The organism is Streptomyces sp. NTD91 (assembly GCF_059510455.1).
The window spans coordinates 56,160-98,880 of sequence record NZ_JCAJZW010000031.1 but is presented as its reverse complement, the minus strand read 5'-3'; the positions used below and the strand labels follow the sequence as shown (position 1 = coordinate 98,880).

At 71.3% G+C, this 42,721-nt stretch carries 33 protein-coding genes and 2 pseudogenes; 20 read left to right on the top strand and 15 right to left on the bottom strand.

What is annotated here, in order from left to right:
* The first annotated feature begins 56 nt into the window (after positions 1-56).
* From AC5WRT_RS27360 to AC5WRT_RS27345, 4 genes are all read left to right on the top strand, one after another.
* Positions 57-653 carry a gamma carbonic anhydrase family protein gene (locus tag AC5WRT_RS27360; RefSeq protein WP_496100693.1) on the top strand — a complete coding sequence of 199 codons (597 nt, stop codon included), beginning with the start codon at positions 57-59 and terminating at the stop codon, positions 651-653.
* Between the two features lie 169 nt (positions 654-822).
* On the top strand, positions 823-1,134 hold the full coding sequence (locus tag AC5WRT_RS27355; RefSeq protein ID WP_496093627.1) for a hypothetical protein: 312 nt from the start codon (positions 823-825) through the stop codon (positions 1,132-1,134).
* Positions 1,135-1,578: 444 nt separating this feature from the next.
* Positions 1,579-1,731, top strand: a complete 153-nt coding sequence (locus tag AC5WRT_RS27350; RefSeq protein WP_496093628.1) for a hypothetical protein — start codon at positions 1,579-1,581, stop codon at positions 1,729-1,731.
* Positions 1,728-4,130, top strand: a complete 2,403-nt coding sequence (locus AC5WRT_RS27345; protein ID WP_496093629.1) for a glycoside hydrolase family 65 protein — start codon at positions 1,728-1,730, stop codon at positions 4,128-4,130. The genes AC5WRT_RS27350 and AC5WRT_RS27345 overlap by 4 nt, the downstream gene beginning before the upstream one ends.
* Before the next feature lie 562 nt (positions 4,131-4,692).
* Here the strand turns inward: AC5WRT_RS27345 and AC5WRT_RS27340 are convergent.
* From AC5WRT_RS27340 to AC5WRT_RS27330, 3 genes are all read right to left on the bottom strand, one after another.
* Positions 4,693-5,289, bottom strand: coding sequence for an RICIN domain-containing protein (locus AC5WRT_RS27340; protein WP_496100692.1), 597 nt, complete (start codon positions 5,287-5,289; stop codon positions 4,693-4,695).
* Positions 5,286-5,831, bottom strand: a complete 546-nt coding sequence (locus AC5WRT_RS27335; RefSeq protein ID WP_496093631.1) for a hypothetical protein — start codon at positions 5,829-5,831, stop codon at positions 5,286-5,288. The genes AC5WRT_RS27340 and AC5WRT_RS27335 overlap by 4 nt, the downstream gene beginning before the upstream one ends.
* 561 nt (positions 5,832-6,392) lie before the next feature.
* On the bottom strand, positions 6,393-6,581 hold the full coding sequence (locus AC5WRT_RS27330; RefSeq protein ID WP_496093793.1) for a hypothetical protein: 189 nt from the start codon (positions 6,579-6,581) through the stop codon (positions 6,393-6,395).
* 641 nt (positions 6,582-7,222) lie between these two features.
* Here AC5WRT_RS27330 and AC5WRT_RS27325 point away from each other — a divergent pair.
* The 3 genes from AC5WRT_RS27325 to AC5WRT_RS27315 all read left to right on the top strand — a co-directional run bounded on the left by AC5WRT_RS27325 (position 7,223) and on the right by AC5WRT_RS27315 (position 12,830).
* Positions 7,223-10,558 carry a lectin gene (locus AC5WRT_RS27325; protein WP_496093632.1) on the top strand — a complete coding sequence of 1,112 codons (3,336 nt, stop codon included), beginning with the start codon at positions 7,223-7,225 and terminating at the stop codon, positions 10,556-10,558.
* A 372-nt stretch (positions 10,559-10,930) separates the two neighbouring features.
* Positions 10,931-11,551 carry a DUF6230 family protein gene (locus tag AC5WRT_RS27320; RefSeq protein WP_496100691.1) on the top strand — a complete coding sequence of 207 codons (621 nt, stop codon included), beginning with the start codon at positions 10,931-10,933 and terminating at the stop codon, positions 11,549-11,551.
* Between the two features lie 241 nt (positions 11,552-11,792).
* Positions 11,793-12,830, top strand: coding sequence for a PP2C family protein-serine/threonine phosphatase (locus AC5WRT_RS27315; protein WP_496100690.1), 1,038 nt, complete (start codon positions 11,793-11,795; stop codon positions 12,828-12,830).
* A 210-nt stretch (positions 12,831-13,040) separates the two neighbouring features.
* Here the strand turns inward: AC5WRT_RS27315 and AC5WRT_RS27310 are convergent, their stop codons facing one another.
* Positions 13,041-13,376 carry a hypothetical protein gene (locus tag AC5WRT_RS27310; RefSeq protein ID WP_496093635.1) on the bottom strand — a complete coding sequence of 112 codons (336 nt, stop codon included), beginning with the start codon at positions 13,374-13,376 and terminating at the stop codon, positions 13,041-13,043.
* Positions 13,377-14,004: 628 nt separating this feature from the next.
* On the opposite strand from AC5WRT_RS27310, the gene AC5WRT_RS27305 reads away from it, so the two are divergent.
* A complete protein-coding gene (locus AC5WRT_RS27305) occupies positions 14,005-14,205 on the top strand; it encodes a cold-shock protein (RefSeq protein WP_496093636.1) in 201 nt (66 codons plus the stop codon).
* 128 nt (positions 14,206-14,333) lie between these two features.
* Here the strand turns inward: AC5WRT_RS27305 and AC5WRT_RS27300 are convergent, their stop codons facing one another.
* Positions 14,334-15,911, bottom strand: coding sequence for a Na+/H+ antiporter (locus AC5WRT_RS27300; RefSeq protein ID WP_496093637.1), 1,578 nt, complete (start codon positions 15,909-15,911; stop codon positions 14,334-14,336).
* 402 nt (positions 15,912-16,313) lie between these two features.
* On the opposite strand from AC5WRT_RS27300, the pseudogene AC5WRT_RS27295 reads away from it, so the two are divergent.
* The 6 genes and pseudogenes from AC5WRT_RS27295 to AC5WRT_RS27270 form a co-directional block, all read left to right on the top strand.
* A pseudogene (locus AC5WRT_RS27295) lies at positions 16,314-16,627 on the top strand (potassium-transporting ATPase subunit KdpA); the annotation flags it as partial.
* 670 nt (positions 16,628-17,297) lie between these two features.
* Positions 17,298-17,774, top strand: a pseudogene (locus tag AC5WRT_RS27290) (hypothetical protein); the annotation flags it as partial.
* 107 nt (positions 17,775-17,881) lie between these two features.
* Positions 17,882-18,547, top strand: a complete 666-nt coding sequence (locus AC5WRT_RS27285; RefSeq protein WP_496093638.1) for a vitamin K epoxide reductase family protein — start codon at positions 17,882-17,884, stop codon at positions 18,545-18,547.
* A gap of 195 nt (positions 18,548-18,742) precedes the next feature.
* Positions 18,743-20,479 carry a SulP family inorganic anion transporter gene (locus tag AC5WRT_RS27280; protein WP_496093639.1) on the top strand — a complete coding sequence of 579 codons (1,737 nt, stop codon included), beginning with the start codon at positions 18,743-18,745 and terminating at the stop codon, positions 20,477-20,479.
* Positions 20,480-20,627: 148 nt separating this feature from the next.
* On the top strand, positions 20,628-21,053 hold the full coding sequence (locus AC5WRT_RS27275) for an ATP-binding protein (RefSeq protein WP_496093640.1): 426 nt from the start codon (positions 20,628-20,630) through the stop codon (positions 21,051-21,053).
* 252 nt (positions 21,054-21,305) lie between these two features.
* Entirely contained in the window at positions 21,306-21,656 is a 351-nt protein-coding gene (locus AC5WRT_RS27270) for an ArsR/SmtB family transcription factor (protein ID WP_496093641.1), read from the top strand.
* Positions 21,657-21,938: 282 nt separating this feature from the next.
* Here the strand turns inward: AC5WRT_RS27270 and AC5WRT_RS27265 are convergent, their stop codons facing one another.
* Together AC5WRT_RS27265 and AC5WRT_RS27260 are read right to left on the bottom strand one after the other, a co-directional pair.
* A complete protein-coding gene (locus AC5WRT_RS27265) occupies positions 21,939-22,445 on the bottom strand; it encodes a DinB family protein (protein WP_496093642.1) in 507 nt (168 codons plus the stop codon).
* Complete coding sequence (locus tag AC5WRT_RS27260; protein WP_496093643.1) at positions 22,442-22,762, bottom strand: hypothetical protein; 321 nt, start codon at positions 22,760-22,762, stop codon at positions 22,442-22,444. Before AC5WRT_RS27260 ends, AC5WRT_RS27265 begins: the two co-directional genes overlap by 4 nt.
* Positions 22,763-23,472: 710 nt before the next feature.
* On the opposite strand from AC5WRT_RS27260, the gene AC5WRT_RS27255 reads away from it, so the two are divergent.
* Positions 23,473-24,657: a beta-ketoacyl-[acyl-carrier-protein] synthase family protein gene (locus AC5WRT_RS27255; RefSeq protein WP_496093644.1), complete on the top strand. Its 1,185-nt coding sequence runs from the start codon at positions 23,473-23,475 to the stop codon at positions 24,655-24,657.
* A gap of 33 nt (positions 24,658-24,690) precedes the next feature.
* Here the strand turns inward: AC5WRT_RS27255 and AC5WRT_RS27250 are convergent, their stop codons facing one another.
* The 5 genes from AC5WRT_RS27250 to AC5WRT_RS27230 all read right to left on the bottom strand — a co-directional run bounded on the left by AC5WRT_RS27250 (position 24,691) and on the right by AC5WRT_RS27230 (position 32,386).
* Positions 24,691-26,868 (bottom strand): ATP-binding SpoIIE family protein phosphatase, encoded by a 2,178-nt coding sequence (locus AC5WRT_RS27250; RefSeq protein ID WP_496093645.1) that lies wholly within the window; start codon positions 26,866-26,868, stop codon positions 24,691-24,693.
* A 669-nt stretch (positions 26,869-27,537) separates the two neighbouring features.
* Positions 27,538-28,083, bottom strand: coding sequence for a hypothetical protein (locus AC5WRT_RS27245; protein ID WP_496093646.1), 546 nt, complete (start codon positions 28,081-28,083; stop codon positions 27,538-27,540).
* 288 nt (positions 28,084-28,371) lie between these two features.
* A complete protein-coding gene (locus tag AC5WRT_RS27240) occupies positions 28,372-29,853 on the bottom strand; it encodes a helicase associated domain-containing protein (RefSeq protein WP_496100689.1) in 1,482 nt (493 codons plus the stop codon).
* A complete protein-coding gene (locus tag AC5WRT_RS27235) occupies positions 29,813-30,907 on the bottom strand; it encodes a DEAD/DEAH box helicase family protein (RefSeq protein ID WP_496100688.1) in 1,095 nt (364 codons plus the stop codon). Before AC5WRT_RS27235 ends, AC5WRT_RS27240 begins: the two co-directional genes overlap by 41 nt.
* A gap of 1,245 nt (positions 30,908-32,152) precedes the next feature.
* On the bottom strand, positions 32,153-32,386 hold the full coding sequence (locus tag AC5WRT_RS27230) for a hypothetical protein (RefSeq protein ID WP_496093649.1): 234 nt from the start codon (positions 32,384-32,386) through the stop codon (positions 32,153-32,155).
* Between the two features lie 383 nt (positions 32,387-32,769).
* Between AC5WRT_RS27230 and AC5WRT_RS27225 the strand changes: the two genes are divergently transcribed.
* The 3 genes from AC5WRT_RS27225 (at position 32,770) to AC5WRT_RS27215 (ending at position 34,799) form a co-directional block, all read left to right on the top strand.
* Positions 32,770-33,642, top strand: a complete 873-nt coding sequence (locus AC5WRT_RS27225; protein WP_496093650.1) for a Sco1979 family transcriptional regulator — start codon at positions 32,770-32,772, stop codon at positions 33,640-33,642.
* A complete protein-coding gene (locus AC5WRT_RS27220) occupies positions 33,639-33,890 on the top strand; it encodes a DUF397 domain-containing protein (protein WP_496093651.1) in 252 nt (83 codons plus the stop codon). The genes AC5WRT_RS27225 and AC5WRT_RS27220 overlap by 4 nt, the downstream gene beginning before the upstream one ends.
* A gap of 81 nt (positions 33,891-33,971) precedes the next feature.
* On the top strand, positions 33,972-34,799 hold the full coding sequence (locus tag AC5WRT_RS27215) for an SAM-dependent methyltransferase (protein WP_496093652.1): 828 nt from the start codon (positions 33,972-33,974) through the stop codon (positions 34,797-34,799).
* 516 nt (positions 34,800-35,315) lie between these two features.
* On the opposite strand, the gene AC5WRT_RS27210 is transcribed toward AC5WRT_RS27215, so the two are convergent.
* On the bottom strand, positions 35,316-36,158 hold the full coding sequence (locus tag AC5WRT_RS27210) for a hypothetical protein (protein ID WP_496100687.1): 843 nt from the start codon (positions 36,156-36,158) through the stop codon (positions 35,316-35,318).
* Between the two features lie 696 nt (positions 36,159-36,854).
* Between AC5WRT_RS27210 and AC5WRT_RS27205 the strand changes: the two genes are divergently transcribed.
* Complete coding sequence (locus tag AC5WRT_RS27205; protein WP_496093654.1) at positions 36,855-37,829, top strand: L-threonylcarbamoyladenylate synthase; 975 nt, start codon at positions 36,855-36,857, stop codon at positions 37,827-37,829.
* Positions 37,830-38,138: 309 nt separating this feature from the next.
* Entirely contained in the window at positions 38,139-38,504 is a 366-nt protein-coding gene (locus AC5WRT_RS27200) for a hypothetical protein (RefSeq protein WP_496093655.1), read from the top strand.
* Positions 38,505-38,515: 11 nt separating this feature from the next.
* On the opposite strand, the gene AC5WRT_RS27195 is transcribed toward AC5WRT_RS27200, so the two are convergent.
* Together AC5WRT_RS27195 and AC5WRT_RS27190 are read right to left on the bottom strand one after the other, a co-directional pair.
* Positions 38,516-39,697 carry an extracellular solute-binding protein gene (locus tag AC5WRT_RS27195; RefSeq protein ID WP_496093656.1) on the bottom strand — a complete coding sequence of 394 codons (1,182 nt, stop codon included), beginning with the start codon at positions 39,695-39,697 and terminating at the stop codon, positions 38,516-38,518.
* 133 nt (positions 39,698-39,830) lie between these two features.
* Positions 39,831-42,656 carry a SpoIIE family protein phosphatase gene (locus tag AC5WRT_RS27190; RefSeq protein ID WP_496093657.1) on the bottom strand — a complete coding sequence of 942 codons (2,826 nt, stop codon included), beginning with the start codon at positions 42,654-42,656 and terminating at the stop codon, positions 39,831-39,833.
* Positions 42,657-42,721 lie beyond the last annotated feature (65 nt).

The following is a 42,721-nucleotide window of genomic DNA, read 5'->3' as shown; positions in this document are numbered from 1 at the left end:
GCCTGCGGCCGGACAGCCCCTTACCAAGATCTTCATGAGACTTCTAGGCTTGGGCCATGCTGATCGAACACCGTGGGCAGCGACCGGTCGTTCCCGCGTCCGCCTATGTGGCTCCGTCGGCCGTGCTGTGCGGTGCGGTGGTTCTGGGTGAACGGGCGCGGGTGCTGCATGGTGCCGTCCTGACCGCCGAGGACGGCGAGGTGCGCATCGGCCGGGATGTCCTGATCATGGAAAACGCGCTGGTCCGGGGGAGGGCCGAGCATCCGGCGGTGCTGGGTGACGCGGTGTTGATCGGACCGCACGCCCATGTCAACGGGGCGAGCGTCGAGGACGAGGTCTTCGTGGCGACCGGGGCGTCGATGTTCCCGGGTGCCGTGGCCGGGACACGCTCGGAGCTGCGGATCAACAGCGTGCTTCACGTGAACTCCAAGCTGCCGCCGGACGGTGTGGTGCCCATCGGCTGGATCGCGGCCGGCGACCCGGCGCGGCTGTTCTCACCGGACCAGCACGCCGAACTCTGGGAGGAGCAGCGGGGCCTGGACTTCCCCGGCACCGTCTACGGCGTGTCGCGGGGCACGTCCATGCGCACCCTCATGGGCCACCAGATCGACTTCTACGGGGCTCACCGGGACGACCGGCCCCTGCCCGAGTGAGCTGCCCTCGCCGGACCTACGGGGGCCGAGCCCGACCGTGTGACGGCTGGCAGCAATTCCAAGGGGATTGGCACTTGTGCCACTCGTGTCGGCTCCGGTGCCGGGAGAGGGTGGAGCGGCCCGGGACGACCCCGTGGCCGCACCGACGTCTCGTTCAGGAGTGGATCCCATGCGTTTCCTCGACGCTGCCGCCCACACCGCCGACCGCCCCTGGGGCGCCCTCGACCTGGTGGAACTGGACATGGCGACGGTCCGTCTGCACTGGAGCGACCAGCCCTACGTCTGGCACGTCAACGACGGGCCCGAAGTCTTCGTGGTCCTGGACGGTGCCGTCGACATGCACTACCGCGTCGACGGTGTCGAGCACGTCGAGAGGCTGGTGCCCGGCCGCGTGTGCTGCGTCGAGCCCGGCGACGCCCACGTGGCCCGTCCCAGACCGCAGGCCCGCGTTCTGGTCGTGGAACGCAAGGGCAGTGTGTGAGCAGTGCGGGTCGCCGAGGACCGGACGCTGGTGCCCGGTGACGTCCTGGCCGCGGCGCGCGGGGTGCCGGGCGGGGATCGCGTACGGTGCCCGGCAGCGGGCGAGTTCCTGCGGCGGGACGGCTCGAAGTCGCTGACGGACGCCTGCTGCAGGGCGCCCGCCCCGACCAGTTCCCGGCCGCGCAGACGTGGACGGCATCGCGGCCCCGGAGTACGTCATCCGCTTTCGTACGGCCTTGCACCGGAACCGGCAGACCGACACGCAACACCGCGGCAGGCCACCCCCGCCGACCACCCGCCCGTGCCGGGGACCGCGAGGGACACCGGTCCCCGGCACGGCAGCGGCGCGGGGGTCACCCCGGCGGACTCGACCGGGCGGGTGCCTTCCGGCGTGCCGCGCCGCGGCCTGACCCGGGTGCTCGCCCGCGGCTTCTAGCCTGGCGGCATGCTGGGGCTTCCTGCACACGTCCGTGCTTTCCCGTCCGACCTGGACGAGGTACTCACCCGGACCGCGAAAGTCCAGGCGGCCGCCTGGAAAGAGATGTCCGACGTCTGCCCCCGCGACCGTGACCCGGCCGGGCCTCCGGAGGACCGGTGATCACCCAGAGCTGCTTCGCGGTCGAGCCGTGGTGCCTGCGCGAGACCGAGCTGCGTCTGGACGTGCTCGCCCAGAGCGAATCGGTGTTCGCCCTGTCCAACGGCCACGTCGGGTGGCGCGGCAACCTCGACGAGGGGGAGCCGCACGGCCTGCCCGGCTCGTACCTCAACGGTGTCTACGAACGGCATCCGCTGCCCTACGCGGAAGCCGGTTATGGATATCCCGAGTCCGGCCAGACGATGATCAATGTCACCGACGGCAAGATCATCCGCCTGCTGGTCGACGACCACCCGTTCGACCTGCGCTACGGCAGACTGGTCGCGCACGAGCGGACCCTGGACTTCCGCTCGGGCATTCTCAGCCGCACCGCACGATGGACATCGCCCGGCGGCCGCACCGTACGGATCGCCTCGCGGCGGCTGGTGTCCTTCACCCAGCGAGCGGTGGCCGCGGTGGTGTACGAGATCGAGCCGGTCGACGGACCGGCCACCGTGGCACTGCAGTCCGAGCTGGTCGCCAACGAGCAGCTGCCCCGTTTCGAGGGCGATCCGCGGGTCGCCGCGGCGACCGAGTCCCCGCTGGTTCCCGAGGAACACTTCGCGCAGGACACCCGGCTACGGCTGGTGCACTGCACCGAGCGGAGCAGGTTGCGGGTGGGCGCGGCGGCGGACCATCTGATCGACGGGCCCGAGAGCGTCCGTTGGTCGGCGCAGAGCGAGCCGGACGTCAGCCGGCTGACGGTGACCGCGGACCTGGTGCCCGGGCAGCCACTGCGGCTGGTGAAGTTCGTGGCCTACGGCTGGTCGGGGGAGCGTTCGCTGCCCGCCGTGCACGATCAGGTGGACGGAGCCGTGGCGGCCGCGATGGGCACTGGCTGGAACGGTCTGGTGGCAGCCCAACGGTCGTACCTGGACCGCTTCTGGGCCGGTGCGGACGTCGAGGTGGAGGGGGACGCGCAGATCCAGCAGGCGGTGCGTTTCGCTCTCTTCCACGTGCTCCAGGCGGCTGCCCGCGGTGAGAACAGGGCGATCCCCGCCAAAGGCCTGACCGGAACCGGGTACGACGGTCACTCCTTCTGGGACACCGAGTCCTATGTGCTGCCCGTCCTGACGGTCACCGCCCCCGAGGCCGTCCCGTCGGCCCTGAGATGGCGGCATCGGACGCTGCCCGCAGCACGGGAGCGCGCGCGCCAGCTGGGCCTGTCCGGGGCGGTGTTCCCCTGGCGGACCATCGACGGCCCGGAGTGCTCCGCCTACTGGCCGGCCGGGACCGCCGCCTTCCACATCAACGCCGACATCGCCATGGCCGTAGTCCGGTACGTGGCCGCGACGGGCGACGATGAGTTCGAGCGCGGCGAGGGCCTCGACCTCCTCGTGGACACCGCCAGACTGTGGCGCACCCTCGGACACCACGACCCGGAGGGCGTCTTCCACATCGACGGGGTCACCGGACCCGACGAGTACAGCGCCGTCACCCGCGACAACCTGTACACCAACCTGATGGCCCAGCGGAACTTCCTCGCCGCCGCGGAAGCCACGATGCGCCATCCCGAACGGGCCGCGGAACTGGGAGTGGACGACGAGGAGGCAGCGGCGTGGCGGGACGCAGCTGCGCGCATGGCCGTGCCGTACAACGAATCTCTCGGCGTGCACGAACAGTCGGCCGGCTTCACCACCCTCCAACGGTGGGACTTCGAGGCGACCCCGCCGGAGCACTACCCGCTGCTGCTGAACTACCCCTACTTCGACCTGTACCGCAAGCAGGTCGTCAAGCAGGCCGACCTGATGCTGGCGATGATGGAGTGCTCTGACGCCTTCACCGACGAGGAGAAGGCCCGCAACTTCGCCTACTACGAAGCGCTGACCGTCCGGGATTCGTCCCTGTCGGCCTGCTGTCAGGCGGTCCTCGCGGCCGAGACGGGGCACCTGCGACTGGCTTACGCCTACCTCACCGAGGCCGCGCTGATGGACCTGGACGACCTGGAGCACAACACGCGTGACGGGCTGCACATCGCTTCCCTGGCCGGGACGTGGATCGCTCTGGTCGCGGGGTTCGGCGGTATGCGCCGATGTCCCGGCGGTGCCGGTGGACCGGAGCGGCTCGCGTTCGCGCCGCGCCTGCCGGAGGCGCTGTCCAGGGTGGCGTTCACCGCACTGGTCCGCAGCCGCAGGCTGCGCGTGGACATCGGCCCGTCCCGCGCGCGTTACCGGCTTCTCCACGGCGAGCCGCTGGTCGTCCTGCATCACGGGGAGCCGATGACCGTGACGGCCGAAGCGACGGTCGACCGCCCCATTCCCCCCTCGCCCGTGCTCCCCGAGCCGCAACAGCCGCAGGGCCGACGCCCGTTGGGCATGCCGACCGGGGACGCGGACGGGGACGGGGCGGCGACCCATGACTAGGGCGTGTTTCGAAAGTAGCGTCGTCCGCCCGGAGGGCGGGGTCCGCGGCGTCTGGTGCGGTGCATCGCAAGGCGGAGGGTCGTCCTCGTACCGGGCGTACGCGGACGATTGCGACAACGCGGCGAGGTGCCGTGCCAGGCGTCGCGGACCAGACGGGACTTTCGAAACACGCCCTAGTGCCGCACTGGCTTGACTCTGAAGCTTCTGTGGATCGTCAAGCTGTAGGAGACGGCCCGGGTGTGCCGCTGAATGCGGGGATCTTGAAGCGGTGGAGGTCGACTGCTCGGCGTTCGCCAGGACTTCGACCCCGGGATGCCGTGCTGGTCCAGGAAGGTTTGGAAGGCGGTCGGCGGTCTCGGTGAAGAGGATCCCTCGGTGGCTGGCTGCTGAGGCGTTCGATGTTCACGGCGATGGCCCCGCCGACGGGGACGTTCGGCGGGGCTGCTCACTCCTGCTCACTTCATCGTCACGGACCGACGGGTCCTTGATCGTTGTCACGGCATCAAGACCAACCCCGGACGGAACCGTGACGACCGGCCGGCCATCCGGCAGCGACGGCTGCCTAGTGGACCATGCTCCAGATCTGCCACTTGTTGGAGTGGTTGTCACAGGTCTTCTGGAACTGGCCGATGTCGAAGACCATGTTGTTCGCGTGGCCTGCCTGTCCCCGGTCCAGGCAGAAGTCGAACTCGGTGCGGCCCGACAGCGGGCCGGATGGCTGCCAGTTGAGGAACTGGAAGCTGTTGGAAGGGTTGCCCGGGGTGTTTCCGACCCAGGTCATGTTCCACTGGTCCCGGTAGTTGCTCGCGTCGCAGCTGTCGGTCTTGGCCTCGTAGCCGTTTCCGGCGAAGAACTGGACCCGCAGACAACGGCCGGTCCGGACGTTCTGGATCTGCACCCTGCTGTAGTAGTTGTTCACGTCCGGGGCGTAGGACGTGACGTTCCAGCGCTGGAAGCTGCCGCCGTTGCAGGGCAGGATGTACAGCGACCCGTTGTAGTTGCTGTCCAGGCAGTCGACGCCCTGGTCCTGGAGGTCCTGCAGCTGGACGTTGCGCTGGTAGGTCTCGGCGTGCGCCGTCCCCGACAGGGCGAGCGTGCCGGCCAGGGAGCCCACGGTCATGACACCCGCCACCACCGCGGTCCTGAGCTTCTGCTTCATATGCCGCACACCTGCCAGTTGTGGCTGGCCTCGTTGCCGCCGGTGGCGAAGCTGTGGCCGTTGCCGTAGTAGTCGGTCGGGCGGCAGGTCGGGATCCTGCCGCCGCTGAAGGTGAGCCCGATGTGCAGCCTCGGCTGGCTGTAGCCGTAGCCGAAGCTGTCGATGGGCACCAGGTTCGAGGACCCGTACTCGCCGTACTGGCCCAGGCTCCCGATGTCCGCCTTCCCCGCCTGGTGGCCGTGGGCGTCCTGCAGCCAGATGTAGTTGTCGCCGATCATGGACAGGTCGGCGTTCTGGTCCCAGTGGACCTCCGCGTACTCCATCCGGCAGCTCGGGATGTACCCGATGTACAGCTTGCCGAGGTGCTTGTTGGAGATGACGCCGAAGTTGTACCCGTAGAGGTCGGTCGGGTTGCTCGCCAGGACGCGGTCCGAACCGCAGGATGCGGCGTGCGCCGCCGGCGCGTTCACGGCCACCAGGCCGGACGTGGACATCAGGGCCAGCGCCCCCGCCAGGATGGACCTTCTGATCCTGAGTTTCACTGGTTGCCTCGCTTTCGGTGTACTCGAAGTAGCCCGCCCTGCGCCTCGCGCAGTCCCCGTCGGGCTTGATCCATCCTCACCGGGCGACCGGTGGCCCTCCCATGGCGTCAGGTCGGCGTCAGCTTGGCGTTTCGCGTTCGCGGCGTGTGCCCGCGCCCGCTCCGTCATGATGTGTTCCCCCTGCTTGTGGCGGCGGCCGGTCATGGCCGCCGGACGTTCGAGTTGGTTGCGCCGATCGGGCCGGCCTTGCGCGAAGCGGCCTGACCAGGCCGCTTCGGGTGGCCGGGTGGAGTCTCGTTTCCCGTACAAGTCCGTACACCCCGGACGGCCCCGGTCGGCCACCCGAATGTAGTACCGGCGGCGCATGGTGTGGGGTGTGCGGTTGCACGGTGAGGCGGGGGTTCTGGTGTCGAAGTGCACAGCGAGCCGGGAAAGGGACCTCTGGCGGCGTCAACATGATCACGGATGTGGCCATCACCTCGGCCGCCACCAACGACGGCCCGCGGGGCGGCTGGAGCGGTCGGCCGTGCCTGCCTCGCCGAGCCGGCGGTAGCGGTCGGCCTACCGCCGGGCGGTGGTCGGCGAGACCTGGAAGCGTTCCGCAGCGGGGCGCAGGCTCCAACTGTCGTCCACGACGCAGCGGGCCAGGCGCAGGCGTCCGGTCTCGGTCAGCCGTGCATTACGGTGGGGCGCGAGGGCCTTTCTGTTGGTGTAGACGTCGCGATCCACACCGAACCGGAAGGCTCTCACCTGTTCAAGATCCCTCAGCCGAGACCTGGCTCACCGTCCGCAACTCCGCGGACAGAACAACCAGCGCCGGTGCGACGGCACGGCAGATTCTCGTGCCGTACGAGGTTTCCAGACGCGAAGTCGCGGAAGGCGGGGCCGCGCTGCCGGTGCTCGGCCACCGCCCGCGCGGCCGGCCGTACGCGGCGGGGTCGCCAGGAGCCGGGGGCGGGACGGGGCACCGGGGCAGGGGTGACAACTCGACTCAGCTCACGGGCTTCTGAGGGCTGCTCACCGGTTTCGTCGCCGGGCGACCCGCGGGAGGCACTGCCTGCGTCCGCCCGGCCGTCCCGCACCAGAACCCGTGCCTCCGGTCGACCGCCGTGGCGCGGGACCAATGGCATCGGTCGCAACTTCGCGCTCAGAAAGCCCTGTTGACCTCGTTGACAGGCCCTGAGCCCAGGCGTTTCACTCGACACTCGTAAATGGCAACGTTGTCAGGCGCCTTTGGAGGCGCCCGATTCCGTTGCCTCTCACTGGCGTGCCCGCTTCTCCGGCACGTCGGCACCTGTGCGAAGCCCGAACCGCTGCGGAGGCAACCGATGGTCCGACCTCGACGTTCAGCCGCGCCACGCAACCGAAGAAGACTCCGCCAACGCCTCGCCGTGATCTGCGTCCTGGGCATCGCGGCACTCCCGTTCACCGCGACCGGCGGCGCCTACGCCGCGAGCGCCGCGGCACCGGCCCTGGTGAACGACCCCGCGTCCCTCGTCAACCCGCTCATCGGTACCTCCGGAGAGGTGGACACCTTCCCCGGCCCCGACATGCCGGCCGGCATGATGCAGTGGGGTCCCGACACGACGCCCGATCGTCCCTCCGGCGGCGGCTACGAGTACAACGACGACAAAATATCGGGCTTCAGCCTCACCCACGTCTCGGGACCCGGGTGCGGCGTCGCGGGCGACCTGCCGGTCCTGCCGGTGACCGGTGCGCTGTCGGGCAACCTCGGCAGCGCATCCGTCGGCTTCAGCCACGACGACGAGCGGACCGGCATCGGGTACTACAAGGTCACCGACGCGAACGGCGTCACGACCCAGCTGACCGACACCACCCGCGCCGGGCTGGGCACCTTCACCTTCCCCGCGGGCCGGCAGGCGAACCTGCTGTTCAAGCTGAGCGGCAGCGCCACACAGGTGGACGGCACCCGCGTCCAGGTGGTGAACGACAAGGAGATCAGCGGCTCCATCGACAGCGGCCACTTCTGTGGTGCGGACAACCGCTACACGCTGCACTTCGACGTCAAGTTCGACCGGCCGTTCACTGCCAGCGGCACCTGGGTCGGCAGCACCATCAATCCCGACGCGAAGTCGCTGAAAGCCGGCAAGGTCCGGCAGAGCCTGCGGACACAGCCGTCGAGACCGCTGAAGGAAAAGCACTTCACCGTGCCGGCGGCCCCGTCCCCGACGGTGCACGGGAGCACCGGCAAGACCTCGGGCACGCCATCACCCGCCTCCAGTGCCAGTGCGGCACCTCGGACGTCGGCCACCCAGCCCCCGACGACGGGCGCGAACGGCATGTACCTGACCTTCGACACCTCGTCCGATCCGACGGTCAAGGCGAAGGTCGGCATCTCCTACACGAATGACGCCAACGCGGCGGGCAACCTCGCCGGCGAGATCAAGAACTGGAACTTCGACGCCGTACGGCAGGCGAACCACGACGCCTGGAACGCCGTGCTGAACGAGGTCCGGATCGGCGGCGGCACCTCGGACCAGCAGGTGCAGTTCTACACCGCCCTCTACCACGCGCTGCTGCACCCGAACGTCTTCTCGGACGACAACGGCCAGTACATGGGCATGGACAACCAGATCCACAAGCTGGCCAAGGGCCAGCATGCCCAGTACGCCAACTACTCCGGCTGGGACACCTACCGCTCCCAGACCCAGCTGATGGCCATGGTCGAGCCCAAGGTCACCAGTGACGTCGTCACCTCGATGCTCAACGGCTACGACCAGACCGGCCTGCTGCCCAAGTGGGCCTCGAACAACGGCGAGAGCTACGTCATGGTCGGTGACCCGGCCGCCGGCATCATCGCCGACGCGTACGCCTTCGGAGCCCGCGGCTTCGACACGGGCAAGGCGCTCGCCGCGATGCAGCACGAGGCGACCGTCCCGAACAACGACCGCCCCGGCGAGTCGGTGCGGGACGCCAAGGGCTACCTCCCGCTGGACGAGAACGACTACGGCTGCTGCAACTTCTACGGCCCGGTCTCCACGCAGTTGGAGTACGACTCCGCCGACTACGCCCTCGCCGCCTTCGCGAAGTCGCTGGGCAGGACGGACGTCTACACGAAGTTCGCCACCCGCGCCCAGGACTGGATGAACGTCTTCGATCCGCAGACCGGCTACATGCAGGCGAAGAACAAGGACGGCCAGTTCGCGGGCGGTTTCACCCCCGGCACCTCCAACGGATTCGTGGAGGGCACGTCGGCCCAGTACACGCCGATGGTCCCGTTCGACCTGCGGCAGCTCATCCAGGCGCGCGGCGGTGACCAGGCGTACTCGTCCTTCCTGGACAGCCTGCTGGACAACATCACCGATCCCGGCAACACCAACGCCAACCTGAGCAACGAGCCCAGCGTGGAGATCCCCTGGGAGTACGACTACACGGGCCGGCCGTGGAAGACCCAGGCGGCCGTCCGCGAGGCCCAGCAGAAGCTGTACTTCAACGCTCCGGTCGGCTCGTTCGGCAACGACGACCTCGGCGCGATGAGTTCCTGGTACGTCTGGTCCGAACTGGGCATGTACCCCGAGACCCCGGGCACGGACACCCTGGCGCTCGGCAGCCCGGTGTTCCCGGTCGCCGAGGTGACCCTCGCAGGCGGCAGGACGGTGCAGATCAAGGCGCCGCAGGCGGCACCCGACGCCCCCTACGTGCAGGCCCTCGACGTCAGGGGCAAGGAGTGGAAGGCGTCCTGGCTGACCTACCAGCAGTTCAAGGGTGCCGGCACGCTGGACTTCACCCTGGGCACCCGGCCGGACACGTCCTGGGCGTCCGACCCGTCGGCGGTGCCGCCGTCGGACACCACGGGCGGCGACAGGGTGCTGGCCGCTACCGGCCCGTCCGACGGGTTGGTGCTCCAGCCGGGCGCGTCCGGTGACGCCACGCTCGACCTCACCGACCTCGGCGGCAAGGACGTCACCGTCGACTGGAAGGCGACGGTGCCCTCCGGTGTCACGCTGGACACCTCCTCCGGTTCGGTGGACGTGCCCGCCTCCGGCAGTGCGGAGGCGAAGGTCCACGTGACAGCGGGCGCGAACGAAGGAACGTTCCCGGTCACCTTCGCGCTGACCGACCACAGCACCGGGACGGCACTGAACGGGGCGGCCCTCCGCGTGGCCGTGGCGAAGGCCGGCGAGCTGTGGCCGTACGACACCAACGAGGGCATCTATCCCGACGGCACGAAGTTCTCGGGCGGTTTCGACGGCGGCGGCTGGGCGTTCTCGCAGAACGCGCTGTCGGCGGCCGGCGTCACCAGCGGCTCCACGGTCACGGTCGACGGCATCGCGTACACGTGGCCGACGGTGGCGTCCGGCCGGCTGGACAACCTGGAGATGGCCGGCCAGACCATCCCGATGCCGGCCGGCACGTCGGGTGCGTCCCTGGGCCTGCTGGGCACGGCGACCAACGCACCGACCGACGGCAGCGGGGTCTCGGGGACGGTGACCGTCACCTACACCGACGGCACCACCTCGAAGGCGACGGTCGCCTTCTCGGACTGGACGCTCAATGCCGGTTCCAGCAAGCCGCTCCCCGGTGAGACCACGGCCGTCACGACGGGCTACCGCAACACCGGCGGCGGAGGCCGGGACGGTGTGAAGACCTACGTCTTCGCCACCGAAGTCCCGCTCGACGCCTCCAGGCAGGTGGCGTCCGTCACCCTGCCCGTGACGGGCTCCACCGGCACCGACCACCTGTTCGCCTACGGCTTCGGTCAGTAGGAGCCGCCGGACACCGAGCGAGTGGGCCGGTTCCCGGGGCGCGAGCCGCGGGGACCGGCCCCTCGTGCGGGTCCGGGCGGGTGCTGCCGTCGCCGAGGGTGGGCGGCGGCTGCTCCTGCACTCGCCGGACGACCGATCGCGCGCATGTGCGCGGCAGCGCGCGGGCTGCGCGCGCCGGATCGAAGGCGCGTCGGATCGGGCGTCTTCGCCACCCGCGAGGTGCAGTCGTCCTCGTCGCCGTCACTCGAACGGCAGGCGTGGAGTGCGACCGGTTGCCGCACCCGGAACCCTAGGATCCGTATGCCGGGCAAATAGGATTCAATCATGCTTTTTCGGCATGGACGGGTTGGCCGCGCAACCGAAGGAGACGGGATGTCGCACTGCGCCGGGAGAACCCGTTGGAGGCGCTTCGCGGTGGTCCTGCTGCCCGGGGTCGCGGCGTCCGCGGCGATCTGCGTCGCCATGGCGCAAGGTGTGCTCGCGGCGTCGTTCTTCGTCTCCGGCCGGAAGTTCCAGATCGCCGCCGACTCGTTGACCGCCCGTGGCGTCAGCCAGTACGGCATGGTCGACGTGACCAGGAAACACGAACTCGTGCCCGTCATGGTCAGCGGTTTCCGGCATGCGACGATCAGCGGGCTGTGCCAGTCGATTGTCGTCGACATCCCGCTGCTGGGCGCGCAGACCCTGCGGCTCACCGGCGGCGAGCGGCCGGCCGAGGCGTCGGACCTCTTCATCGACGAGACGTCCGAGACGGCCGAGGATGCGAACTTCACCGGCCTGGACATCGGTGTCGCTCAGGGTGCCATCACCAAGGGCCCGGTCAGGCCCGGAGACGAGGGCTCGCGACTCTTCGACCCCGACGGCATCGGCCAGCAGGCCGTGTCGACCACCCTGACCGACTTGCGGGTGAACGCGGGCGCGGTGTCCGCCGGCACGTTCAACGTTCCGGGTCTGCGCGTCCGGCTCGAGCAGGGCGACCACGCCTGCCCTTGACCTGGCCGCCCCCTGCGGGGCACCCCGGGTCACGGCATCGGTTCCTCCTCGCGGAGCGGGCGTGCGGCACCGGTCCTCGTCGATCCTCGACGGATCTGCCGTACGCCGAGTGGTGGAGCGCTCGCGTCGTGGACCTGCATGACTGTCATATGCCGTTATGCTCCTTTTTATGCCCTGGATCGGGTGGATGCGGCCTGGAGGCCCGCTTCGTAGGCGGTGGAGTCTCGTCCAGCTCGCGCCGGTGATCTTTACTGTGGTCGTCACGGGTCTGGCGTTCTCCACTCCGAGAAAGGTCGCCTTCAGCCGGCTCCTGACCGCCGTACCCGCCCTCGCGGCGTCCGTCTGGCCCGTGCTGCCCACCCTTCTGCTGGGAGCGGTCTGCATCGCGGTCATGATCGGGCTGAGTCTTGTCTACCCCGACCTGGGTACCTGGTTCACCGTGGGCGCCATCGCGGCCGTCACTGTGGCTGCCGCGTACGCCTGCCGCATCCGCATGCGGCGGGAAGAGGCGTTCCTCCAGCTTCGCCTGGTCGCCGACGCGGCACAGAAAGTGCTCCTGCGTCCCCTGCCGCACCACGTCGGCCGCATCGAGATCGAGTCGATGTACGTGGCAGCCGCCGCGCAGGCACGCATCGGCGGGGACTTCTACGAGGCCGTCGCCACCCCGTACGGCGTGCGACTGATCATCGGCGACGTGCGAGGCAAGGGCCTTCCCGCCGTAGGAGCGGCTGCCGCGGTGGTCAACTGCTTCCGGGAGGCCGCGTACGAGGAGCCGACCCTGGAGGGCATCGTCCGCCGCCTGGACGCCAGCAGCACCCGGCACAGCTGTACCCATCCGGGCGAGGACCTGCTGGAGCATTTCACCACCGTCGTGCTCGCCGAGTTCGACCAGGGCGACCGCCTCCGGCTGCTCAACTGCGGGCATCCCCCGCCGCTGCTCCTGCGTGACGGCGAACTGCGCGTCCTGGCCCCCACCACCGCCTCGCCGATGCTCAACCTCGCGGCACTCATCGGCACCGACTACACCACCGACACGATCGTCTGCGCCCCCGGGGACCAGCTGCTCTTCTACACCGACGGCGTCATCGAGAGCCGCAACGGCGAGGGCGAGTTCTTCGCTCTGCAGGACTGGATGCGCCGCCAGGCCCCGGCTGGGCCCAGGGTGCTGCTCGACAGTCTGCACCGGGATCTCCTCCGGCACGGCGGCGGTGGACTCGGCGACGACGTCGCAGCCCTCGCGGTGCGCGTCCGCGACAGTTCGGCGGAAGAGACCGCCTGAGCCACCCGCCGCTGTCGCCGTACGGATACCTGGCCTCACCGGGAGGCGCCGCTCGCCCGTACGGCCGGAGGGCCGAAGCACGTTCGAGAAACGTGCTTCGGCCCTCCGGTGGGGGTGTGTCCGGCGGTGCCGGTCATGGCGCGGGAGGCGGTGGTCCGTCTCCCGTGTCCCCGGTACAGCCCGACGTGGGCTGACCAGCGGTTACCGAGGTCAGCGGTAGTGGCCCCAGTGTCGCTCGCCGTACCAGCCGTGGTGGTACCGGTCCCGGTCCCGGTGCCAGCCCGAGTGCCAGCCGCCGTCGTGATGCCAGCCCCAGCCCCGGTCCCGGTCCCGGTCCCAGCCCCAGCCCCGGTCCCAGCCCCGGTCCCGGTCGCCGAAGCGGCCGTCGTGGTCGTGGCCGCCCCAGCGGCTGTCCGAGTAGCTCCTCCCGTTGTCGCGGTCGTGGTCGCCTCCGGCGGCCAGGGCAGGCATGGCGGCCGCGGCGACGATGGCGCCCGACGCCATGCAGGTGGCGATCAGGCGGACCGCCGTACGAGACACAGACATGAATCTGTCACCTCACGTTCGTGCGTACCGGCTCCGGTGAGAGCCGGTACGCAATCCGACATTCCCGGCTCGGTGCCGAGGGCTCACACTGTGGCCCGTCGCGGCGGCACCGGATCGGCGACTGGATTCGCGTTACAAAGCACGCATATATCCGTAACTCTCCCTTGTATCGGCCATCCATCTGGAAAGGGGTTCGGGCACCGGTCCGCCCCGGCTCCGGACCACGCTGTGAGCAGGTAGAACGCGACGGGGGCGCCGTGACGCGCCGGCCGTGTGGCCGCCTCGGTTCCCCCGAACGGCCCAGCGGCTTCAGTAACGACGGGTGGGCCTCCGATCGAGGGACACGTGCGGCTCCCCTTGAGGGAGTGGTGCGGTCCCGGGCGGCCCGCACGGGCCTGCCGCTCCGGACCGGCGCTCTGAGCAGGCTCTTCAGGGGCGGGAATGAATTCGGCGGGGGCTGGTTGTCGTCGGCGGTCGTGGTTTTTGTGTCCGTGCCCCACCGCACGCTCGCGAAGAACGAGGTCGCGGGAGCCGCCTTCCTTCAGGGAACTGGAGAAGTGGCGTCCAGGCCGGCCCGGGGCGCCCGCACGGTGCGGGTCCCGTACCCAGCCCCTGCAAGGAGCAAGAAATGACTCAGGGAACCGTCAAGTGGTTCAACGCCGAGAAGGGCTTCGGCTTCATCGCCCAGGCCGACGGACCGGACCTCTTCGTGCACTACTCCGAGATCGAGGGTCACGGCTTCCGTAGCCTCGAGGAGAACCAGCACGTGGAGTTCGAGGTCGTCCAGGGCCCCAAGGGCCCGCAGGCCGCGCGCGTCCGCGTCCTGTGAGCTACGGCGGGCGAGACCTGCCGAACACCCGGTGAGCGAGGGCCGGTGCCGCAAGGCGCCGGCCCTCGGCACGTCCCCGGCCGTGCTCGGTGACCTGGAGTGTTCCCCGGCCTGGCCGCCCCGTTCCGTCAGATGTCCGTCAGCCGGGCCTCCTCCAGGTCCAGGACTCGCTGGAGCCGGCGCCGCGTCGTGTCGCTGATGGCGTGGGCGTCGTAGAGGCGCTGGAGTTCGCCGGCCTCCACCGTGATCAGGTCGCGGCGCAACTGGCGGTAGACGAGATCGGCGGACTCGGCGGACACGCCCTCGGTGCCCTCGCTCCCGGCGAGGCGGTCGCGGGCGTCGTCGAGGCGGGCGGTCAGGCCGCGCCGCAGCCGGCCGAGAACCACGTCGGGTACCACCTCCAGCTCCGCGAGCTCCTCCAGCCGGGCCAGTCCCGCGTGGGCGAGGTGGGCGCGGGCCTCGGCCTCCTCCCGGGCCGTGTGCGCGGGTTCCAGGGCGATGCCGGAGGCGCGTACGACCGGCGCCAGGGTGAAGCCCTGTCCGACCAGGGTGACGACCACGACCGACGTGGTCAGCACCAGTACCAGCGGCCGGTCGGTCAGCGGTGTGCCGTTCCTCGACACCTCCGGGACGGACAGCACCGCCGCCAGCGGCATCACTCCGCGTGTCCCCGCCCAGGTCAGCACCATCGGTATCCGCCAGTTCAGCTTGCCGACGCCGCCCTGGCGCTGCACGACCGCCGACAGCGGTGCCAGCCACAGCAGCCGCACGGCGATCAGCGTGGCGGCCACGGCGAGGGCGTACAGCGGCCAGGCACGGTCGCCGCGGGCGAGGGCTCGCACCTCGGAGGGGAGGGCCAGTCCGATCAGGCTGAAGACCACACTCTCCAGCAGGAACACCACCGTGCCGTACACGGCGTGCAACTGGAGTCTGATGCGGGCGTTGGTGAGCCGGTCGCCCCGGCCTCCGAGGACGACCCCGGCGACGACGCACGAGGTGACGCCCGACGTGTGCGCCGCTTCGGCCAGCAGGTAGGCGGCGTACGGGGTGACCAGTGCGATCACCGTCTCCAGCACCGGGTCCTCGGTGCGGCGCCTGATCAGGGTGATCACACCGGCCACCGCGGTCCCGATCACCGTGCCGCCGCCCGCGAGGAGCAGGAACTCGGCCCCGGCCGCATCCCAGTGCGCGGCGGCCGAGGCGACGGCGATGCCCGCCGCCACGCGCACGAGCACCAGCGAGGTGGCGTCGTTGAACAAACTCTCGGCCTGGACCAGAACCTGCACCCTGGGCGGCAGGGCGAGCCGGCGGCCGAGCGCGGTCACCGCCACCGGGTCGGTGCTGGCCAGTACCGCGCCCAGCATGAACGCCATCCGCCAGGACAGGGGGGTCACCAGGGACGCCACCACGCCGACGGCCGCCGCCGACGCCAGCACCAGGCCGATGGCGAGGACCCCGACCGGTTTCCACACCGCGCGCAGCTCCCGCCACGGCATGTCCTCGGCGCTCGCATACAGCAGCGGCGGCAGCACCACGAGCCCGATGATGTCCGGGCTGATCTGGATCTGCGGGGTGCCCGGCAGCAGCGCCACGGCGAGACCTGCGACCACGAGCAGGGAGGGGGCGGGAATCCGCCAGCGGCGCGCGAAGGTGGCGACCACCGTGGCGAGGACCACGAGGAAAAGAACCGTACCGACGCCGCGCATGCCGTCCCCCGGGGATGCGGAAGGGAATTGCGGAAGCCTCCCCGGCTTCCGGCCGACCAGGCTTCCCGGCACACCTGCACCCACCCTATCGGGCAAGGTCACGTCAAGACGGTGTCAAGGTCCCCGGATGCGCCGCGGAGGACCGACACACCACCCGTCGAGGTCCCGTCGAAGGCGGTCGGCCGCGCGGCCGCGGCTTCGCCCCGCCGGTGACGCCGGCCATCGTCGCCCTGCCGGCCGTGCCGGTGTCCACCGCCTCGCGCGGCGACGTGGTCCGAGCGGTGACCGTGTGCCGGCCGGATCCCGAGGGCCGGGCGCGGCTGCACGGCCTGGAGCGCACCTGGGGCGGGCGGGACCCGGGCGTGGAGCCGGTGCACCCGCCGTGCCGGCGCGCTCGCCCTCGTGGGCGCGCCGGCGCTCGTCCACATCCCCGTCGGCACCCACATGGCCAGGGCCTGCTCCTCGACCAGGCACCTGCCCGTCGAGAAGTGGGTCTACAAGGCCATCGGCGCCGACCCCGACGCCGAGACGACCTGGCCCGCGTTGCGCGGTGTGCTGGCCTTCTCCGCTGTCGGCGTCCTTCTTCTCCACCTGCTCCAGCGGCTCCAGGGTGTCCTGCCGGGCTCTGTGCACTTCTCCTCGGTAGGCCCGGCGCAGTCGTCCGACACGGCCGGTTCGTGACGAACACCAACTGGCAGTCGTACTGCGGCGAGCAGACCGAACACCGCGCTCAAGGGCCTCGTGGCGAAGCGATGAGCCGCTCACCATTGCCTTCAGCCACCAGATCGCCGCAGCTCGGGGCACACGCCCGGCAGGGCACCGAGCGGCTGCTCACCCGGTCGGGGCTTCGCCGGGCGAGGAGTCGCGTGATGGTGACGAAGGTGTGACCGCGGGCCTGGAGAGCGGACTCGGCGCGGAGAGGACGACCACCCGAGCGGCCGACGAGGGGCCCCGGGCCCGTGCGGTCCCGAACGCACCCGGGTGGTCGGGCCTGCGCGCGCCGGTGAGCAGCGGAAGAGGTGGGAGGTGTCCGGGCGGCAGCGTGATCCGTCGGTGCCGAGGACCGCGGCCGCCCGGTATTCGAGGACTCCGTTTGCTCGCGACCGCCTGAAGTGCCGGCCGCCCGGGCCGGGTGGGCCGAACGGCCCTGTCGCGGGTGGCGCCGGTCGGATTGACTGAGCCGGGCTGCGGATCATCACGAGGTGGTCCGGCGTGTTCGGTTCGCGGTTCCGGGCACAGCGAACGGCTCGGGCGGGTCGTCTTCTCCTCTGCCCGAGCCGTCTGCGCCCGCCCCGCGGCGGCCCGGCCGCCTGCACCCCGCTCTGGGCCCCGTGCCGGGGAGTGGCGGGGCCGCAGCGGCGGACGACCGGAAGGAGAGTGTGAGGAATGATCGCGGCGGTGGGGCATGCCGATCTGAGCCCGTCCGCGCTGGGGCTGGTGGAAACCGAACTGCGGCGGGTGTTGGGACGCCTGCCCGGGCGGGGGCCGGGGCTCGTGCGCGCCGGGGCGGGGGTGCCGGTGGCGTTCGGGCGGGCGGTTCGCGCGGCAGGGCGGGAGCTGACCGTGGTGGCGCCCGGGCAGGGTCCGGTGCCCGCGTTGCCGCCGGGACACGACCGGGTGGCAACGGGGGAGTTGCTGGTTCTGGCCGGGCGGGTGCGCCTGCTGGAGTACGACCCCGCCGACCGTGACGCCTGTGTCGGCGCGGACGAACGGGTGATCGCGCAATGCCGACGGCTGGTGGCCGTGTGGGACGGTTCGCCTTCGAACGGCCGTGACGCCACCGCGCACCTGGTGGCGTACGCCCGGGCGCACGGGGTTCCGGTGGAGGTCGTCTGGCCGGAAGGGGCGGCCCGCGAGGTGATGTCCGAGGGGCCGGCACGGGACGCCGGTCGCCGTCCGTGCGGCAACAGCCTTCTGTCGGCACCGTGGGCCGACGGCCCACTGACCACCCGTGAGGCGGAGCACTTCCGATGACCGGCACGACCGCGGACACGCGGCACCGGGCCACCGGCACCACGGCGGAGGAGGACGCGCGGCGGGATGCTCCAGGCGGCGCCACCGGTGCCTCGCGGGCCTTCGCCGGGCTGCTGATCGTGTCCGGCGCGCTCGGCGTTCTCGCCTCCTTCGTCATCACCGTCGACAAGTTCCAGCTGCTGAAGGACCCGCACTTCTCGCCCTCGTGCAACCTCAGCCCGATCCTGTCCTGCACGAATGTCATGCGGAGCGGCCAGGCGTCCGTGTTCGGTTTCCCCAACCCTCTGCTCGGCCTGCTCCTCTACCCGGTGGTGGTCACCATCGGGTTCGCGCTGCTGGCCGGGGCCCGCTTCCGGCGGTGGTTCTGGCTCGGGCTGAACGTCGGCGCGGTGTTCGGCGCGGGTTTCTGCATGTGGCTGATGACCCAGGCGCTGTACGGGATCGGCGCGCTGTGCCTGTGGTGCTGCCTGGTCTGGGCGACCACCATCGCCATGTTCTGGTACGTCACCGTGCACAACCTGCGGCACGGGATCATGCGCGCACCGCGTGGCCTCGTCGCCGGCGTGACGGAGTTCCACTGGGTCGTACCGGTCACCTGGTACCTGAGCATCGTCATGCTGATCGTCACCCGCTGGTGGGACTACTGGCAGACGCTGCTCTGAGCCTCGCGCCGATTAGGAATTGCGAAATTACGCAATTCGTTAGATGCTGCGTTCACTGTGTTCGCAGGTAGTCGCGGGCACAGCTTCTGCGCGTCCCGCGCCCGGCAGAGGGTGCGAGGGAAGAGGAGGCCTCACCGTGTCGGTGCCGCTGTACCAGGCGAAGGCCGAATTGCCGGATGCCGAGGTTGCCGCACGATGAGCACCCCCTACGGCCGGGCGATCCGGACCCGGATCACTTCGCTGCTGCCCTCCCGCGGCGACCTGGTGGCGATACGGCGCGATCCGCGCCGGGACCTGCTCGCCGGGCTCACCGTCGCGATCGTCGCCCTCCCGCTGGCACTGGGCTTCGGAGTCTCCTCCGGGCTCGGCGCCGAGGCCGGCCTGGCGACCGCCGTGATCGCCGGGGCGCTCGCAGCCGTCTTCGGCGGGTCCGATGTGCAGGTGTCGGGACCGACCGGAGCCATGACGGTGGTCCTGGTGCCGATCGTCGCCCACTACGGTCCCACCGCGGTGCTCACGGTGGGTCTGATGGCCGGCGTGATGCTCGTGGTCGTCGCCGCGCTGGGAGCCGGGCGGTACATGCAGTACGTGCCCGCGTCCGTGATCGAGGGCTTCACGCTCGGCATCGCCGCGGTGATCGGGCTCCAGCAGGTGCCGAACGCGCTCGGCGTGCCCAAGCCCGCCGGCGACAAGGTGCTGGTCGTCACCTGGCACGCCGTCGCGGAATTCGCGAAGGCCCCGAACTGGACCGCCGCCGCTCTGGCGGTCGGCGTGGTCGTGCTGATGCTGGCCGGGGCGCGCCGGTGGCCGACCGTGCCGTTCTCCGTCGTCGCGGTGATCGCCGCCACGGCCGTGGCCCAGGCCGCCCACCTGCACGCGAAACCGATCGGTGCCCTGCCCGCGGGGCTGCCCACGCCCTCGCTGTCCTTCCTCGACCTCGGCTCGCTCGGTTCCCTGCTGGCGCCGGCCGTGGCGGTGGCCGCGCTGGCCGCGCTGGAGTCGCTGATGTCCGCGGCCGCCGCCGACGCGATGACGGTGGGGCAGCGGCACGACCCTGACCGGGAGCTGTTCGGCCAGGGGCTGGCCAACATCGCCGCCCCCCTGTTCGGTGGCGTTCCGGCGACCGGCGCGATCGCCCGCACGGCCGTCAACGTCCGTACGGGCGCGGGCTCGCGGCTGGCTGCCCTCACCCACGCCGCCGTCCTGGCCGTGATCGTCTTCGCGGCGGCGCCCCTGGTGTCGAAGATCCCGCTGGCGGCGCTGGCATGTGTCCTGACGGCCACCGCGATCCGCATGGTCGAGGTCGGCTCGCTCAGGGCGATGGCGAAGGCCACGCGGTCCGACGCGGTGATCCTCGTCCTGACCGCGGCCGCCACCCTCGCGCTCGACCTCGTCTACGCCGTCATCATCGGCCTCGCCGCCGCATGTGTCCTCGCCCTGCGCGCGGTGGCGAGGCAGGCCCGGCTGGACCAGGTGCCGCTCGACCGGGGTGACCACACGGCCGAGGAGCACGCGCTGCTCGCCGACCACATCGTCGCCTACCGGATCGACGGGCCGCTGTTCTTCGCCGCCGCGCACCGCTTCCTGCTGGAGCTGGCCGAGGTGGCGGACGTACGGGTCGTCATCCTGCGCATGTCGCGGGTCTCCACGATGGACGCCACCGGCGCCCTGGTCCTCAAGGACGCGGTGGAGAAGCTGCACCGGCGCGGCATTCTCGTCCTCGCCTCCGGCATACGACCGGGCCAGCGGCAGGTCCTCGACTCCGTCGGCGCACTGCGACTGCTCCGGCACGAGGGCCGCGACTACGACACGACTCCGGACGCGATCCGGGGAGCGCGCCACCATCTGCAAACGGCCGGGATCCTGCCCGTCGTCCCGGCGCAACCGACACGACGGCCCCAAGCGGTACCCGGTGAGGAAGCCATCCGATGAACACACCCGAGTCCGCCCCGCGCACGGCCGCCGTTCCCGGTGCGCGGGCCGTACGGCCCCCCAGGCGAGAGAGCCGACCCGGGCGGCCGACCGCCAGTCGGTGCGAGGCGCCCCTTGTCCGGCCGGCGGGCCATGTCCGGGAGAAGTGATGTCACAGGCTCTGGAGGTCCTTCCTCACCGGCACGTGCTCACCCTGTCCGCCGAGCCGGCCGCGGTCCGCTTGGCTCGCGAGACCGCCGAGCAGGCGCTCGTGGAATGGGGCATCGGGCTACGGCACCCCGCAGTGGACCCGGCCCTGTTGATTCTGAGCGAGTTGGTGACGAACAGCGTCCGGCATGCCGCGACGCTCTCCCCACAGGTCACCGTCATGTACGCGGCGAGTCGGGACTGCTTCGCCTTCGCCGTGCACGATCGCCATCCCTACCGGCCCCCGCTGTCCAGCGCATGTGCCGTTCCGGGCACCGGTGGACTGGCGACCGTCATGGAGCTCACCCTCGGCCGGGGCGGCACCGCGGTCGTACGTCCGGACGCCGACGGCAGGGGCAAGAGCATCTGGATCACCTTGCCCCTGTGATGTCCGCGGTTCGCCGGAAGGCCGCAGTCCGCTCCCTCGAGCCGGCCGCCGCGGCCTGCGAGGTTCGCGTGTTGCTAACGTTGGCAAGTGTCGAGGTCGTCGTCGCTGATGAGGGGCCGCCCGGCTCCTGGGTGCGGGTTCGGCCCGGCCGGTGCCGCGCGCGAGGATGTGTCGCATGGTCGTGACGAGTCGGTGGATGCGAGGGCGAGTGGTCTGGCAGGTCGGGTCGCGCGCCGGGGGAGGGACGGCACGGTGAGTACGCCGCTGTACCAACTGAAGGCCGAGTTCTTCAAGACGCTCGGTCACCCCGCGCGCATCCGTGTCCTGGAACTGCTGAGCGAGCGCGAGCACGCGGTCGCGGAGATGCTGCCCGAGGTGGGCATCGAGCCCGCACACCTGTCCCAGCAGTTGGCCGTGCTGCGGCGAGCCAATCTCGTGCGCACCCGCAAGGAAGGGTCGAACGTGTACTACTCGCTGACCAGTCCTGAGGTGGCGGAACTGTTGCGGGTGGCGCGCTCGATCCTGTCGGGCGTACTGGCGCAGCAGGCAGAACTGCTCGCCGACCTGAAATCGGGCCGGCCGCAGGGAAGATCGCCGTCGTAGGGCCTGTCTGACGGTTCCCGTCTGCCGCGCGGCGCCCTGCACGCTCCCCCACTGCCTCAAGGGTGTGGGAGGTGCCCCCACTTGCCGCACCGGCCCCGGACCCGAGTGCGTCCGGTACGAGAGCCTGGGGCCGGCACGCCGAGAGCACGCACCTGACGCCGCGCGGCCGCCCTTCCGGCAACGACGCGAATGGTCAGACAGGCTCTGGCCGGATCCGCCGGAACGTCGCCGTCCGCCTGCGGAAAATGTGCGGCCGCGTGATCGGGGTCGGACGCCGAGGCGTCAGGCGTAGGGGTTGCCGCCCAGCCAGGTGGTGCCGTCGACGAGTTCCCGCGCCGTGTCCAAGTGACCACTGTGGCAGGCGACTTCGGTGAGCACATGGATCAGGATGCGCCGCACGTCGGGCAGCCGCCAGTCCGGCCAGATCTCGACGGTCCAGGCGGCGGGTTCCTGCTCGGAGGTGGCGGCGGCGAGCACGGCGTCCGCTCGCGCGATGGCCGCCCGGTGGTCGGCGAAGACCTCCTCGGCGCTCATCGCCCCGGGTACGTACCAGTGCGCCTGCGCGCCTGCTGTCAGCTGGCCGGTCACGTCCGGCTCGCCCGCGATCACCCCGGCGAACCAGAAGCGCTCGACATCCAGGGTGAGGTGGCGCACCAATGCCAGGCAGCTCCAGCCACTGGGCAGCACCGGCTGCCGCAGCTCCTTCTCCGTGAGCCCGTCGAGGATCCCGAGGACGTGCGCGCGCTGACGGTCCAGGGCGCCCTTGAGAGCGTCGAGTTCGGCGTTCACCGGGCGGCACGCAGGTGGGCGAGGCCTTCCGGGGCGGTCGCCATCCGCGTCCGTCGCCGGGCCTGCCCGCTGTCCGCATGGGTGCGTTCGTCCTCCGGCAGACGCGAGCCGTCGAAGATCCCGGTCACGACCGTCCCCACCACTCCGTGCCCGACCAGGTCGAAGACCCACCGGTGGCCTCCTGCCGCGCCGGGTGCGGACGGGTCCGGATGTCCGCGACCTGGCCTCGGTTCCCGGCCTGTGCGGCGCTCCGGTTCGGACTCGACGACGCGGTCGTTCATCTCGTGGTCGCCGTGGCGCTCGTGGTGCGCGCGCATCACGAAGACGTCCGGACACGCGTGATCACGGCGTCGGTGACGCCACCCCGCAGCATCCGCCGGCCGTCTGGATCCGGATGCCGCGCGGGACCGGCCAGGACCCGGACGTTGTTCCCCTTCACGGGCGCCGATGCGCCGGGGCACCGCCGCCACTGGCTCGCTCGCCGTACTCGTCATCCCCGCTCCTCCGCCGACCGCAGGGCATGCACCCGCCCCACGCCCGGACGCTACACCGGGGGTACGACAACGCCTTGCGGGCTGTTCGGTCCCGGGAGGCCAAGTCGGCGCACAGCGGATTCCCGATGCCGCGCTGCGCGCGCGCCGAGTGCACCAGAAACGCCTCCACCGCCGCAGTGGCCCGGCGCACAACCCTGCGTGTGTCAAGGCTCACGCGGAACGCGCGCAACGCCATGCCCGCGGCGGCGGTGCGGAGCCCGGCCGCAACGATCAACGGCCGCGGCCCCCGCGGCGCTCTGACGCCGAGGTCAGCGCGCCGCAGACGATAGATCCACTGATTAGGCGTCAGTCCGTGATTATTGCCGTGCCTTCGGACACAAGCCTCGTGACGTCGTTCACTTGTCGTACAGCCCAACGAGGGTCGAATGCGAAGTAGAGTGCCATGACGGCGTCTTGGCCCCAGTCTGTTCAAATCAGGTGGAAATTCGAGCGCTTGACACCAACCATGAGATTTCCGGAGAAAGGTGCATATCATGGGCGCCTATTTGTGCCCTCCGGCCGTGCTCCACGGTGAACACGCCGTGGAGACAGGCCGGATCCTGGAGGAGGTGCGGAGCCGGCACCCGCAGGCGCCGTGGCTGCCGCGCATCGACAGCATCGCCGCGAGTACGGGCATCGTCTCCCGCGGGTGGATGCTGCCGCTTCAGACCGCCGTCGCTCCCAGCAGCGGGAGCGGCCTGCGAACTCCGGGCGCCGGTCCGGCCCGTGAGGCACTGACCCGCGGCGGGTTCACCGAGCAGGAGGTGAACCGCGTGATAGCCGCACTGGAAGCGATACCGGCGCCGCAGACGATCGAGGAACGCACCGCCCCGGCCTGGGCCGCTGTGCAGACGTACGGGGAACGCGCGGCCCGTCAGGCCCTTGAGACCGCCGGACTGGACACCGGCGACGTCGACTGTCTGATCACCAGCCACTCGACCACCCCGGCCCTGCCGGGGCTGGACCTGTCCCTGCTCAACCAACTCCCGCTGCGCGACGACGTGCTGCTGCTGCCGGCCACCCAGTGGGCCTGCATCGCCGGAACCCGATCGCTGGCCCTGGCGGCCGATCTGGTCGCCGCGGACCCCGACCGGGTGGTGCTGGTCGTGATCTCGGAGGCCCTGAGCACCACCTACCAGCCCGCCGACGACACACTGGAGTCCCTGATCGTCCGGCTGCTGTTCGCGGACACGGCCGTCGCCGTGGTGGTCACAGGCCGTCCCAGGACGGAGTCGGTCCTGCGGCTGGACGCGGCCTGGCACCACACCCTGCCCGGCACGGCGGACCTGCACCGGCTGGACACCCGGGCCGACGGCACGCATTTCGTGATGGACCGCCGCGGGCCGCGTGCCGTGCAGGAGACGGTCGCCGCCATGTGGAGGTGGCTGCGCGAGCGCCACCAGGACGACAGGCAGGCGTGGCATCCGGATCTGCTGCTCGCGCACCCCGGCGGGACGCGGGTGCTGGAGTACATGGAGCAGACGATGCCCGACGGGTGGCCGGAGGGCCTGCTGGCCTACAGCCGGGACAGCTACACCACCGGCAACCGCGGCGGCGCCGCCGTGCTCGACATCCTGCGGCGCGCGTGCGACGCCGGTCAGAAAGCAGGCAGTCGTACGGTGCTGTACGCGGCCGCTCCCGGGCTGACCGCCACGGCCCTGGAGGGGGAGTGGCTGTAGCCGAATCCCGCCGCTCGGATGCCGGCAGGGGTGCTATGCGTCCAGTTCGGCCCAGACGGCTTTGCCGGAGTGGGTCCACCGCACGCCCCAGCGCGTGGTGAGCTTGTGGACGACGTGCAGGCCGCGCCCGCTGTCGTCGAGCAGCTCACCGCGACGCAGGCGTGGCAGGCCGTTGCCGCTGTCGCCGACCTCGCACGACAGGCGCCCTCCGGCCCGCACCAGCCGCAGCGAGACGGGCCCGGTGCCGAACCGGACCGCGTTGGTGACCAGTTCGCTGATCACCAGCAGCGCACTGTCCCGTACCTGGTCGCTGATGTGCCATCGGCGCAGCAGCGGTGAGGCCAGTTCACGGCTGCGGGAGGGGGTGTCACCCTGGGCGGGCAGGTGCCAGGTCGCGGCGTCCCGGCCGCGACGCCCGGCCATCCGGGCGAGCATCAGCGTCACGTCGTCCCGAAGGCGCCCCTGCGGGGCCAGAGCGGCGACCACGCGACGCGCGGCCGACTGCAGGTCGTCCCAGGGGTGCACCTCGCGCACCACGTCCGTCAGACGGCCGATGCCCTCGTCGATCGAGGCCGCCGGATCCTCTACCAGACCGTCGGTGTAGAGGGCGAGGAGCGAACCGGGCGGCGCGGCGAACTCGTGCACGTCGAACGGCTCGCGCACGGCGAACTCGGCTCCCAGCCCCGGGTGGGGCTGCGCCGCGACGGTCTTGGCCGACCCGTCGGGGTGGACGAGGAGCGGGGGCAGGTGACCGGCATTGGACATCACGATCTTGTGGTCGACCGGATCGTAGACCGCGATGCAGCACGTCGAGCCCAGCGCGCTGTAACCGGCCGCCAGGCCCGCCTCCGTGTCGTCCAGGAGCGTGACCGTCTCGTCCAGACGCTCCAGCACCTCCCCGGGGCCCAGCCCCGCCGACAGCAGCGCACGGGCCTCCATGCTCAGCTGGCCCATGGCCGCCGCCGCCCCCAGGCCATGCCCTACGACGTCACCGACCACCAGCGCCGTACGGTCACCCGGCAGCGGAAAGCTGTTCACCCAGTCACCGCCGACACCCGCACTGTCCGGGGTGGTGGGCTCGTAGACGCTGGCGACCTCGATGGTGTCGCTGCCGGCCCGCGGAAGCAGCCGGCGCTGCAACGCCAGGACCTGGGCGTGCTCACGCTGATGCTGGCGGGCCAGATCCACATGGCGGGCGGTCTTCGCCACGAGCTCCTGCAGATCGAGCAGCTCACTCTCGCGGAAGAGGCGCTCGGGCCGCCGCCAGACCTCCGTGACACCCAGCACGATGGGCCCCTGTGCGTCTTCCGGCCCTTCCACGACCAGCGGTATGCAGGCCACGCTCAACGGCCGGTCGCCGGGCACCAGGGCCCTTACCAGCTTCGCATCCTTGAGTGCCCGCTCGATCACCTCACGGTCGGCGAGGACGACGGGCTGCGGTACGTCGTCGCGCATCACCGCACCGGCCAGCAGACGGCTCGCTTCGCGGGGGAGGTTGTCCCCGGGCGTCAGGTACCCCTCGGGCCAGGCGCGGTCCGGCATCAGGGCCGCGCGCCGCAGCCGGATACGTTCCTGCGCCTGCCCGGTGACGGCCTCTCCCGTCCACACGGCGTAATCGAGGTTGACGGCGGCCACGTCCCCCCACGCCAACAGGGACTGGGCCAGGGACTGCGCGGTTTCGCCGATGTCCAGGGACGTCCCGATGGCGGCCGCCGAAGCGTACAGGTGCAGCCGCTTGGCCATGGCGATCAGGGAGACCGTCACGCCGTCCTGCGGTGGCGCGGCCGGCAGGATGCTCATCGAGACCACCAGCTCGGTCCCGTCGTCCCGCCGCAGGCTCTGGACCCGGGCCACGTGGGCCTCGCGCGTCTCGAGCACCCGCTGCAACCGCTGCCTCACCGTCGGTACGTCCCCGGGCGGCAGCAGATCGACGAAAGCGCTTCCCGGCGCGGCACTCACCCCCGCGAAGGGAGCGGCGTCCAGATTGCAGCTGGTGATCCTCAGATCCCGGTCGAGCGTGACGGCCCCGAGTATCTGTTCCTGACCGCCGTTCTCCGGGCCGGCGCCCGTGGGCCGACGGGCACGCCGGTCGTCCGGTGGAGCGGCAGAGCCGCCGGCCACCGTTTTCCCGCCCCTGGGGATGTAGTTCGCCAGGGCGCCGCTGACCATGTCGTACGGCGAACCAGAGGAAGCGGAGGGTGTGGGGTCCATGCAGCTCCACCCAGCTCACTGGCTCCCGGCACACGCCGGAAAGCATTCCCGAGTCCGTGCGATCGAGCCCCGAGATCCCTCACCGCACACCTCCTGAATAACACAAATACACTGCTCACCGAAGGGGTGAAAACAACGGATGAGCCCGAGGTACCGACGGCCACCGGACGGGGCGCAGGAGCACTGTCGCGAAATCCGGCCGCGACCGTCCGGCGACCGACGGCAGGGAGTCGGCCGTCGGCGGAGCCGCGCAGGGTGACGCCCTTCACCCGTGCCCGTGACGCCCAGTCCTCGTCACCATGGTCGCCCGCGTCCACCTGGCGCGCGACCGGGTCGCGCACCGCGATGGGCGACGGCCGCGGTGCATGACGCGGCATGGCGTCGCTCTTTCCTCGCGCCGCCGCGTGCGCCGGCACCGTCACAGGCCGACGGGCCCCGATGCGATCGGTCGCTTCGCGAGTGGAGCTGGTCGGTCAAAAGGCGCACGGCCGCGTGGTGGTTCGGCCCCCGCGCCGGACGTTCGGACCGTGGCTGCCGCGCAGGCCCGCGTTCTCTCCCCGCAGGCGAGTGATTCCGTCGTCGGGGACCGCCTCCGGACCCGGACAGCACGGGCGCTCGGCCGATCCTCGGCACCGGGTGCTCCGTCCGCACCAGCCGGGGCCGAGCGGGTCAGCTGTCGGCCTCGTCGTCCGGCCCGGGCGCGTCACCGATGGCGACACGCAGGTCATGCACGCCTTGCAGGATGTCGATGAGGGCTTCTTCCGCCCCGCTCAGCGCGTGCCGGGTTCCCTCCGTGTCCCCGCGGTCCGCGTGAATCTGGGCACCGAGCACGTACACCGCGGTCATGACGGCGGCGAAGGCGGCCTCTCGGCCCGGGGGCAGCTCTTCGTCCTCCGGCTCGGAGACCTGCACCGCGGTGCGCTGCAGCCGGTTGGTCAGGACGTTGACCGCCTGGCCGGGGTCCGCCCCCAGTTGTTCCCCCCAGCCGAGCAACGTCTCGAGGACGTCCTCGATCTCCCCTTCCTCGGTCAGACGGGTTGCGGCCGTGATCTCCAGCTCCGTCTTCGCCAGCAGCCGGCCCAGCAACTGCAGACGGTCCTCCTCCTGCGCCCCCTCAGGCCGCTGCTCCGGCGCTGCCGCAGGCTCCGCCGCCAGTGCGGCCAGGGCTGCGCGGATCTGCTCGGCACTTACCGGGTGCTCGCTACTGATGCTCACGCTTTCAGCTTCACCCAGCGAAGCGGTGCTCGCCCGCCCACTGCGTTCGAGTCCCAGGCGAGTTCCACCAGCCAGACCAGCGCGCCGACGCCACCGCACGGGGCACCGACGGCAGGCCGGCCGCTCGCGGAGGGGCCCGGCCAGGAGGCCCGGCGGCGAAGTGGACGCCTGCGCGGGCGAGCGCAGGATGCTGAAGCCGGCGCATGGTCTCCGGGACGTGACGTACGGAGGCTCAGCACCCGTAGCACGTACGTGGCGCCTCAGGGCTCGCCGCCACGACGCCCCCCTCTACGTCCAGCGCATGCCGATGGCGGACAGTTTCTCGATCCGCTCGGCGGAGAGCGCCGCGGCCCTGCTGCGCTGGTTGCCGACCCACGCTCCCAGTTTGAGTTCCCGGATCTCCCGGTCCGCACCGTCGGCGTCCGCTCGACCGTCCTCGAGGACGATCCGTTCGACGTGTTTCCGCGGTACCCGCAGGTGTCCCTCGCGCTGGTAGAACTGCTGTGCGGCGGCGTAGTTGAGGGCCCATTTGTCGGCCTGGCTGCGGCGCGGTCCGGGCTTCTCCTCCTCGGCGGCAGGCTCGATCCCGAGGACGTGTTCGCACAGCCACTGCTGCGAGGAGGCGAGCCCGTCCCAGCCGAGCCGCTGTGCGCGCACCCACCGCCCCAGGTCCTCGCCCTGGCGCACGACCTCGCCGGGTGTCATGGGCAGCGTGCCGCCTGCCTCCAGGTGCAGCCGTACCAGGTGGAAGCAGCGCTGCCATGCCACCGGCCAGGCCGGGCACCACGACGGGTCGATGTCCTCCAGCTGCTCGCGTCGTTCCTGGGACAGCGCTCCGGCCGACGCTCCGACGGGCAGGCCCTCGGCATCCCGCTGCTCGGACTCGCCGGCCCTGCGGGCGGCGGCCCGCTGGTTCTTCAGCCAGATGCCGAGCTTGTACCCCTGGTACGTGGCGTCCAGCGGGGCCAGGAGGTGCCCGTTCTCCTCGGCCCAGCCGCGCGCGGCGGCCAGGCCCTCCTCCCAGGCGACATCGAAGTGGCTCCAGATCATGCCGAGCCGTTCCAGCTGCTCGACACGGCCCGCGTCCAGCGTCCCGCGGGCCTGGAACCTGCGGGCGTCGGCGATCCACTGCCCCAGTGGGAACCCGGCGAGCGAGGCCGGCCACCCCTGGGTCGCGGCCCCCTGCTCGTCCCGGCCGGGCACACGGTAGGTGAAGGGGACCTTCAGGTCGCCGTGTGCGCGGGCGTAGAGGGCGGCGGCTTCGATGCCGCGCCGCCAGTGGGCGTGTTCGGGGTCGAGGACCCGCAGGGTGATGAACGCGGCCAGCTGGGCGGGATCACGCGGGGCGGAGAACTTCAGCAGCTCCCGGGCCGGCGCCGACAGCCGGGCGCCCGGACCGCTGCCGGCTCCCTCGTCCCGCTCGCCTCCGCTCCGGGTCTGTACGCCCCTGACCCGGCTTCGGGCCTGCGGCTGGGCGAGCTGTTCCACGAAACGGGCATCGTGCGCCCGCAGCGCCTCCAGGAGCTTGGCGAGGCCGCCGTACGCCCTGCTGGTGAGCATGCTGTCCGGTGTTTCTCCGGGGCCGAGCAGGACGGGTACGACGAGGGAGGCGGTCTTGCCTTCGCCGGGCCGCATGCGCAGGGCCCGGCCGACGGCCTGGACGAGGTCGGGCATGGAGCCGCGCACGTCGGCGAAGTAGACGGAGTCGCAGTTGCGGGTGTCGACGCCCTCACCCAGCACCTTCACGGATCCCAGGAAGCACTTGTCCACGTCGGTGCCGTCGGTCGCGATGCCGGGCGAATTCGCTGAGGACGCGCTTGCGGTGCACCGGTGGGTGATCGCCGCACAGCCAGTCGGCCCGGATCTTCTCGGGGTACAGCGCCGGGTCGTCCGCACGCAGCCGTACGGCGACATCGGGTAGGCCGGCCGCGAACGCCTCGGCCTCCTTGACCAGGTGGTGGAAGACGAGCGTGCGCCGGAAGTCCTCCTCGGCCGACGCCTTCACGAGCGCGGCCTGCAGGGCGGCGAGCCGCGCCCCGCGCACCCGGTCCGAGCGGCCTTCGACGCCCAGGAGCTGGGCGGCCTGCAGCTGGGTGTCGGTGATGTCCAGGCACACGACCTGGTACGGCGCGCAGATCCCCCTGTCGATCGCCTCCGAGAGCGTCAGGGTGTGGCAGCGCGCCCCGAACGGCCCGGCAGGGTCGTCCTCCATCGAGGCCACCAGCTCGCCCGGCACGCCCGGCTCGCCGTCCTCGTCCAGCTGCCACAGGCGGGGCGTCGCGGTCATGTAGAGCCGGCGCAGGGCCGGGACACGGGTGTTGTCGTGGACGACGGCCCAGGGCTTGCCGATCCGCCCCGACGTCCGGTGGGCCTCGTCGACCACGATCAGGTCCCAGCCCGGAAGGCCGGCGGCATGCGCGCGCTCCAGCGTGCCCAGCCCGAGGGAGGCGTACGTGGCGAAGACGGTCACTTTGTCGAACGGCCGCACCCGGGCGACCAGCTCGCCCACGTCCGTGGTGTTGGGGAACGCCGCCTCCTCCCCGCGAAGGGAGGACACCCCGACCATCGGCCCCGTGCGGCCGCCCTCGCGCCACGCGGCCTCGGTCTGGGCAAGCAGGTCCAGCGAGGGCACGAGGACCAGCACACGGCCGGCCCGCAGCTCCTCGGCGCTGCGGACGGCGACGAGGGTCTTCCCGGACCCGGTCGCCATGACCACCTGGGTCCGCAGCCCGCGCTCGGGGACGGTGTGATCCGCAGACAGCTCGAGCGCGCGGACCACCGCGTCAACCGCCTCGCGCTGGTGAGCGCGCAGAGTCTTCGTCACGTTCCCGTCCTCGACGTCCTGGGCGTGCGCCTGTTCCTTCAAGAATGCAGGTGGGCAGGTGCGAGGCTAGCGGGTGGCCCGGTTCGGGCCGGAGCGGTTCCGGTGCCGGCGCGGGCCGGGCCGGTTCCGCGGCGGCAACGACCGACCCGGCCAGTGCGGTTGCCGGGTCCTGGTGCCGACGGAAGCCGAGGACACCGCACACCTTGATCCGGCGGGGGCGGCGCGGCCGACACGGCCCACACCTCGGCGACGCCGGCGATCGTGCGGCCGGGGACGCGCCACCACCGCCACGCAGGCCTGGACGACGGCCGAGCGCAGGGCGATGGCCACCGCCGGTCCGGCCACGCCGAGGGCAGGAGCACCGCGCCCCCGGCGTGGCCCGACGCACCGAGCGGCGGGTCGACCACATGCCGCCGACATCGCCGGCCGAACGGCGCGGCGATGTCGAGCCGCCCGTGGGTCTCGCAGGACGCCGGTGACCACGGAGCGGCCTCAGCGACGCCCTGGTGACGGGCCAGCCCGCCACGACGGCGGGACGGCGCCCGGGAACCGGTCACGGGCAGGTACCGGACCGCGGCGGCGAGAAGAGTGAAGGCGCAGGTCAGAAGGGAGAGGACACGGGTATCGGGGTCGCGGACCGGCTGGGCCGGCGGCCCCACCCCTGCGGCACCGGCGGCCGGGCCGCGCCGGGCAAGCAGCGCCGGACCGCGTCCGAGACCGTCGCTCTCCGGCCCGAGGCCCAGTAGTGCCTCGAGCGGACCCGCGACGTACGGCGAGGGCGACGGTCAGCATGGTGACCGAGGAGCCCCGGCGCTCCCGGTACGGCGGACAGCGCGGTGCGGCGGCACTCGCGGCCGCCGTCGTGGGCCGAGTGCGCGGCGCCGACCCGCGGCATCCGGCCACCCCCGTACCGCCGTGGCCACCGTGCAGCGGTTCACCGGGGAACGGCGTCCGTCCCGTGGCACACCCGAAGAGCGGGAAGCGGCGGCCTTGGCGTGCGCCGTCAGTGTGCCCGGCGCGGGAGCGTGCCTTTGCTCGGAACGCCCGGCGCCGGCGCAGCGCGTGCGAGGAGCACTGTTTCTCGAGCGCGGTGGGACGGGGGATCGACTCGAACATCGATGCCGGCTCCACCGAGGTCGGGATCGCACCGGGTCCGGGCAGCCCCGGAACGCCGACGAGCAGGTCGTGGTCTCCGCGTGTCGGCGGCCATGGCCGTGACCTGCGGGGCGACGGCGGCCCGTCGCCTCACATCCTCTCTTCGGACCGGCCGGTCGGTGTGATCGGCGTCGGGTCGGTGAGGTTTTCGGGCGCCGTCGTCCATTCGACGCCGCCCCGCCGCGGGGCCAGCCAGGCGACCGGCGTGAGCGCCGTGCCCTCGGGGGCGATGGCGCGGAGGATGCCGCGCCGTCCTGTCGCGGAGTCCGTCACCAGGTGGCCGAGCCACGGGTGGGATCGGTGCATCAAGCCCGTGGAGGTCACGGCTGCTCCGTGCGGGGAACCGCTGCCTGCGCCCGTGGACGGGGGCGTGAGGAGCGCTCTGTGGGGGGACATGATGGTTGCCTTCCATCCGGGGCCGGGACGCGAGGATGTGGAGCGGCGGCAATGCCTGTCCGACGGGTGCGTTCGATTCGGCGTGCGAGTCCTCGAACGCCCGGGTGCGTCAACTCTCCGTTGAGGTCGAGTCGTTGACGATGGGGGCCCGGGTGTACGGCTGGTCCGCTCACGCATGTAACTATGCTCGCAGTCGACTTCACGCTGCAACTGCTTCCCTGATAATTTCAGCCAGGCGATGTCCAGTTGGCTTTCCGCCAAGCCGCTATGCTGCGCGCCATGGTGACTGTCCGTCAGGGAATGGGGTTTGCGTGATGGAGGGTCGTTCCGGGGCGGGGAGCAGCGCGCCGACAGTTCTTCGGATGATCCTCGGACGGCGACTGCGGGAGCGGCGGCAGAGCGCCGACGTGTCGCTGGAGGACGCTGCCAGGGCCCTGCGCGTGAAGCCGCTGACCATCCGGCGCCTGGAGAAGGCAGAGGTCGCTCTCAAGCCCCTGTATGTGGAGAGGCTGCTGGAGGCGTACGGAGCCGACCGGCAGGAGATCGACGAGTTCGTCGGCCTGGCCGAGCGGGCCAACGAACCGGGCTGGTGGCATGCCTACCGCGATGTGCTTCCCAGCTGGTTCTCGGCCTTCGTCAGCCTGGAGACCAGTGCCAGGATGCTGCGTACCTATGAGCCGCACTACGTCACCGGGCTTCTGCAGACGTACGACTATGCGCGGGCCGTCCTGCGCGGCGGGTTTCCGAATGACAGCGAGGAAGATCTGGAACGGCGGGTCCAGTTGCGGCTGCGCCGGCAGGAGTTGCTGGAGGGTGAGGACGCTCCCACGCTGTGGGTGGTGATGGAGGAGGCCGTCCTGCACCGCGTGGTCGGCGGGGCGGAGGTGATGCGCGCACAGATCGACCGGCTCCTCGAAGTCTCGGAGCTGGAACACCTCAGCATCGACGTCGTTCCGTTCTCCGCAGGCGCGCATGTCGGAGCGTGCGCCCCCTTCACCTACTTCCGGTTCGAGGAGCCGGAGCTGCCGGACGTCGTCTACAGCGAGATCCTCACCGCCTCCATGTACCTGGATCAGCGTTCGGATGTCGCCGCCCATCTGGAAGCACACAACCGGATGTCGCTGCTGACCTCGTCCGCAGACAGCAGGGCGCTGTTGCAACACATGCGCAAGGAGTACTCATGACCACAAGCCACGGCAGTGTCTACAACGGGATGCCCGCTTCCGAGCTTGGTGAGCACGGCTGGGAGTGCCCGTGGAGCGGGCCCAACGGAGGCCAGTGCGTGGAGACGAAGCAACTCGCCGACGGCCGCGTTGCGCTGCGGCAGTCGACCGATCCCTCGGGGCCCGCGCTGATCTACACGACGGCGGAGATCAGTGCGTTCCTCGAGGGAGTCAAGAAGGGCCTCGCCGATCATCTGACGGCCGGCTGAACCTCAGCGCGATCGGGAGAAGGCGCCGCCACGAGGCCGAACCCTCGCCTGCACGCCACGCAACCATCGGAAGGGAAGAGCATGAGCAGCACGTCGGCCTCGCGGGACATCGACACCAGCAGGCCTCACTCCGCACGCATGTACGACTACTACCTCGGCGGCAAGGACCACTTCGAGGTGGACAAGCAGGCAGCCGAGGCGGTCGCGGCCGTCTACCCCGGTATCTTCGTGTGCGCCCGGGAGAACCGGGCCTTCATGCACCGGGCGACTCGAGTTCTCGCGCAGGAGTACGGCATCCGCCAGTGGCTGGACATCGGCACGGGCATCCCCACCGAGCCGAACCTGCACCAGGTGGCCCAGTCCGTCGTCCCCGACGCACGGGTCGTCTACGCCGACAACGACCCGCTCGTCCTGAAGTACGCCGAGCGCCTGATGCGCAGCACGGCCCAGGGTCGTACCACATACATCGAGGCCGACGTCAACGATCCCGCGTCTCTGCTGGACGCACCTGTCCTCGAAGAGGTGCTGGACCTGAGCAAGCCGGTGGCGTTGTCCCTCAACGCCCTGATGCACTTCATCACGGACCGGCAGGACCCGTACGGGATCGTCGACCGGCTGCTCGACGCCCTGCCCTCCGGCAGCGCCCTGGCCCTGAGTCACTGCACGCCCGACTTCGACCCGGACACCTGGCAGAAGGTCACCGACATCTACGTCGACGCGGGAACGCCGGTGCAGTTCCGCTCCCGTGCCGAGGTCGCCCGCTTCTTCGACGGCCTGGAACTCCTCGATCCCGGCATCACGATCGGTCACTGCTGGCGTCCCGACTCTCCGAGCGATGACGCCACCGCGGCTGAGCCACCCACGGACGCTCAGGTCAGCCTGTGGACGGGTGTCGGCATCAAGCCGTAGCGACGTCCGCGGTGTTTCGTTTCCAGAGATGATTCTTCGGTGGTGGCGGCGCTGGGCGACCGCCCGGCGCTGCGACGCGAGCGGGGCCGGCCGGGTACCGAACCGGCAACGCGATCCATACCGAACGTGCGTCTCCTCCGGCTCCGCGCAATACATCACGACCTCGTGCGCGGGGCCGGCTCCGGGTATGTGGACGGGCCGAAGCCGTCGGTGAACAGGCGGCGTCCGGCACCCAGGGCGAACGGGAGCACGGGCCCTCTCGTGGGTGCCGATGGTGCGGGCCGGGGCTCAGGCCGCCGTCGCCGCGTTCACCGGGTGAGGCCGGCAGAGGACGTTCCGAAAGGCTCCGGTCGGCCCGACAACGGTACTGGCGATGTGAGTCAGGGGTCTTTCGGCGGTTCCTTCCGGGGCCGCCGACTTCGACGAGGCCGACCTGCCCCGGATGGCGTCGGGTCGTCGGAGAACGAAGGCCCTCCGCAGGCTTGCGGTGTGACGAAGTGTTTCTGACCCAGGACACTAGGCGAGCTTGCGCAGCACTTCGGCGATGTGGGCCCGGTACGTGCGCAGCGCTCGAAGTCCGGCGATGTAGCGGTCGCGATGGCGTGCGATGTCCGCGGCCTGTTTCCGCGCCCGTACGGCGTGCCAGAGTTCGACCGTGTGGTGGCGGCGCTTGCAGGTGACATCGGCGACGGCGGTGGCCCGCTCCCGTTGCGTGTGCCGGGTGTTGCCGCTGCTGTCGCGGTGCCACGCATGGTCCGTGTACGCGGCGACGGGGTCCGGATAGCGGGGGAATCCCTGTTCTGCCACACAGCGGGACCACTGGTTCCAGGCTGCCTGCAGGCGCGGGTCACGCTTGACCGCCTTGTCGACCTCGATCGCCCGTCTGTCTGCGTAGAGCCAGTCGTGCTCGACATCGATGCCACGCATCAACTGCCGGTTCGCCTCGGCGTTGCAGGCGGGCCAGTCCGCGTACTCGGCATCGGTCATGCGGCGCCCGGCCGGCCGGGGGACCGGGTGTGCTGCGGGGTCCCAGCCGTAGCCCCAGCGGCGGGCGGTGCCGAGATCGAGGGCGCCGTAGTCGGTGCCGACCGCGACGGAGACCACGGGATCGACGGGATAACGGGGATCGAGCGGGAAGCCCGGATGGCCGCGGGCCGCCATGCACTGCCGGACCAGCAGGGCCGATGCCCGCTGGGACCGCTGGTAGTCCTGCGGCGTGTAGTCGTAGCGGTCGGCCGGCAGAGGGCCGAAATCCGAGGCCGTGCGTACGACGTGCGGACGCTCCGGTGCAGAGGCGCAGAACGCCGCCACCACTGTCACCGCCGCCGCGGCACCCGGCCGCCACCCCCGTCGCGCCATGGCCAGGGATGTTAGCGGGTGCCGTGCACGCGGTCGGCCGTGGCCCCGCTCGCCGACTCCTCCGCCCATGCCGAGCACTCCGGGCGAACGGGCCGAACTCGCCGCCGTGTCCGACCAGTCCGCCCCCGCAAGGGGAGGGAGGGCGAGGTTTTTGTCATCGCGTCGGCCGGGGGGCCTCCCGCATCCGGGGGCGGCACGGACCAGCAGGCACGCGAGGCGCTGTGGGGAGTGGGACCGCTCAGTGATGCGTGATCGGGTGCAGGAGGGGTCGTCCGGTGGCGAAGCGACGGACCTGTTCGACGACCGGACGTTCGGCGCGTGGGCGGAAGGCAGCGACGTGCGGGATCGGCGTCCGCTCGATCGCGGCCGCACTGCCCGACGCTCCCGAGGGCCCGCCCTTCGGCCGTCTCGCCGGCCGCCACGGTCATCCTCACCGAGGCCGACCACCTCTGTGCGCCGGAACCCGTGCTGAGGGCCTGCACCGAGGAGATCCCGGTGCGCGTGTCCGCCTGACCACGGCGCCCGCCCCGGGCTGCGGTGGACGCGATTCCGTGACGCTGCGGACACAGGGTGTGAATCCCGACCGCACCGTGTCCGCTCCGCCACCGTCCCGGTCGCAGTCGAACGATCTCGACGGATCCCTGGCCGGTTGTCTCCGTCTGCGGGGGAATGGCGGAACAGTGCGAGAATTCGAGCGTGACAGCAACAACCAGTGACATCGAGAAGGCGGCCGAGGTCCTGCGCGCCGGAGGTCTCGTGGCCCTCCCGACCGAGACCGTCTACGGCTTGGGTGCCGACGCCGAAGATCCTGCCGCCGTCGCGCGTATCTTCCAGGTCAAGGGCCGCCCGCCCTCCCACCCGCTGATCGTCCACATCGGCGGCGCGCAGCAGCTGGACGACTGGGTCGAGGTTGTGCCCCCGACCGCGCGTGTGCTGGCCGAGCACTTCTGGCCGGGGCCCCTCACGCTGGTCCTGCGGCGTGGCCGCCGGGTGCCCCTCGAAGCCACGGGCGGCCTGGAGACGGTGGCCGTGCGCGTGCCGGACCACCCGGTCGCGCTCGCCCTTCTGTCGGCCTTCGGCGGCGGTGTCACCGCTCCGTCCGCCAACCGTTTCGGCTCGGTCAGTCCCACGACCGCGGACCACGTCCGGGCGGAGCTGGGCGACGGCGTCGACTTCGTACTGGACGGTGGGCCCTGCGAGGTCGGCGTCGAATCGACCATCGTCGACGCCACGGGCGACGTCCCGAGCATCCTCCGGCCGGGCGGGGTGACGCGCGAGGACCTCGAAGCGGTGCTGGGCCGCCCGATCGCGGTGCCCTCGACGAGCCACGTCCGGGTGCCGGGCCAGCATCCGTCGCACTACGCGCCGCGGGCGCGGGTCGTCCTCGTCGAGCCGGAGAAGGTGGCGATCGAAGCGGAGCTGGCGCGGGAGCTGGGGCACCAGGTGGGTGTCTTCCTCCCCTCCTCCCTCGCCGACGCTCCGCCGAAGGCGCACGCCGTGGTTGCGGTCCCCGGTTCGATGGCCGCCTACGCGCGGGGTCTGTACGGGTTCCTGCGCGAACTCGACGAGCGGGGCTGCGACCTGATCATCGCGTCCCTGCCGCAGGAGAAGGGGCTGGGACTGGCGATCGCCAACCGGCTCCGCCGCGCCGCGGGGCCCCGGCCCTCTTGAGGCGGCGCGCCCTGACTGCTCGCTGACGCGTACGCGGGGCGGACACGTGGTGCAGGTGCAGGTGCAGGTGCAGGTGCGGGAGCGGAGGGTCCCGGTGGGGAGCGGTTCCCCGGCTGGAGAGGCCGCTGACGCGACGGCTCGCCCGGCCGACTTCGCCGTTGGGGCCCGGCTGGGCGCCGGCGGCGGTGTGCCGGACGCCCGGGGCCGTGCGACGCCTGCCGCCCGCCGCCCACATGCTCCTGTTCCGGCGGGCGCTCGGGCCGTCGGGCGGCTGGTGGCTGCGCGACCGGGTCGAGAGCGTGCCTGCCGGTGCGCACCTCGTGCCGTGTGGTCCGCGCCGAGGCAGCCGGGGCCGGGGCCCGCCTGCGGCTGGCCGGGCCGGTCGGCGAGCCCGAGACGCTGACCGTGGATCACGTGCTGTCCGCCACCGGCTACCGCCTCGACATCGGCGCCCTGTCCTTCCTGCCACCTGCGGTGCTCCGCGACGTCGACCGTGTGTCCGGCTCGAGGGCGCCCAGGCCGAGCAGCCGGTTCGAGTCCTCCGTACCCGGCCTGTACTTCACCGGCTCCCTTGCCGCGCCCACCTTCGGCCCGATGCTGCGGTTCGTGGCAGGGACCCGGTTCGCCGCCACACGCATCGCCCGTGACGCTCTCCAGCGGGCGCTCCGCCACTGAGCCGTAACCGGCTAGCCGGACGTGGCCTTCGCCCAGCCCTGGACAACCGCCCTCCTCGCGCCCTCCAGTTGCGCGTCCGTCGGGAACTGCGGTGTTCCCTCGACGGTCGGCAGTCGCGCGGCGGCGGCCGTGTCGAGAGTGCCGTTCTGTTTCATGGCCTCCATGAGGACCGGCCGGGCGTAGCCGCGCAGCCGGAGGTTCTGGCCCTCTGGGCTAAACAGGTACTCCTGCCACAGGCGGGCAGCCGCCGGGTGCGGCGCGTTCTTGTTCACGCCCAGGGCGAAGTACTGGGCGAAGCTGCCGTCGAAGGGGATCGCGACCTGCCAGTTGACGCCCTTGTGGCGGAGTTGGTCGGCGTAGTGGAGATTGATGTAGTCCCAGTTGATGCTGATGGGGGTCCGGCCGTCCTCGACCGTCGCCGTGTCGGAGCTGAGGGGGTTGAAGTTGCCGATCTTGTTCAGCTCGGCGAAGAAGTCGAGGCCGGGCTGGATGTTGTCGAACGACCCGTTGTTGGCCAGCGCGGCGGCGTAGACGCTGTCGAAGGCGGTGGCCGACCGGCGTGGGTCGCCTTCGAGCGCGACCTTGCCCTTGTAGGCGGGCTTCAGCAGATCGGCGAAGGTCTGTGGACAGATCTTCACCCGGTTGGCGTCACATCCGATGGAGATGTAGCCCCCGTAGTTGTTGGCCCACCGGGACTGGGAGTCCTTCTGGTTCTCGGGGATCGAGTCGTCCTCGGCCACTTTGTACGGCGCGAGCAGGTTCTGCTGCACCGCGCTCCGCGCGAATGTGTCTCCCACGTCGATCACGTCGGGGGCTGTCGGCCTGGTCCCGCTCTTCCGCATGGCGTCGATCTCGTCCTCGCTGTGGCCATGGGGATCCTCGACGGTGACCTTGATCCCGTACTTCTTCGCGAAGCCCTCGATCAGACCGCCGTAGTTGGCCCAGTCGCGTGGCAGTGCGATCGCTGTGAGCCTGCCCTCGCGTCTCGCCGCGGCGATCAGCGTGCGCATGCCGCCCGCGTTCGCTGCGGAGGTGGCCATCGACGGCTTCTGGGGCCTGGCGGGTGGGGTGTGCTCGCAGGCGCTCAGGCCCAGTGCCACAAGAGCGGAGCAGCCGAGAACGGCCCCTGCTCGGACACGGGATGGGGTCACGACTGCTCCTGAGGAGAGCTGCTGCGCCGACCAAGTGGTCATCGAGGCCAGACTACCCGGCCGCCCCGACAGCGGATTCCTGCCCGGGGAGCCTGCCATCAGCGTGTTTCCCGGCGGAAACGCGGAAGGCGCGGTCCTTGGGCCCCTCTCCACCACCCACATGGCCGTGACCGTCTCACAGCATGGTGTCGTCCCACTGGTCGAGCAGGACGTCGCCGAGTCCTTCCGTTTCCGGCGCACCGCCGTCGTGGAGGGACCGTTCGGCCCAGATGACTTTGCCGGTGGGGGTGTAGCGGGTCCCCCAGCGTTGGGCGAACTGGGCGACCAGGAAGAGGCCGCGGCCGCCTTCGTCGGTGGCCTTCGCCCGGCGCAGCCGCGGCGAGGTGCTGCTGCCGTCGCAGACCTCGAAGATCAGGGTGCCTGTGGCGGGGCCACCGGCCGGCATCGTACGGAGCAGCCGGACGGTGATGGGCTCGGCGGCGTAGCGGATCGCGTTGGTGATCAGCTCGCTGAGGATGAGTTCGGCGGTGAAGGCGACGTGCTCCAGGCCCCACTCGGTCAGCCGGCGGGCGCAGGCGGCGCGTACCGGGGCCACCGCCGCCGGGTCGCGGGGCACGTCCCACTCGGCGATCTGCGTCGGCCCGAGCCGGCAGGTGCGGGCCACCAGGAGGGCGATGTCATCCCTGGGCCGGTCGGACAGCATGGCCTCCATCACCGCCGCGCACGTGGCCTCCGGCGTGCGGTCAGGCCCTGAGAGGGCCTCGCGCAGGGCCTCCAGACCGGCATCCAGGTCTCGGGAGCGGTCCTCGATCAGCCCGTCGGTGAAGAGCACCAGCCGGGAACCCTCCGGCACGGTGATCTCGGCGGTCTCGACCGGAAGCCCGGCGCCGAGTCCCAGGGGCGGGGAGACGGGCAGCTGGGGGAAGTCGACGGTCCCGTCGGGCCGGACCACCGCAGGTCCGGGATGCCCGGCGGTGGCGAGGACCAGCCGCCCGTTGGTGGGGTCGTAGACGGCGTACTGACAGGTCGCCCCGGTGATCGCCCCCTGCCCGTCTTCCGCGGAGGCGGTCTCCTCGGCGTCGATCTGGGTCACCAGCTCGTCCAGCCGGACCATCAGCTCCTCCACCGGCAGGTCGAGGCCGGCGAAGTTGTCCACGGCGGTGCGCAGGCGGCCCATGGTCGCCGCGGCATGCAGACCGTGGCCGACGACATCCCCGACGACCAGCGCCACCCGGGTGCCGGACAGCGGGATGACGTCGAACCAGTCCCCGCCCACGCCGGACCGGGCCGGCAGGTAGCGGTACGCAACGTCGAGGGCGGACTGCTCGGGCAGCCCGCGTGGCAGCAGGCTGTGCTGCAGGGTGACGGCCATGGCGTGTTCGCGGGTGTACCGGCGGGCGTTGTCGATGCACAGCGCTGCCCGCGCGGCCAGCTCCTCGGCGAAGGACACGTCCTCGTCGTCGAACGGCGGGGAACTCTCGGCGCGCCAGAAGTCCACCACGCCCAGCACCACGCCACGGGCCCGCAGGGGAACCGCGAGCATGGAGTTCAGGCCGCGGGCGAGGGCCCGCCGGGCGCGTTCGGGGTGCTGGGCCAGCCAGCCCTGGGAGGCGTTCAGGTCCTCGGCCAGGACCGGTCGGCCTTCGGCCATCGCCGTGGAGACGGGGTGTTCCGGGACGAACCTGATCAGCTCGCCGACGGGGTGCAGGGGCCGGCCCGCGTCCGGACCGGCGACGGCGACGCGGCGCAATTCGGTGATCGGCGCAGTGGCACCGGAGTACTCCTCGCCGCGCAGGACCGGATCCAGCAGTTCGACGGTGACGACGTCGGCGAACCGGGGTACCGCCACCTCGGCCAGTTCCTCGGCCGTCCGCTTCACATCGAGCGTGGTGCCGATCCGCAGCCCGGCGTCGTAGAGCGACTTCAGCCTTTCGCGGGCCACCTCCGCGCGGCCGATGAGAGCCTGCAGCTCGGTGGTGTCCCGGAGCGTCACCACACTGCCGCCCGGTCCGTGGGGTGCGGTGAGCCGCTTGTTGAGCGCGAGCAGCCGGTCGCCGGCCCGGTACACCTGGTCTGTGGCGGGACGGTCCGAGGCCAGCATTGCGGCGAGGTCCTCCTCGAGCCCCAGATCGGTGATGCGCCGCCCCTCCGCGTCCGCCGGGAGGTCCAGCAGCCGCCGCGCCTCGTCGTTGGCCAGCAGCAGCCGGCCGTCACCGCCGACGATCAGCACCCCTTCCCGCACGGCGTGCAGAACGGCGTCGTGGTGCTCGTACATCCGGGTCATCTCGACCGGCCCCAGGCCGTGGGTCTGCCGCCGCAGCCGGCTGCTCACCAGGGCCGATCCGCCCGCGGCGACGGCAAGGGCCGTGGCGGCGCCTGCGAAGAGGACGGGCAGCTGCCGGTTCACCCTGTGCTGCACCTTCTCGACCGTGACGGGGACGGAGACGATGCCGATGACCGAGCCGTCGGGATCCTTGACGGGGACCGCCGAGACCACGGAGAGCCCCAGGGAGCCCTGGAAGGTGCTCGTGAACGGCTTGCCGCTCGCCGCCTGTGAGTAGGGGCCGATGACACGTTTCCCGATCCGGTGCGGGTCGCTGTGGGTGAGCGTGACCCCGTTCAGCCCGTACACGATGACGGCGTCGACGCCCGCGGCCTCTCGGACCGCCTGGGCATGCGGCTGCAGCGCCTCGGACGGGTGCGCGCTGTGCAGTGCCGCCACGATCCCCGGGGAATTGGCGAAGGTCTGCGCAGTGGCGAGCGTCCGGCTCCGGGCGTTCGCCATGATGTCCCGCTGGGCCTGTACCACCAGAGCCGTCAGGGCGGCGACGACGAGCAGGAGCACCACCCCCAGCTGTAGGAGGAACACCTGGCCGGCGACGCTGCGCACGTTCAGCAGCGACCGCCACGCCTCTCCCCGCCGACGGCGGCGGCCCGGCCCGAGAGCGCTCCTGGACGCACCGGGCGCGTCGCGCCCGGATTGTCCCGAAACTTCACCCATACACCCTTTCTATCGTTTCTTGGTGGCCAACACCGAGGTGACCGGGACGGTCCGGTCCGCCCGGG

Excerpts from the sequence above, each read along its gene's own strand:
- AC5WRT_RS27210 (WP_496100687.1), bottom strand. The coding sequence starts at position 36,158 with ATGGCGCGACGGGGGTGGCGGCCGGGTGCCGCGGCGGCGGTGACAGTG.
- AC5WRT_RS27360 (WP_496100693.1), top strand. The coding sequence starts at position 57 with ATGCTGATCGAACACCGTGGGCAGCGACCGGTCGTTCCCGCGTCCGCC.
- AC5WRT_RS27355 (WP_496093627.1), top strand. The coding sequence starts at position 823 with ATGCGTTTCCTCGACGCTGCCGCCCACACCGCCGACCGCCCCTGGGGC.
- AC5WRT_RS27260 (WP_496093643.1), bottom strand. The coding sequence starts at position 22,762 with ATGCGCGCGCACCACGAGCGCCACGGCGACCACGAGATGAACGACCGC.
- AC5WRT_RS27215 (WP_496093652.1), top strand. The coding sequence starts at position 33,972 with ATGAGCAGCACGTCGGCCTCGCGGGACATCGACACCAGCAGGCCTCAC.
- AC5WRT_RS27275 (WP_496093640.1), top strand. The coding sequence starts at position 20,628 with ATGTCACAGGCTCTGGAGGTCCTTCCTCACCGGCACGTGCTCACCCTG.
- AC5WRT_RS27300 (WP_496093637.1), bottom strand. The coding sequence starts at position 15,911 with ATGCGCGGCGTCGGTACGGTTCTTTTCCTCGTGGTCCTCGCCACGGTG.
- AC5WRT_RS27190 (WP_496093657.1), bottom strand. The coding sequence starts at position 42,656 with ATGGGTGAAGTTTCGGGACAATCCGGGCGCGACGCGCCCGGTGCGTCC.
- AC5WRT_RS27280 (WP_496093639.1), top strand. The coding sequence starts at position 18,743 with ATGAGCACCCCCTACGGCCGGGCGATCCGGACCCGGATCACTTCGCTG.
- AC5WRT_RS27255 (WP_496093644.1), top strand. The coding sequence starts at position 23,473 with ATGGGCGCCTATTTGTGCCCTCCGGCCGTGCTCCACGGTGAACACGCC.
- AC5WRT_RS27340 (WP_496100692.1), bottom strand. The coding sequence starts at position 5,289 with ATGAAGCAGAAGCTCAGGACCGCGGTGGTGGCGGGTGTCATGACCGTG.
- AC5WRT_RS27195 (WP_496093656.1), bottom strand. The coding sequence starts at position 39,697 with ATGACCACTTGGTCGGCGCAGCAGCTCTCCTCAGGAGCAGTCGTGACC.
- AC5WRT_RS27350 (WP_496093628.1), top strand. The coding sequence starts at position 1,579 with ATGCTGGGGCTTCCTGCACACGTCCGTGCTTTCCCGTCCGACCTGGAC.
- AC5WRT_RS27220 (WP_496093651.1), top strand. The coding sequence starts at position 33,639 with ATGACCACAAGCCACGGCAGTGTCTACAACGGGATGCCCGCTTCCGAG.
- AC5WRT_RS27250 (WP_496093645.1), bottom strand. The coding sequence starts at position 26,868 with ATGGACCCCACACCCTCCGCTTCCTCTGGTTCGCCGTACGACATGGTC.
- AC5WRT_RS27320 (WP_496100691.1), top strand. The coding sequence starts at position 10,931 with ATGTCGCACTGCGCCGGGAGAACCCGTTGGAGGCGCTTCGCGGTGGTC.
- AC5WRT_RS27310 (WP_496093635.1), bottom strand. The coding sequence starts at position 13,376 with ATGTCTGTGTCTCGTACGGCGGTCCGCCTGATCGCCACCTGCATGGCG.
- AC5WRT_RS27305 (WP_496093636.1), top strand. The coding sequence starts at position 14,005 with ATGACTCAGGGAACCGTCAAGTGGTTCAACGCCGAGAAGGGCTTCGGC.
- AC5WRT_RS27285 (WP_496093638.1), top strand. The coding sequence starts at position 17,882 with ATGACCGGCACGACCGCGGACACGCGGCACCGGGCCACCGGCACCACG.